51 protein-coding genes (2 of these 51 running past the window's edge) are annotated in these 57,671 nt (G+C 61.1%); 29 read left to right on the top strand and 22 right to left on the bottom strand.

The features are described from left to right. The 5 genes from AADW23_RS14725 to AADW23_RS14705 all read right to left on the bottom strand — a co-directional run. A protein-coding gene (locus AADW23_RS14725; RefSeq protein ID WP_341861695.1) for an ATP-dependent DNA ligase crosses the window boundary here: on the bottom strand, positions 1-498 show its 5' end (the start). 1,092 nt of this gene lie to the left of the window's left edge; 498 of the gene's 1,590 nt are visible here — the first part of the coding sequence; it begins with the start codon at positions 496-498; its stop codon lies off the left edge, out of view. Further along, the gene (locus AADW23_RS14720; protein WP_341861694.1) at positions 495-1,499 is read right to left on the bottom strand and encodes a ligase-associated DNA damage response exonuclease; all 1,005 of its coding nucleotides are present in this window, start codon (positions 1,497-1,499) and stop codon (positions 495-497) included. Before AADW23_RS14720 ends, AADW23_RS14725 begins: the two co-directional genes overlap by 4 nt. Positions 1,500-1,601: 102 nt before the next feature. Then, on the bottom strand, positions 1,602-2,861 hold the full coding sequence (locus AADW23_RS14715; protein ID WP_341861693.1) for an FAD-binding domain-containing protein: 1,260 nt from the start codon (positions 2,859-2,861) through the stop codon (positions 1,602-1,604). Continuing rightward, positions 2,858-3,025 (bottom strand): DUF2256 domain-containing protein, encoded by a 168-nt coding sequence (locus tag AADW23_RS14710; RefSeq protein ID WP_341861692.1) that lies wholly within the window; start codon positions 3,023-3,025, stop codon positions 2,858-2,860. The genes AADW23_RS14715 and AADW23_RS14710 overlap by 4 nt, the downstream gene beginning before the upstream one ends. Further along, complete coding sequence (locus tag AADW23_RS14705) at positions 3,012-4,544, bottom strand: cryptochrome/photolyase family protein (RefSeq protein ID WP_341861691.1); 1,533 nt, start codon at positions 4,542-4,544, stop codon at positions 3,012-3,014. Before AADW23_RS14705 ends, AADW23_RS14710 begins: the two co-directional genes overlap by 14 nt. Positions 4,545-5,006: 462 nt before the next feature. Between AADW23_RS14705 and AADW23_RS14700 the strand changes: the two genes are divergently transcribed. Together AADW23_RS14700 and AADW23_RS14695 are read left to right on the top strand one after the other, a co-directional pair. Then, positions 5,007-6,071, top strand: coding sequence for a dipeptidase (locus AADW23_RS14700; protein WP_341861690.1), 1,065 nt, complete (start codon positions 5,007-5,009; stop codon positions 6,069-6,071). 201 nt (positions 6,072-6,272) lie between these two features. After that, the gene (locus AADW23_RS14695) at positions 6,273-6,542 is read left to right on the top strand and encodes a hypothetical protein (protein ID WP_341861689.1); all 270 of its coding nucleotides are present in this window, start codon (positions 6,273-6,275) and stop codon (positions 6,540-6,542) included. 227 nt (positions 6,543-6,769) lie between these two features. On the opposite strand, the gene AADW23_RS14690 is transcribed toward AADW23_RS14695, so the two are convergent. From AADW23_RS14690 to AADW23_RS14680, 3 genes are read right to left on the bottom strand one after another with little or no spacing between them, the layout of a single operon-like run. After that, positions 6,770-7,627 carry an MBL fold metallo-hydrolase gene (locus tag AADW23_RS14690; RefSeq protein WP_341861688.1) on the bottom strand — a complete coding sequence of 286 codons (858 nt, stop codon included), beginning with the start codon at positions 7,625-7,627 and terminating at the stop codon, positions 6,770-6,772. A gap of 11 nt (positions 7,628-7,638) precedes the next feature. Further along, a complete protein-coding gene (locus AADW23_RS14685; RefSeq protein ID WP_341861687.1) occupies positions 7,639-8,985 on the bottom strand; it encodes an aspartate aminotransferase family protein in 1,347 nt (448 codons plus the stop codon). A gap of 17 nt (positions 8,986-9,002) precedes the next feature. After that, complete coding sequence (locus AADW23_RS14680; RefSeq protein ID WP_341861686.1) at positions 9,003-9,791, bottom strand: IclR family transcriptional regulator; 789 nt, start codon at positions 9,789-9,791, stop codon at positions 9,003-9,005. Positions 9,792-9,935: 144 nt separating this feature from the next. Here AADW23_RS14680 and AADW23_RS14675 point away from each other — a divergent pair, with 144 nt between their 5' ends. From AADW23_RS14675 to AADW23_RS14655, 5 genes are all read left to right on the top strand, one after another. Continuing rightward, positions 9,936-10,850 carry a tripartite tricarboxylate transporter substrate-binding protein gene (locus AADW23_RS14675; RefSeq protein ID WP_341864339.1) on the top strand — a complete coding sequence of 305 codons (915 nt, stop codon included), beginning with the start codon at positions 9,936-9,938 and terminating at the stop codon, positions 10,848-10,850. Positions 10,851-10,924: 74 nt separating this feature from the next. Then, positions 10,925-11,464 carry a tripartite tricarboxylate transporter TctB family protein gene (locus AADW23_RS14670; protein ID WP_341861685.1) on the top strand — a complete coding sequence of 180 codons (540 nt, stop codon included), beginning with the start codon at positions 10,925-10,927 and terminating at the stop codon, positions 11,462-11,464. Positions 11,465-11,477: 13 nt separating this feature from the next. After that, entirely contained in the window at positions 11,478-12,995 is a 1,518-nt protein-coding gene (locus AADW23_RS14665) for a tripartite tricarboxylate transporter permease (RefSeq protein WP_341861684.1), read from the top strand. A 5-nt stretch (positions 12,996-13,000) separates the two neighbouring features. Continuing rightward, positions 13,001-14,485, top strand: coding sequence for an aldehyde dehydrogenase (locus AADW23_RS14660; RefSeq protein WP_341861683.1), 1,485 nt, complete (start codon positions 13,001-13,003; stop codon positions 14,483-14,485). A 9-nt stretch (positions 14,486-14,494) separates the two neighbouring features. Beyond that, on the top strand, positions 14,495-15,736 hold the full coding sequence (locus AADW23_RS14655; protein ID WP_341861682.1) for a Tm-1-like ATP-binding domain-containing protein: 1,242 nt from the start codon (positions 14,495-14,497) through the stop codon (positions 15,734-15,736). Positions 15,737-15,874: 138 nt separating this feature from the next. On the opposite strand, the gene AADW23_RS14650 is transcribed toward AADW23_RS14655, so the two are convergent. Beyond that, positions 15,875-16,024, bottom strand: a complete 150-nt coding sequence (locus tag AADW23_RS14650; RefSeq protein ID WP_341864338.1) for a hypothetical protein — start codon at positions 16,022-16,024, stop codon at positions 15,875-15,877. Between the two features lie 137 nt (positions 16,025-16,161). On the opposite strand from AADW23_RS14650, the gene AADW23_RS14645 reads away from it, so the two are divergent. Continuing rightward, positions 16,162-17,343 (top strand): phytanoyl-CoA dioxygenase family protein, encoded by a 1,182-nt coding sequence (locus tag AADW23_RS14645; protein WP_341861681.1) that lies wholly within the window; start codon positions 16,162-16,164, stop codon positions 17,341-17,343. Positions 17,344-17,448: 105 nt separating this feature from the next. On the opposite strand, the gene AADW23_RS14640 is transcribed toward AADW23_RS14645, so the two are convergent. The 3 genes from AADW23_RS14640 to AADW23_RS14630 are packed head-to-tail and all read right to left on the bottom strand — an operon-like array spanning position 17,449 to position 19,763. Next, positions 17,449-17,937 carry an invasion associated locus B family protein gene (locus AADW23_RS14640; protein WP_341861680.1) on the bottom strand — a complete coding sequence of 163 codons (489 nt, stop codon included), beginning with the start codon at positions 17,935-17,937 and terminating at the stop codon, positions 17,449-17,451. Then, positions 17,927-18,706, bottom strand: coding sequence for a YadA-like family protein (locus AADW23_RS14635; protein ID WP_341861679.1), 780 nt, complete (start codon positions 18,704-18,706; stop codon positions 17,927-17,929). The genes AADW23_RS14640 and AADW23_RS14635 overlap by 11 nt, the downstream gene beginning before the upstream one ends. Before the next feature lie 4 nt (positions 18,707-18,710). Continuing rightward, a complete protein-coding gene (locus tag AADW23_RS14630) occupies positions 18,711-19,763 on the bottom strand; it encodes a YadA C-terminal domain-containing protein (protein ID WP_341861678.1) in 1,053 nt (350 codons plus the stop codon). A 350-nt stretch (positions 19,764-20,113) separates the two neighbouring features. On the opposite strand from AADW23_RS14630, the gene AADW23_RS14625 reads away from it, so the two are divergent. The 4 genes from AADW23_RS14625 to AADW23_RS14610 all read left to right on the top strand — a co-directional run bounded on the left by AADW23_RS14625 (position 20,114) and on the right by AADW23_RS14610 (position 25,621). Beyond that, complete coding sequence (locus tag AADW23_RS14625; RefSeq protein ID WP_341861677.1) at positions 20,114-21,013, top strand: sugar kinase; 900 nt, start codon at positions 20,114-20,116, stop codon at positions 21,011-21,013. A gap of 9 nt (positions 21,014-21,022) precedes the next feature. After that, positions 21,023-22,114 (top strand): metallophosphoesterase, encoded by a 1,092-nt coding sequence (locus AADW23_RS14620; protein WP_341861676.1) that lies wholly within the window; start codon positions 21,023-21,025, stop codon positions 22,112-22,114. 1 nt (position 22,115) lies between these two features. Further along, positions 22,116-24,734 carry an AAA family ATPase gene (locus AADW23_RS14615; protein ID WP_341861675.1) on the top strand — a complete coding sequence of 873 codons (2,619 nt, stop codon included), beginning with the start codon at positions 22,116-22,118 and terminating at the stop codon, positions 24,732-24,734. An 86-nt stretch (positions 24,735-24,820) separates the two neighbouring features. Beyond that, positions 24,821-25,621 (top strand): putative hydro-lyase, encoded by an 801-nt coding sequence (locus AADW23_RS14610; protein ID WP_341861674.1) that lies wholly within the window; start codon positions 24,821-24,823, stop codon positions 25,619-25,621. Positions 25,622-25,632: 11 nt separating this feature from the next. Here the strand turns inward: AADW23_RS14610 and AADW23_RS14605 are convergent, their stop codons facing one another. From AADW23_RS14605 to AADW23_RS14590, 4 genes are all read right to left on the bottom strand, one after another. Beyond that, complete coding sequence (locus tag AADW23_RS14605) at positions 25,633-26,331, bottom strand: hypothetical protein (protein WP_341861673.1); 699 nt, start codon at positions 26,329-26,331, stop codon at positions 25,633-25,635. 86 nt (positions 26,332-26,417) lie between these two features. After that, positions 26,418-29,681: a chemotaxis protein CheB gene (locus tag AADW23_RS14600; RefSeq protein WP_341861672.1), complete on the bottom strand. Its 3,264-nt coding sequence runs from the start codon at positions 29,679-29,681 to the stop codon at positions 26,418-26,420. A 170-nt stretch (positions 29,682-29,851) separates the two neighbouring features. Then, positions 29,852-30,316: a hypothetical protein gene (locus tag AADW23_RS14595; RefSeq protein ID WP_341861671.1), complete on the bottom strand. Its 465-nt coding sequence runs from the start codon at positions 30,314-30,316 to the stop codon at positions 29,852-29,854. Further along, on the bottom strand, positions 30,316-32,388 hold the full coding sequence (locus AADW23_RS14590; RefSeq protein WP_341861670.1) for an MMPL family transporter: 2,073 nt from the start codon (positions 32,386-32,388) through the stop codon (positions 30,316-30,318). The genes AADW23_RS14595 and AADW23_RS14590 overlap by 1 nt, the downstream gene beginning before the upstream one ends. Positions 32,389-32,668: 280 nt before the next feature. On the opposite strand from AADW23_RS14590, the gene AADW23_RS14585 reads away from it, so the two are divergent. The 7 genes from AADW23_RS14585 to AADW23_RS14555 all read left to right on the top strand — a co-directional run bounded on the left by AADW23_RS14585 (position 32,669) and on the right by AADW23_RS14555 (position 41,664). After that, positions 32,669-33,568 carry a LysR family transcriptional regulator gene (locus AADW23_RS14585; protein WP_341861669.1) on the top strand — a complete coding sequence of 300 codons (900 nt, stop codon included), beginning with the start codon at positions 32,669-32,671 and terminating at the stop codon, positions 33,566-33,568. Positions 33,569-33,699: 131 nt separating this feature from the next. After that, the gene (locus AADW23_RS14580; RefSeq protein WP_341861668.1) at positions 33,700-34,167 is read left to right on the top strand and encodes a formate dehydrogenase subunit gamma; all 468 of its coding nucleotides are present in this window, start codon (positions 33,700-33,702) and stop codon (positions 34,165-34,167) included. Beyond that, positions 34,164-35,660 (top strand): NADH-ubiquinone oxidoreductase-F iron-sulfur binding region domain-containing protein, encoded by a 1,497-nt coding sequence (locus tag AADW23_RS14575; protein WP_341861667.1) that lies wholly within the window; start codon positions 34,164-34,166, stop codon positions 35,658-35,660. Before AADW23_RS14580 ends, AADW23_RS14575 begins: the two co-directional genes overlap by 4 nt. 97 nt (positions 35,661-35,757) lie before the next feature. Beyond that, positions 35,758-38,715 (top strand): formate dehydrogenase subunit alpha, encoded by a 2,958-nt coding sequence (gene fdhF / locus AADW23_RS14570; RefSeq protein ID WP_341861666.1) that lies wholly within the window; start codon positions 35,758-35,760, stop codon positions 38,713-38,715. Then, positions 38,712-39,521: a formate dehydrogenase accessory sulfurtransferase FdhD gene (fdhD, locus tag AADW23_RS14565; RefSeq protein ID WP_341861665.1), complete on the top strand. Its 810-nt coding sequence runs from the start codon at positions 38,712-38,714 to the stop codon at positions 39,519-39,521. The genes fdhF and fdhD overlap by 4 nt, the downstream gene beginning before the upstream one ends. Then, complete coding sequence (locus AADW23_RS14560; protein ID WP_341861664.1) at positions 39,511-39,714, top strand: formate dehydrogenase subunit delta; 204 nt, start codon at positions 39,511-39,513, stop codon at positions 39,712-39,714. The genes fdhD and AADW23_RS14560 overlap by 11 nt, the downstream gene beginning before the upstream one ends. Positions 39,715-39,894: 180 nt before the next feature. Then, a complete protein-coding gene (locus tag AADW23_RS14555; RefSeq protein WP_341861663.1) occupies positions 39,895-41,664 on the top strand; it encodes an IlvD/Edd family dehydratase in 1,770 nt (589 codons plus the stop codon). Between the two features lie 128 nt (positions 41,665-41,792). Here the strand turns inward: AADW23_RS14555 and AADW23_RS14550 are convergent, their stop codons facing one another. Continuing rightward, complete coding sequence (locus AADW23_RS14550) at positions 41,793-42,419, bottom strand: DUF1638 domain-containing protein (protein ID WP_341861662.1); 627 nt, start codon at positions 42,417-42,419, stop codon at positions 41,793-41,795. A gap of 133 nt (positions 42,420-42,552) precedes the next feature. On the opposite strand from AADW23_RS14550, the gene AADW23_RS14545 reads away from it, so the two are divergent. Beyond that, a complete protein-coding gene (locus tag AADW23_RS14545) occupies positions 42,553-43,062 on the top strand; it encodes a hypothetical protein (RefSeq protein WP_341861661.1) in 510 nt (169 codons plus the stop codon). Between the two features lie 59 nt (positions 43,063-43,121). On the opposite strand, the gene AADW23_RS14540 is transcribed toward AADW23_RS14545, so the two are convergent. Together AADW23_RS14540 and AADW23_RS14535 are read right to left on the bottom strand one after the other, a co-directional pair. Next, positions 43,122-44,018, bottom strand: a complete 897-nt coding sequence (locus tag AADW23_RS14540; RefSeq protein WP_341861660.1) for an EamA family transporter — start codon at positions 44,016-44,018, stop codon at positions 43,122-43,124. 138 nt (positions 44,019-44,156) lie between these two features. Beyond that, on the bottom strand, positions 44,157-44,864 hold the full coding sequence (locus tag AADW23_RS14535) for a B12-binding domain-containing protein (protein WP_341861659.1): 708 nt from the start codon (positions 44,862-44,864) through the stop codon (positions 44,157-44,159). Between the two features lie 150 nt (positions 44,865-45,014). Between AADW23_RS14535 and AADW23_RS14530 the strand changes: the two genes are divergently transcribed. Further along, a complete protein-coding gene (locus AADW23_RS14530; RefSeq protein WP_341864337.1) occupies positions 45,015-46,085 on the top strand; it encodes a PA0069 family radical SAM protein in 1,071 nt (356 codons plus the stop codon). 106 nt (positions 46,086-46,191) lie between these two features. Here AADW23_RS14530 and AADW23_RS14525 read toward each other — a convergent pair whose 3' ends face one another. The 3 genes from AADW23_RS14525 to AADW23_RS14515 all read right to left on the bottom strand — a co-directional run bounded on the left by AADW23_RS14525 (position 46,192) and on the right by AADW23_RS14515 (position 48,034). Continuing rightward, complete coding sequence (locus AADW23_RS14525; protein WP_341861658.1) at positions 46,192-46,440, bottom strand: N-(5'-phosphoribosyl)anthranilate isomerase; 249 nt, start codon at positions 46,438-46,440, stop codon at positions 46,192-46,194. 47 nt (positions 46,441-46,487) lie between these two features. Next, positions 46,488-47,510, bottom strand: a complete 1,023-nt coding sequence (gene bmt / locus AADW23_RS14520; protein ID WP_341861657.1) for a betaine--homocysteine S-methyltransferase — start codon at positions 47,508-47,510, stop codon at positions 46,488-46,490. A 209-nt stretch (positions 47,511-47,719) separates the two neighbouring features. Beyond that, positions 47,720-48,034: a DUF1476 domain-containing protein gene (locus AADW23_RS14515; protein ID WP_341861656.1), complete on the bottom strand. Its 315-nt coding sequence runs from the start codon at positions 48,032-48,034 to the stop codon at positions 47,720-47,722. Between the two features lie 173 nt (positions 48,035-48,207). Here AADW23_RS14515 and purC point away from each other — a divergent pair, with 173 nt between their 5' ends. The 8 genes from purC to AADW23_RS14475 all read left to right on the top strand — a co-directional run. Continuing rightward, positions 48,208-48,969, top strand: coding sequence for a phosphoribosylaminoimidazolesuccinocarboxamide synthase (purC, locus tag AADW23_RS14510; RefSeq protein WP_341861655.1), 762 nt, complete (start codon positions 48,208-48,210; stop codon positions 48,967-48,969). A gap of 61 nt (positions 48,970-49,030) precedes the next feature. Further along, positions 49,031-49,264 (top strand): phosphoribosylformylglycinamidine synthase subunit PurS, encoded by a 234-nt coding sequence (gene purS, locus AADW23_RS14505; protein ID WP_341861654.1) that lies wholly within the window; start codon positions 49,031-49,033, stop codon positions 49,262-49,264. After that, a complete protein-coding gene (purQ, locus tag AADW23_RS14500) occupies positions 49,261-49,929 on the top strand; it encodes a phosphoribosylformylglycinamidine synthase subunit PurQ (RefSeq protein WP_341861653.1) in 669 nt (222 codons plus the stop codon). Before purS ends, purQ begins: the two co-directional genes overlap by 4 nt. Before the next feature lie 45 nt (positions 49,930-49,974). Next, the gene (locus tag AADW23_RS14495) at positions 49,975-51,747 is read left to right on the top strand and encodes an ATP-binding protein (protein WP_341861652.1); all 1,773 of its coding nucleotides are present in this window, start codon (positions 49,975-49,977) and stop codon (positions 51,745-51,747) included. A 290-nt stretch (positions 51,748-52,037) separates the two neighbouring features. Next, entirely contained in the window at positions 52,038-53,354 is a 1,317-nt protein-coding gene (locus AADW23_RS14490; protein ID WP_341861651.1) for a sigma-54 dependent transcriptional regulator, read from the top strand. Between the two features lie 12 nt (positions 53,355-53,366). Continuing rightward, the gene (locus tag AADW23_RS14485; protein ID WP_341861650.1) at positions 53,367-54,254 is read left to right on the top strand and encodes a hypothetical protein; all 888 of its coding nucleotides are present in this window, start codon (positions 53,367-53,369) and stop codon (positions 54,252-54,254) included. 51 nt (positions 54,255-54,305) lie between these two features. Further along, positions 54,306-55,166, top strand: coding sequence for a hypothetical protein (locus AADW23_RS14480; RefSeq protein ID WP_341861649.1), 861 nt, complete (start codon positions 54,306-54,308; stop codon positions 55,164-55,166). Positions 55,167-55,688: 522 nt separating this feature from the next. Continuing rightward, positions 55,689-57,671 carry the 5' portion of a ribonuclease E/G gene (locus tag AADW23_RS14475; RefSeq protein WP_341861648.1) on the top strand. The gene runs 675 nt beyond the window's last position, so only the first 1,983 of its 2,658 coding nucleotides appear in the window; it begins with the start codon at positions 55,689-55,691; its stop codon lies beyond the right edge, outside the window.

Below are 57,671 nucleotides of genomic sequence, written 5' to 3'. Positions count from 1 at the left end.
GTCCTGTCCCGTGACCTGCGCGAGCGCGCGCGTCATCAACTTGGCGCTGACGCCCACGCGAAAGCCGCCTGTCAGCAGTTTCGTGAACAGGAATCGTTGATCGGGGGCGAGGGTGTCCCACGCCGCCAAGATGCCCTCCCTGCGCGCGTCATCGTCCAGCGTGGACAGGCGGGCAAGCGTTTCGATCCAGTAAGTGAGGCTGTGGTCCTGCGGGTCAGAGGGGTCCGGCAGAACAAGGCTGATGGTTTCGGCCAGATCACCGACAATGTGATAGCTTTCGTCAAACAGCCAATCGGGCAGACCCGCGACCTCGGCCGCCCATTGGCGCAGTTTGGTTGTTGAAATGACCCGTTTGGGGCGGCGGCCGGTGAACAGCGCAATCGTCCATAAACGGTCTGTGTCCGACGCAGAGCCGAGGTAATCGGCCAATGCCGCAACCTTGACGGTGGTCTTGGTGCTTTCATCGACGCGGGCATAGAGGGCGGCAAAGCGTTTCATGATGCCTCCTCGGTGTCGTCGCCGGAATACTCAGTTGAGACGACGTGGGCGTCATAGCCTTGCTCGGACAGGTAGCGTTGGAACTGGCTGGTATAGCCGTGGGTGACAAAGACTTTCTCCGCCCCCGTCGCCTTGATCGCGTCGTTCAATCCGCTCCAATCCGCATGATCCGACACGATAAACCCGCGATCCGTGCCGCGCCGCCTGCGTACGCCGCGCAGGGCCATCCAGCCCGAAGCAAAGGCCGTCGCCGCCTGCGGGAAGCGCCGAGCCCAATGCTGGGTGGTGCTGCCGGGGGTGGCAATAATCAGGGCGCCGGGGTGGCTTTTGGCGCTGACGTCTTCGGCGATTTGTGTGGTGTCGGGCAGGGCGATCCCCTGGGCGCGCAGAACCGCGTTGGTGTTTTCCACCGCCGTCACCGTCAACATCGGGCCGATTGAAGCATCGACGCTGCGCATCAGACGTTGCGCCTTGCCAAGGGCGTAGGCGGTCAGGATCGACGGGCGGCCCGCCGCCGCGTTTGCAGCCCACCATTCGTTGAGTTGCTGTGTCAGGATATCCTGCGGGGTCCATTTGAACACGGGCAGGCCGAAAGTGCTTTCGGTGATGAAGGCGTGGCATTTCACCGGCTCGAACGCCTCGGACAGCCCATCATCCACCGTCTTGTAGTCCCCCGAAGCGACCCAGACCTGCCCCGCAACCTCGACCCTGATCTGTGCCGAGCCGGGGACATGGCCTGCGGGATGGAAAGACACCGTCGCCCCGCCGATCTGGCGGGTTTCGCCGTAGGGTATGGTCTCGATCCGCGCGTCTTCCCCCAATCTATGGTGCATCACGGGGGCCGCCGCCTCCGTGGAGAGATACCGACCCATTTCCGGGCGGGCGTGATCGGAATGCCCATGGGTAATCAAGGCACGCGGCACCGGGCGCCACGGATCAATATAGAAATCGCCAGCAGGACAATAAATGCCCCGCTCGGTAAAGGTTAAGACGTCGTTCATACCTCGCGACGTAGCGCTGTAATGCCCAATTTCAAGCGCGGGCGCGCCGGGGCGACGGGGGGGCACGACGCAACTCGTCGTTATGGGTTTGGGCGGTTCACTCTAAGGCTCGTTGCTTGGGGCACCAGCCAGTCCAAGCTCTGACAAAATCGTTGGAATGGCTTTCTTGAGCTTGAAATAGCCCTTGGTTGCATGGGGCCACGTGGCCGCATCATAGTGTCGGTGCGGCTGTCGAAGGGTCATACCCTCGGCCGCCAGAGCGTTTTTCACGCCCTCCAGTTTCGTCGCAACAGGGCCGACGGGCGCAAAGGGTGTCAGCACCTGCGTCGTCCCGGCCATCTGCGCGGCGGCAATGATAGCGGTGCTCCAATCGTGGGTTGTGGCGACGTGGCCTTGCTCATATAGCCCCGCCACCGCATCGGCGACGGCACCTTGCCTGAAGCCATGGGCCAGCGCCCCTTGATCCTTTTCGCGAGGGGTCACGAGCCCCAACACACCGCTGGCCGTTCCTGATATCAACGTCCTGGACCGGCAATCCTCTTCTGTCACCAACAGCAGGAAATTCTTTTGGGCGGTCGGGTTTTCCGGGATGAAAGGCACGAGCGGATGATCACCCGCTTCACTCAATGGCTCGGCCGTATTCGCCAGTTGGCCGATCGGTTCAAATGCCCCTTTCGTGTATTTGGCAATGTTGGATGGCCGGGCCAGATAGGTCTTGCCTTTGGTATGCAGCCCGCCGACCCAGCGCCAGCTTAACGTATTGGATGCCGGATCGCCGTCGATCAAATGGCGCAGGAAGAACTGCGCGCCCAATTCCCACGGAAGACGCAGCGTGAAGATCCAGATCGAGGCGAACCACATACGTGCGTGGTTATGCAGGTACCCGGTTTTCACCAGCTCACGGCACCAATGGTCAAAACACGCAATCCCCGTGCGCCCATCCATGGCGGCCAAGACGTCGTTTTTGCGGTGGATGTTGCTTTCCAACTTATCCCACGCCGTCCGAAGGCCAAGTTGGTAGCTTTGCCAAACACTTGGGTGCTGTTCTAGCCAACCTTTGAAATAGCCGCGCCAGAACACCTCCTGGATGAACTTCATAGCAGTCGTTGGACTGTGGCGCGCCAGCGTATGGGTCAGCACCTCTGGCTCGGTGATCAGACGATGCCGTATCCAGGGGGATAGGGCCGAGGTTGTGCTTCGCTGCGACGGTCCCAGATCGTAGTTGCGATGCGTCGCGTAATGCACCCCGGTCCGTGGCGCGTATTGTTCCAGACGTGCAAGGCCAGCGCGTCTCGTGGGATCAAACGCGACGGTTTCCGATGTGGCCGTGACCTCAGCATACAGTCCTTCCCCGATTGTCATGCAGCGCCCCCCCTGGTGCTTGGAGACCGCGTTGAGCCGCGCCCCCGGCGGCAGCGTTCCGAGCAGTATTTGACCTCGTCCCAGACCTTTGCCCACTTCTTTCGCCAGGCATAAGGCCGCCCGAAAGTCACGCAGGTTTTCACCGGAAGGTCAGACTTTTTCATCGGCTTGCATCGCCTTGAGGAACCGTCGGCTGTCGTCATGGATCGCTTGCCGCTTTTCGTCATTCATCCGGTCCAGGCTATTGAACATGAACCCCATGCGTGGGTTGCTGCGCAACTTGCCGTCATTGCGAGCCAGAAAGTCCCAATACAGGTAGTTGAACGGACACGCCTTCGGCCCGTTCTTGACCGTCGGCTTATAGGCGCACGACCCGCAATAGTCCGACATCTTGTTGATGTAACTGCCGCTGGCCGCATAGGGTTTGGAGGCAAGCACCCCCCCGTCCGCAAACAAGATCATGCCAGAGACATTGGGCAGTTCGACCCATTCATAGGCGTCCGCGTAGACCAGAAGATACCACTCGTTCACTTCATCGGGGTCGAGACCTGCCAGCAATGCAAAATTGCCAAGCACCATAAGGCGCTGGATATGATGGGCATAAGCGTTTTGCTTTGTTTCGGTCACGCATTGCCGCATGCAGTTCATTTGCGTGTCGCCCGTCCAGTAAAGGGACGGAAGCGGCCTTTGGGCGTCAAAGAAGTTGTTTTCCTTGTAGTCTGGCATCTTCAACCAATAAATGCCGCGCACAAACTCTCGCCACCCCAGGATCTGGCGAATGAAACCTTCGACGGCGTTCAAGGGGGCAGCCCCGTCATGGAACGCGGCCTCAGCGCGTTCGATACATTCCAACGGGTTCAATAGCCCGCAGTTCATGTATAGCCCGATATGGCTGTGATACATCCAGGGCTCTCCCTCGATCATCGCGTCCTGGTAATCCCCGAAGAAGCGCAAACGCCGGGCGATGAATTCGTCCAGCGCAGCCAGCGCTTGTTCACGGGTGACGGCAAAATGAAACGGGGAAAGATCGCCGAAGTGATCGGGGAACTGCGCCTCAACAAGGGCCATGACCTCACGCGTGATCTCGTCGGGAACGGCCCTGTACGTGTCGGGAACATCCAAACCTTTCTCGGGCTTTTTCCTGTTCTCGGAATCGTAGTTCCACTTGCCGCCAACGGGGCCATCAACATCCATCAAGATCGCGTACTTGCGGCGCATCTCTCGGTAAAAATACTCCATCCGCAGTTGTTTTCGACCATCGGCCCATTGGGCGAAGTCCTCTGTCGTACACAAGAACCGGTCATCCTCGCGCAGGGCCACAGGCACAGACAACGCGTCTGGCCAGTCTTGGAACGCAGTAAGCAGCCGATGCTCCCCCGGTTTGGTCAGCACCACTTCATCACAGCCGTGAAGATCAAGGGCCGTTTCGACTTCGCCCAGGAACGACCCGCTGTTGTCCGGGTCATCGTAGGCGACATAGCGGACGTTGAAGCCTTGCGCACGCAGATCACGGGCGAAATGGCGCATGGCGCTGAACACAAACGCGATCTTCTTCTTGTGGTGCTTCACATAGGTCGCTTCTTGCCTCAACTCGCACATCAATATCAGATCATCCTTGGAGACGTCTGACAGGCTTGAGATGGATAGGCTGAGCTGGTCGCCCAGAATGAGCCGAAGTTTCATCGTGTGATTTCCCCCCAAACGCCACGAGTCCACGCATTCATCACCACGAGAATTGCATGGCTGCCTACGGGACATGCAAACGATGGCCCCTCAATACCGCTATTGGCTGTGTTGAGGGTGAATGTGATATTGGTCATGGTTCGTCTCCGGCTACATAAGATTGTACGCGCCCCTAGGCCGTTCGGATCATTTTGACCTGGCCCCCACGCGGTGGAAATTATCGAGGCTATAACCCCGCCAAGCAGCGCCACCATCATCGCGACACATAGTGCAACGAAGGTCGGGTTTTGACGGAGGCCAGGACTGCGCCCACTGTCAACGGCACCGGGACGCTCGTTTGCCCCATGCTTGGGTGCGAGCAATCGAGGATGCCGAAAGGCTATCGACCCTTGGGGTGGGTGTGCTTAAATTCTTGGGGTACGCATTGCGCTACAAATTCGTAGGCTACTACAGAGGCCCCCCATGCCAGACCCCATTCCCTTCTTCGACGGTCACAACGATTTTCTGCTGCGGCTCCTGAAGTCGGCAAGTGCCCGGTCCGAGACATGGCTGGGCGACGCGGGGCAGGGACACCTTGATCTTGGGCGGATGAGGCAGTCGGGCTTTGCGGGGGGGCTGTTTGCGATCTTCGTCCCGCCCGTCCCAAGCGGGCCGCCCGTCGACTTCATGGCGCAAATGGCGAACCCTCCCTATGCCATCCCGTTTCCACCCCTGATGGAACATGGCACCGCGCAGCCCACGGCGCTTGCGATGGCGGGACTCTTGCATTGGATGGAGCGCGCGGCACCGGATGATTTCAAGGTCTGCCGCACGGTAGAGCAGATGCGCGCGGCGATGGATCAGGGCGTTATCGCCGGGGTGATGCACATGGAAGGGGCCGAGGCCATCGGCCCCGATCTGGACGCGCTGTACCTGTTTCACGACATGGGGCTGCGGTCCCTTGGGCCGGTGTGGAGCCGTCCAACGATTTTTGGCCATGGCGTGCCGATGGCGTTTCCCGGCACGCCCGATACCGGGCCGGGTCTGACCGAGAAAGGCAAGGACCTTGTCCGGCTGTGCGACCGGTTGGGGATCATGATTGATCTGTCACACCTGAACGAAGCCGGGTTCAACGACGTCGCCGCGATTTCGACCGCGCCTCTGGTTGCAACCCATTCCAATGCCCACGCGCTTTGCCCGTCACCGCGCAACTTGACCGACCGCCAACTGCACATGATCCGAGAGCGTGGCGGCATGGTCGGGTTCAACTTCGCGACGTTCTACCTCAACGCCGATGGCACGTCGGCGCCAGATATCGGGTGGGAGACGATGCTGCGCCAACTCGACCACATGATTGCCGAGGTGGGCGAGGACCACGTCGGACTTGGATCCGACTTCGACGGGTGCATCGTGCCCCGGTGCATTGGCGATGTGACCGGGGTGCCCGCGCTGTTTCGCGCGATGGCAGATCACGGGTATGACGCAGCGCTGATCCAAAAGCTGGCGCAAGACAACTGGCTGGCATGCCTTGACCGGGTCTTGCATTGACACGGCGGATGGATCTGCACGCCCGGTAGCCCGCATCAAAGGTATCGGCAGGCATAAGAAACTTGATCAAGTTCTCTGCTCGCACACGCCCCGTTCCGCTTTGGGGGACAAGCCACAATCCATGGTCAAAAGCCGCCGTCCGCTTGACGCATTGTTCGCTCGGCTACCCGGTGACGGTTCTGGGAAAGTTGAGGAGCGTCCGTGTTTTACGCCCAACCCAACCTCGAAATGCTGCCAACGCGGCTAATTGGTAAACGTTGGCTACGAAATAGGCGCTGTCACTGGGCGCTAATCAACATGATCGCGGCGGCTATCCCAACATTTCCGATTACCATTGCGGCAAACAGCAGCGGCCACTTCATCTTCCCGAACGATGTCTCGATGTTCACATCCTGGTCGGGGATTACAGTGACTTTGAATGAGACATTCCACATTGATTTGGTAACAGTGTTGTTGGCTTTGAGCGGCTGAGTTGTCGGGGTTCCGGGAAATATTCAGTTAGAGCCCTTCACCTCGACAATGCCCGACGGCGCGCCCCCACCTGCGACGGGCGACGCGGAGAAACTGTAGGTTGTGGGAATTGAGTTTGAGAACTTGCCTATGATTTTCGTAGATTGTCCTGCTTTCGCTTGGATCGTTTTCATCAGACCTCCTTGCGCTCTCTTGTGCGGCGCCGCCTTTGCCGTGACCGCGCCGGGTTAAAGCTCAATCTTGACCCCATCGTAGCCGATAGTAAGCAGGCCGTCCCAATGCGGATCAACGGCCTTTTGCCAGTCTTGCTCGCCGTAGGTTGGGTCGTCGGACGGGATCAGATGCGAAAGCGCCAAACGCTTGACGCCGGCTTTCTGCGCGGTGAGCGCAGCGTCGTGGGCGAAGCTATGGGAGCGCAGCCAATGGGCCATCAGCTTGTCCGACCCGTTGCCGATACGTGCCATCAAGGCGGGCAGGGCGGACTCCAGCATCGCCTCATGGACAAGGATATCCGCACCGCGTGCAAATTCTTCGAGCGCGTCCAGCGGGGCCGTATCGCCAGAAAAAACGACATGGGCCTTTGCGGTCTTGAAGACGTAGGCAAAGCAGTCGACCAAGGGCGGATGCAGGGTGCGCAAAGCGGTTACCGAGATGCCGCAGCACTCCAACACCGGGCCCGCGTCGACCACATGAAAGGTTATCAGGTCGCGCAGATCTGGCCTGCCCTCATCTTCCGTGCGCAGGTCGATGTCAGCCTTCATGGAGGACAGAAAACCAGCCCAATAGGCCTCAAGCCCATCGGGGCCGTAGATATCCACCGGCGTTTTCAGCCCGGCTGTCCATGCTGTGTGGATCAGCGGGCCAAGCTCCAGATAATGATCGGAGTGCAGGTGACTGATCAGGATCAGCGATAGATCCTTTAGCTGCATCCCTTGATCCACAAGGCCCCGGGTCACGCCCAGACCGCAATCCAACACGATCATCTGACCGTTCAGGCAAACCAGATTGGATGTCGGCATGGACGAACCGGGCCGAATGGCAGGCCCGCCCTTGGTGCCCAAAAGGGCGATGTAATCCTGTGTCATAACGTTGCCTTTCAAGCGGCGGAGAAACCGGCATCCAGTGCGGCCAGGATCGTGTTCGCTTCAGCCTCGCTCAGGATCAATGACGGCGACAGGATCAGGTTGGGGCCGGACACCCGCACCATGGCACCGCTTTGATAGGCGACCTCTTGCACGGTTGCGGCTGTGGCGGCGTCGATGGGCTTCTTCGTGTCCCGATCGCTGACCATCTCGATCGCGGTCATCAAACCGTGCCCCCCGCGCACGTCACCGATGATGTCATGCCTTTCCATCAACGCCTTGCAGCCCTCATATAGCTGCGTTCCCCGCGCCGCCGCGTTGTCGACCACGTTCAGGCGCTTGGTTTCTGCCAGACAGGCCAGGGCTGCCGCGGCCCCGACCGGGTGGCCGGAATAGGTATATCCATGGCCGATTTTGGCCGCTGGGTTGCCTTCGAAGACGTCAATCATCCGGTCCCCCAGCATGACGGCACCAAAGGGGAAGTAGCCGTTCGTGATCGCCTTGGCGGTGGCCATCATGTCGGGTTGAATGCCCCAAAGCCGCGCGCCCGACCAGGCACCGGTGCGCCCGAATGCGGTGATGACCTCGTCGGTGATCAACAAGATGCCATTGCGGTTGCAGATCTCCTGAACCATCGGCGCAAAGGACTTGTGGGGGGGGATGACACCGCCGGCCCCAAGGATCGGTTCCATGATCATCGCGGCAATCGTGTCGGCACCTTGGAACGCGATCTCATCCTCTAGGGCCTGAACGCAGAGATGCGCCAGCTTTTCAGGGTCTGTTTCATTGAACGGATTGCGATACGTATAGGGGGCAGGGATGTGGTAGCAACCGGGCAACAGCGGCTCATAGGCGGTGCGGAAATTGGCATTGCCGTTCACCGACGCGCCCCCCATGTGGGTGCCGTGATAACCCTTCTTCAGGCTGAGAAACTTGGTGCGCCCCGGTGCGCCCTTCAGCTTGTGGTACTGCCGCGCAAGGCGCAGCGCCGTTTCCACGGAATCCGATCCGCCCGAGGTAAAGAAGGCGCGGCTCAACCCGTCTGGCGCGAAGAATTCGCTCAACTCATAAGACAGCTCAATCACGGCGTCATTGGACGTGCCGCGGAACGTCGAGTAATAGGGCAGCTGGTCAAGCTGCGCTGCAATGGCATCCTTCACCGGCTGGCACGAATAACCCAGATTGACGTTCCAAAGTCCGCCGACACCATCGACAACAGTGTGGCCGTCGATATCGGTGATGTTCACGCCGTGCGATCCGGTGATGATCTTCGGGGGCTGGTCGATGGTGTCTTTGGGCGATGTCATCGGGTGCCACATCAAGCGGCCGTTATGTTCCTTCAGGAAGTTTGAGTCTTTCATGATGCGGATTCCGATCCCTAATGGTGTGCCTTGGACGATGCCCATGCTTTTTCGATTGCAGCAGGAATGACCCCGCCCCAGTTTTTCGTGATCTCACGGCTGGCCGTGATCAGTTCGGTTCTGATGATCTGTTCAAGTTCGGGCGTAGCGCGCGACGCGACGCTTGCGACGGTGACCGTCCCGCAAAGCTCTCTGGTTTGGTCAAAGATCGGGGCAGAGAGGCTTTGGATATCGGCCTCGAAATGCCCGTCGGAACGGCCAAACCCGGTTTCGCGCGCGTCATCAACGATGGCGCGCAACGTCTCGGGCGTGGTGGGGGTTGTTGCGGTATAGCGCTCGAGCGTGGCGCAGGCGGCATCGAACAGGTCGGCGGGCCCAAAAGCCACCGCGCAAAACCCTGATGCCGTCGCATGAAGCGGAAAGGTAGAGATGTCGATGATGGCGCGCGTGCTGTGTTTTGGCGATTCGCACGACAGCAATGCAAACAGGGTCGTTCCCGACAGAACAGAGACATGCGCCGTTTCACCTGTTTTATCGGCAAGCGCGTTTGCGACGGACCGTGCGCCCGCTTCGCGCGGTACGGTCGCCTCTCTCATGCGGCCCAGTTGCAGAACCGTTGGTCCAAGGCGGTAGCGCCGCGTCGCTAGATTTTGCTCAACAAACCCCGCCGCTTCCAAGACCTGTAGGTGCCTGTACGTCGTGGCTTTGTCGCGCTTGGCCAGTTTGCACATCTCTGACAGGCCGATCTCGGGCTGCGCGACAGAGAAGATCGACAACAGCTCCAGAGCTTTCGATGCTGATGACATTTCTGACCGCTCCTTTTGCCGGTTGAGAAAAAATTTGACACATGAAGCTGAACACGACAAGCTAATTTTAACAACAGTGGTTCAGAATATGAACCGATTTATGGGGAGACTTCAATGCCGACGTTAACAAAATCACTTTCAGCAATGGTGCTTGCGCTCGCGGCGATCGCGGGACCCGTCCATGCAGAATATCCCGAAGGTCCGGTGGAATTCGTTGTGCCGTGGCCTCCCGGTGATCTCGAAGATGTTCTGACGCGGATGATCGCCGAAGATTTCTCGGAGGCCTACGGCGTGCCGACGGCTGTGGTGAACCGTCCCGGCGGCGGCGGTGGGCCGTTTCCGGGCGCAATCGAAGTGGCGAATGCGCCCGCCGACGGCTACACCATCGGATCTTTCCTCATTGCGATCCCCGTGGTTGGCCCCCAGCTTGGCATTCCAGAACTGAACCCCGATCCCTTCGTGCCGCTCGGCAACTTTTTGACCTATCCGTTTGTGATCGCGGTAAGCGGCGACGCGCCTTACGACGATATGGCTGGTCTGGCGGCTTATGCGCAGGAAAACGATGTCGCCCTTGGCCACTTTGGTGCACCGCTGGTGCCAACGCAGGTGACGCTTGGCCTGGCCGCTGAAATGGACTTTTCCTATGCGTCCGACGCCGCGTTTGACGCGCTGGATTGCAACACGCTGGCATCGGGTGATGTGGACGTGATCAACACGACGCTCCAACTGATCTTGCCGTGTCTCGATGACGTTAATGTATTGGCATCCATCGGCGGCGAACGGATCAGCCTGACACCCGACACGCCAACAGTGGCAGAGCTGGCGCCTGATCTGGACGTGTCCTTGTGGAATGGTCTGTTCGTTCATGCGGACACGCCACAAGACGTACAGGATCGCATCAGCGCCGTCGCGGAACAGACCATGATGTCTGACCGCGCACAGGCGCTGGCCGCTGAGACAGGCGCCTTGGTCTATTGGCAACCAGCGGCCGAGGTCGTGACCCAGATCGAGGCAGACATCGCCACGATGGCAAATATCGAAGCCTTGCTGGCCGAATAAACCTCTTGTCGACGCAGGCCGGGCAGCCAAAGCTGTTGCCCGGCCGACTACTGCCAATCTAACGGACTCTTCCCATGTCGCGCGTCAAAACCCTACAACGTCTGTTCAAGCGCTACCGGCGTCCGGGCGACATCGTATTTGCCTGGTTTGCACTGTTGGTTTCTGTGTTTTTGCTATCGCAGATCATGAACCAGACCGCTTGGAGAAATGGCAATGCGCTGTTCGCTCAGCCCCGGTTTTGGCCCGCTGTGTCGCTTGGTGGCATGGCCGCTTTCTCGGCGCTGCATTTGCTGGGGTCGATGTGGTCAGAGCGTATTCAGGGACGCTGGCGCGAAGTCTTGCTTTGGGTCTGTGCGTTGGAATACGCCGTGTGGTTCATCGCCTACGCCGGTGCCGTGCCTTACGCCGGCTATCTGCTGACAACTCTGGTGTTTGCCGTCGCACTGACGTTTCGCGCTGGCTATCGCCGGCCGCGCACATTGATCGCGGCGGCCCTGTCGGCCGTGGTGATTGTGGTGCTGTTCAAAACGCTGCTGCAAGTGAACCTTCCTTCCGGTTTGATCTACCAAAGCCTTCCCGATGGGATGCGCCAGATCATGCTGACCTACTTCTGATCGGACCGTTTTGATGGAAAACATTCTTGCCGGCCTCGAAATGATTACCCGTTGGGACGTGCTGGTGGCCCTGCTGGTGGGGTCGATCGGCGGCGTCATCATCGGGGCCATCCCCGGCGTGGGCCCTGCCGTTGCCATTGCGATCTTGCTTCCCGCGACCTTCTCGCTTGATCCGATCGTGGGATTGACCGTGCTGTTGGGGATTTACGGCTCCAGCATGTATGGCGGCGCAATTCCTGCGGTTCTCATCAATACGCCGGGCACGGCTGTAAACGCATTGACGTCTTATGACGGCTACCCGATGACACAGAACGGAGAGGCGCACCGGGCCGTGTCTCTGGCCTATGCCGCGTCATTCTGGGGCGGTATTTTCGGGATCGGCTGCCTGATCCTGCTGTCCCCCGTGCTGGCGCTGGTCGCGCCGATGTTTGGCAGCCGCGAAATCTTTCTGGCCGCGCTTTTGGGCATCATCCTTGTGGTTCTTGCGCACCGGGGGCAGATCTTCGCGGCTGGGTTGCTGGCGATGTTTGGTATCTTTCTGCAAACCGTCGGGCTGGATGCCGTCACCTATACGCAGCGCTTCACCTTCGGGTATTCGTTCCTTAGCTCCGGGGTGAACCTGATCGTCGTGGTTCTGGGCCTGTTCGCGCTTAGTCAGGCGTTCTTCTTGCTGCTGCAACCCGACAGCAGCCCCGAGGCAAAGCCGGTCTCGGGCCGGATCGGGGCGGGGCTACGAGAGCTGATGAAGCACAAGCGCGTGGCCACTGTCGCATCGGCCTTTGGGGTGGTTCTGGGCATGATCCCGGGCACCGGTGAATTTACCGCACAATTCATGAGCTACACCTATGCTCAGAAGACCTCCAAGACGCCGGACCAATTCGGCAAAGGATCGCCCGAGGGGCTCGTCGCCTCGGAGGCTGCCAATAACGCGGTGCCCGCCGCCGCAATGATCCCGCTACTCGCCCTTGGTATTCCCGGCGAGGCGCTGACCGCGATGATGTTGTCGGTGTTCTATGTCCACAACGTCATTCCCGGCCCGCAATTGTTCCAAAACAACATCGACCTTGTTTACGGGCTGTATTTCGCGCTGATCGCGTTGAATGTCATCGTGATGGTCTTCTTGCTGTTTTCGACCAACATGCTGACGAAGATCATTCGCGTGCCGACGCGGTTCCTTGGCGTGATGATCCTGCTTCTGTCGTTTGTGGGCGTCTACTCGCTGCGCAATTCCCTGACCGATTGCATGATCGCGGCGGGGTTTGGTGTGCTGGGTCTGATCCTGAAGCGCCTGAACCTGCCCATCGTGCCGATCATCCTTGGCATGGTGCTTGGCGGCATCATGGAGGTGAAACTCCGCTCTGCGTTGCCCCGCCTCAACACTCCGTTCGACATGATCGAACGCCCGATAGCCTTCATCCTCTTTGCAATCATCGTCATCGTTCTGGTCCTGCATGTTCGCACCCTGATCAAGGAATCCCGCGCCCATCAGCCCGATGAAGATCACGATTTGCACGACAGCCAGACACGGTAGGACCAATGGACCAACATCAAATCGACACCCTGCGCGCGCTGCCCGTTCCCGCGTTCGCGCATCTGATTGACGGCAAGCACGTAGCCGCCAGCGATGGCGCGACGATGGACGTGATCTCGCCCATTGATGGGCAGGTTTTGACAACGACAGCCAAAGGCACGGCAAGAGATATGGAGGCCGCAATCGCATCGGCCCGCGCCGCGTTCGAGGATGGCCGTTGGGCGGGCCAGCCACCGGCGGCACGCAAAAAGGTCCTGATGAAATGGGCCGACCTGATCGAGGCCAACGCGCTGGAGCTTGCCGTATTAGGCGTGCAGGACAACGGCACCGAAATTTCCATGGCCCTAAAGGCAGAACCCGGATCGGCCGCCGCAACCATCCGCTATTACGCTGAGGCTCTGGATAAGATCTACGGCGAGATCGCGCCAACAGCCTCGGATATTCTGGGTCTGATCCACAAGGAACCCGTGGGCGTTGTCGGCGCGATCATCCCGTGGAATTTCCCACTGATGATCGGGGCCTGGAAGTTGGGACCCGCCCTTGCGATGGGTAATTCCGTCGTCCTGAAGCCCTCGGAGACCGCCTCGCTTTCGCTGATGCGCATGGCGGAACTGGCGTTAGAGGCAGGCTTGCCGCCGGGGGTGTTGAACGCGGTGACGGGCGAGGGCAGGGTCGTGGGCGAAACCCTCGGCCTTTCCATGGACGTCGATGTTCTGGCGTTCACCGGATCGGGGGCCACGGGGCGGCGGCTGATGGAATATGCGGCGCGCTCCAACATGAAGCGCGTGTATCTGGAGTTGGGTGGCAAATCCCCCAACATCATTTTCGCAGACGCCCCCAACCTTGATGAAGCCGCCACGGTCGCGGCCAGCGGAATTTTCCGCAACGCCGGCCAAGTCTGCGTCGCGGGATCGCGCCTGCTGGTCGAGGCAGCAATCCACGATGATTTCGTCGCAGCGGTGGCCAAGGCCGCAGAAGCCATGCGCGTGGGTGACCCGTTGCAAATGAACACTCAGATCGGTGCGGTGAACTCCGACATCCAGTTGCAGGCCAACCTTGGCTTTGTGGAAACGGCCAAGGCCGAGGGCGGGCAGATTATCACCGGTGGCGAGCGTATTCTGCAAGACACCGGCGGCTTTTACATGGCCCCCACCATCGTGACCGGCGTGACGCCTGACGCCACGTTGACCCAAAAAGAGGTCTTCGGCCCCGTCTTGGGTGTAACCTCGTTCGCCACCGAGGAGGAGGCCGTCCACCTTGCCAATGGCACCGTTTACGGGCTTGCGGGGGGGGTATGGACCTCCAACCTGTCTCGTGCGCATCGCATGGTTCGCGGCGTGCGAACCGGGGTGATGCATGTGAATACCTACGGCGGCGCGGACGGAACCGTGCCTTTGGGGGGCGTCGGTCAATCGGGCAATGGCGCCGACAAATCGCTGCACGCAATCGAGAAATACATCAATCTCAAAACCGCTTGGATCAAGCTGTAGGAGGCATCCATGGCCGCGCAAAATGCAGACAAGACGATCCTCGTCATCGGCACCTATGACACCAAGGACGACGAGCTGGGATTTCTGGCCCAGGTCATCCGCGATCAGGGCGGCAAGGTTGTCACCATGGATGTGTCGGTGCTTGGCGATCCGTCACGCCCCTGCGACCACTCTAAACATGATGTCGCGCGAGAGGGCGGAAGCTCAATCCAGGCCGCGATCGACAGCGGCGATGAAAACCACGCCATGCAGATCATGGCTCAGGGCGCAAGCCTTCTGGCCGCGCGGCTCTACACTCAGGGCGCCTTTGACGGCATGATCGTTCTGGGCGGGACGATGGGCACCGATCTGGCCCTTGATGTCGCGTCCGCCCTGCCATTGGGGGTGCCGAAATACATCGTGTCCACCGTGTCGTTCTCGCCCCTGATCCCGGCGGACCGGCTGGCGGCGGATACGCAGATGATCCTGTGGGCCGGGGGGCTATACGGGCTGAACTCCGTTTGCAAAGCGTCCCTTTCGCAGGCCGCAGGGGCGGTGCTCGGCGCGGCACGCGCTGTGCAGATGCCCGATCCCGACAAGCCCTTGATAGGTATGATGTCCCTTGGCACGTCGGCGCTTAAATATGTGGTGCCGTTGAAGCCCGCCTTGGAAGAGCGCGGGTTCGAAGTTGCGGTGTTCCATGCGACCGGCATGGGGGGGCGTGCGTTTGAAAGCCTCGCGGCGCAGGGGGCATTCGCCTGCGTGTTCGACTTCTGCACTCAGGAATTGGGCAATCACATCCATGGGTCAAATATATCTGCCGGGACGGACCGGCTTACGAACGCGGGCAAGAGCGGGACGCCGCAGATTGTGGCGCCGGGATGCTACGACTTGGTCGATGTCGTCGGCTGGAAGCCTATCGACGACAAGTGGCGCAACCACCTGAAACACGCGCACAATCGGTTGCTGACGTCAGTTGTCCTGAATGCAGAGGACTGCAAGCAGGTCGCGCGGGCCCATTCAAGACAATTGGCCACCGCAACAAGCCCTGTCGCCTTGATCCTGCCCGAACATGGTTTGGGCGAATGGGACCGCGAGGGGGCCGATTTGCACAACCCCGAAGGATTGGCCGCGTTCTTTGCAGAGCTTGAGGCCACATTACCGGAAACCGTGACCGCTCAGCGCATCGCTTGCCACATCAACGATGCCGCGTTTGCAGCAACGGCGCTGGAGATCTTCGACGGATGGTGCGCCGAAGGCATAGTGGCTTAGCGATAGGCGTTTTGAGAAGGCGACGTAGGATAACCAACCGTCATCCGGCAGCGCCGCTCTTGTGGCTGAACCCTCGGTCGGCACGCGGCGCTCCCGATGGGGGGCAGAACCTGTTCAGCGGCTCTTTGTGTTACACGGCTAAAGCGCGTTTATGCTTCGCCCACAAAATCGAAAAACATGCGTCGCCCCGGGGGCGGTCAATTGTGCCTCTTGCCGTTCCAGTTCCGAAATCGCGGCTGCCACACGCGCCCTTGTTCGCGGACGGACCCTCGAGCGATTGTTTATCACGCGGTCGACGGTCGCGGTGCTCAGTCCAGCCCGTCTGGCAACTTCCTTAAGTGGAACCGATGGGTCAGTGAGTTTTTTGCGAAGCCAATCAGGGAAAGTTACGACACAATGAAGCGCCGAACACTGGGAGCCATTCAATGAACGATCTTATCGACACAGACGCAGGATATTTTGATAGCGCAGCATGTGATTTGCACGCTTTCACTGCAATCATCGAGCAATCGGCGGACCCTTCAACCGTTCCCCACGCCCACGTGATCCAACACAATGTCCCCATTTATGACATGTCCCAATTGCGGCCCTCCCTGGAAGACAGAACAAAGCGCCGTTCAATCATGGCTGAATGGGCGCGGTCTCTGCGGTCTGGCGCCGGGGCTCTGGTTTTACGCAACGCCTATGCGGATACAGCCGCAATCGACGAAGCCACCGCGATCTTTGACAAGATCATCGCAGCAGAAAAACGGGCAAGCGGCGGCGGCGGCGACCATTTCGCGGCAGCCGGTTCAAATGACAGGATCTGGAACTCATTGCAGAAGCTATGCGAAGAAGCGCCGGAAGTATTCTTGCGCTATTTCGCCAATACATCCGTCGCTGCAGCGTGCGAGGCATGGCTTGGTCCAAACTATCAGATGACGGCGCAGATCAATCTGGTTCACCCCGGCGGCACGGCACAGCAAGCCCACAGAGACTATCACCTTGGATTTCAAACAGCTGAGGTTAGTGCAGAATACCCCGCCCATGTTCATGACCTTTCCCCTGCTTTGACGCTGCAAGGTGCCGTTGCCCATTGTGACATGCCCGTTGAAAGCGGCCCGACAAAGCTGCTGCCGTTCTCGCAACTCTACCGCGCTGGATATGCCGCGTGGCGCAGAGACGACTTCAGAGAGGTGTTCGAAAAGCGATGCATTCAACTGCCGCTTGCAAAAGGGGATGCCCTCTTTTTCAATCCCGCTCTTTTTCACGCGGCGGGCGCAAACACGAGCACCGATATCCACCGCATGGCAAACTTGTTGCAGGTGTCGTCAGCATTCGGGCGTGCCATGGAAACAGTAGATCGCGACAAGATGTGCAGATTGTTGTACCCCCACGCGCTTACCGCGCATCAGGAAAGCGCAGTCGCTGCGTCTGATCTGAAGGCTGCCATCGCTGCGTGCGCAGAAGGATATTCATTTCCGACCAACCTGGACCGCGATCCGCCGAAAGGCGGGCTTGCACCGGAGACCCAGCAAATGCTGTTTGTGCGCGCGCTGGCTGAGGGTCTCTCGCTTCGGGAATTTGAGGCGGCTCTCGATGTCATGCGCATTAAGCGACTTCCATGACATGGCCACCGCCACTCAGGCGGCGTGTGTTCTGCCCCTTGAGACACCGGGCGGCACATGCTCCGGCGAGGTCGCAAGATTGATCTCGCGGGGCGGGCAGGGGGCTCAGAAGTCAGTGAAAGCGGCCAAACCGGCTTGAAGACCATCCATCGAGATTACAAGCCCAACCCGTTGTCCGCCCGCCGTCACCGTGATGACGGCTCGCGTGCCACTGGCGACCAGTTGTAACTGTTGCGGGGTGAAGACCACGCGCGCCAGGCAACCACCGGGGCAGCGCACGTAATTCAGCTCGCCCACATAAAGGCCATCCACGGTGAGCCAAGGGCCTTCGGTCAGCAGAACGCTGTCGGGCACGATGACCGACATCAAGGTCTGCGTGTCGGAAAGCACCGAAATCTCGGTGCGCATGCGGATGTCACCGGTGGCGGGATCTGCATTGGCTTGCGAAAAGGTACACCGACCCTCGTCGGTGCACACCCGTTCCCAATCCCCGAATACGACAACGTTCTCAGCCTCTTGGGCGGGCGCAGGTGCGGCAAGGAGCAAGCCCAGGCCGATTAGCGCCGCAAGAGGGCCGCGCCGCTTAATTGCCAAAGGTCAGCCCAAGCCGCGCTGCGGTGCCGCCGGTACCGTTAGTCGCGGCGGAAATGCCCGTATTCATGAAAATCCGGTTATCGGCGAGGAAGTGAAAGCTACCCACGGCAAGCGCGGTAGCGCCCTCGTACGAACCAATGCCAATCGACACGAAATTGTCGCCCGTGCCGCGCGGGTTGAGTTGTAGCGCCGACATGGCCGATCCGATGGCGCCGACGGCGTTAATTTCGGACGAAAGCACATTCAAGCGGGCGGTATTGGCCGCGTTGGCGGCCTGAAACGCGCCGAAGTCCGCGGGCAGGCCCGAGATTGCGGCGTTCAACTGACCCAAGGTGACCGCATCGGTCGCGGCGACCCCATCGGCCACATTCGCGATCCGCAAGCCGCCCACATTCACTGTTCCTGCGGCCAGCGTGGCCCCCGCGCCGATGGCGACAGCATCGCCGGCAGCGCTGACGGCAAAGACATCCGTTCCCGAGTTTGCATTGCCGATGGCGAATGTGTTGGTCGTGTTGTTAACGCCCACGTCCCAATCGGTTGTCGGAAAACTGGCCGAACTGCTTGTGTCGGAAAACAGGATCGAGGGATCGGCGCCGTCCAGCACAAGGGTGTTGAAACCAAAGTCCATGTCCTCAACGCAATTTGCGCCGACACATGTGCTGCCGTTAACGATCAGGTCGTCCAGGATAACTTGGTCGGCTTGGGCGATCGAGCCTGCCAGTGGGAAAAGCGAGACTGTCAGGGCGAGAGTGTGTGAAAGCTTTGTCATGGTTTTACCAAACTATTCTGATTGAAAAGGCAGTTTGCGGCGCAGAGGCATCAGAGCCTGCAACGGAAAACTGGAAATGCGAGGTGTTGGACATCTGCCAAAGAACCCCCATGGCGGCGGCAGTTTCGCCCTCATAGGTGCCAAGGCCCAAAGACAGCGAAAGGGGCGCTTCTGCCCGTGGGTTAGGCTGCAGGGCACTCATCGCGGCTGTAGTGGCGGAAACGCCATTAAGACGCTCGGTCTCTGATTGGATGCGGCCGGTCAGGTCGGGCACCGGGTTTAGCACGTAACTGTTTAGCTGGCCCATGTTGATCGCATCGTCCGCCGCAACCGCGTCGGCGACACCTGTTACCCGTCGCAGCGAGGTGGCGTTGCCAACTGAAACGGCCCCTGCGACTTGTTCCGAGTCAATCCCAAGAGTCACCATATTGCCCGCGTCATTAAACGAAACCAGGCTGACGAAACCATCGGTAATCTGAGCACTAAAACCACCAGAAGGGGCCGTCGATGTTACCGGGGAACTTGCGGCGACACTAATAAAGTCTGAGCTGCCAATTCTTGTCCACGAGCCGGCCGGCAGAACCGCAGTTTGTCCGGGCGTATACGTCAACGTGCCGTCCGTTGCCGGAGACGAGATGAGTGAAAAGGAGCCGGGCGCGGTGTCCAAAGAAACATGGATAGAGCCGTCTGGCTGCTCTGCACTGGCTGGCGCTTCGAGAGAGATACCACCAGCAACTCGCGCTGGCGCGTCCGCCACCGATGTCAAAGGTCGGAACGCATCAATGCGAAACTCCTGTGCGCCATTATTGCGGGATTCATTGGCGGCCAATCGAAACTGCCCCGCCGCGCCAAAGGCGATCCGTAGGTTGTTTTCTGCCAGAATGAGTTCGTGAGGGCCAAATACCTGCCCATCATTGCAATCAAGACCGATGCACGCGCCGCCAATAACGATCAGATCATCGGCGATAACGGTATCAGCCGCAGCTGATCCGGCGGAGCAGACAGTCGCAATAACAGCAATTGCATGCGCCGCGACCTTTGTTTTTATGGTGTTCATGGTGCTCCCATGTGCATTCATGCACGAGCTTTAAGCGTGGCGTTGAAATTCCCTTAGGTTGATAAACAACAGATTTGCCCCGCGAAGGCAGGATTCTTTTGATCTGATGTTGAGTTTTGAAAAGGTGTGGCAGAAGTGCGCCAGCGGCTTGCGTCTGACGCGGCGCAGCGACGGCTGGTCGCCTCTTTGACGGGCAATCGGCAGGTGCCATCCCGGCAATCACCCCCTAAGCCAGATCGCCACTGGTCATTCCCGTGGCTTTTGCGCAATCTGCCCCATATGCACCACAAGCCGGAGACGACCATGGGCCATCCCCTTTCCCTTTGCCGCACCTTGCACCAGGCGATCTTATGACGCGCGTTGTGTCCATTGGCGAATGTATGGTGGAGATGGCCCCCGGCGAGGTGGACGCGACCTTTGAACGCTCCTTTGCTGGCGACACCTTCAATACCGCTTGGTATCTGGCGCAGCTGGCGCCGGGGTGGCAGGTGGATTTTCTGACCTCTGTTGGCAGCGATAGCATCTCGGATGAATTCGTGGATTTCGCGGCGAAAGCGGGGGTGGGCACGCAGCATATCGCGCGCCATCCCAAGCTTGGCATGGGACTTTATCAGATCGAGCTGACCGACGGCGAACGTTCCTTCCACTATTGGCGCGATACCTCTGCGGCGCGGACCTTGGCCCAGGACGAAGCCGTTTTGATCAAGGCGCTGCAAGGGGCCGATATCGTGTTTTTCAGCGGCATCACCTTGGCAATCCTGACGGAAGAGGAACGCGAAGTCCTGTTTGACGCGATCTCGGAAGCGCAGGCGGACGGGGCGCTGGTGGTCTTTGATCCCAACATTCGCCCCCACCTTTGGGATGATCCCGAAGACATGCGGGCCGCGATCATGGAAGCGGCGCTCAGCTCTGAAATCATCCTGCCGTCCTTCGATGAAGAGGCCGCGCAATTCGGCGACGCGGACCCCAAAGCCACCGTGGCCCGCTACCTTTCGGCGGGCGCGACCAGCGTTGTGGTCAAGAACGGCGGTGGAGCGGTCCAGTATTCCTGCGGCGGAGAGGTCGGCGCCCATAGCCCCGATCCGGTGGCGCAATTGGTGGATACCACGGCCGCAGGGGACGGATTCAACGCGGGCTTTCTGGCCAGCCTGATTGCAGGCAACACGCCCGCGGATGCGGTGGCGGCGGCATGCAGGGTCTCGGCCAAGGTCATCCAATCGCGCGGCGCGTTGGTGGGCGGCGTGGGCTAGGGCTGCTTGATGTTTCGGTTCATCCACTCCTCTGACCTGCACCTCGATAAATCCTTCGGAACCTTCCCCGAAGACGTGCGCGTGCGCCTGCGCCAGGCGCGGCTAGAGGCGCTGACAACCTTGGCCGAAAGCGCCCGTGCGTCCGGCGCGACACACGTGCTTCTGGCCGGTGACACCTTCGACAAGATGACCCCGACGCCCAAAGCCATCCGCGATGCGTTGAACGCCATGGGGGCGGCCCGCGATATCTCGTGGATGGTTTTACCCGGCAACCACGACCACGCCAACGCGACCGAGCTTTGGCGCACCTTCACCGCCGATGCGCCGCCAAATGTCACAGCGTTGCTGCGCCCCGAACCTGTCGCCCTGTCGGAAACCGTGACCCTGCTTCCCGCCCCCCCGTCCGAGCGGCACCCGGGCCGCGATCTGACCGAATGGTTCGATAGCGCCGAAACCGGTGACGCCCTGCGCATCGGGCTGGCCCATGGCTCCATCCGGGGTTTTTCGTCCGAGGACGGCGGCGCTTCTGTCTTGTCGGCGGACCGTGCGCGGGATGCGGGGCTGGCCTATCTGGGGCTTGGGGATTGGCATGGTCAGTTGCAAGTGTCTGAGAAGACATGGTATTCCGGTGCGCCCGAGGCCGATAGCTTCAAGCACGACACCACGCCTTCCGCGCTATTGGTAGAGGTGGACGGGCAAAGCACTCGGGTCACGCCGCAACCAACAGCGCGGCTGCATTGGCACAAGACCGAGGTTGAACTGACCGGAGAGGAAACGGCCCTGACCTTGCCGGAAGAGGGACGCGCCCATACGTTAATGTCGTTAACCCTTACCGGGCGGGCTCGGCCGGCCCTGCGCCAGCGGATGGAAGCGGACATCGCCCATGCCACGCCGGACTTCCTGTGGATGGAAGCGCACCTCGATGCCTTGGGGATGATCCACGACACTTCGGATTTGGATCAGATCGACCGTCAAGGGGCGTTGCGGGCTGCCGCCGATACTTTGGTGGCAGAGGCGGAAGACGACGCCCTGTCCCCGCAAGACCGCGCCACCGCGCGTGCCGCCCTGTCGTATCTGTTTTCCTACGCGCTGGAGGCCTGACATGCGCCTGCGTTCTCTCACCCTCAGCAACGTACGTAAATTTGCCGGTAAACGCGCCGAAATCACCGGGATCGGCGACGGGATCACCGTGGTGTCCGAGGCCAATGAATTCGGCAAATCGACCTTCTTCGACGCCCTTCACGCCCTGTTTTTCGAGAAGTACAGCTCTGCCGCGAAGCCGGTCAAAAGCCTGCAACCCTACGCCAAAGGGGCGGTAGAAATCGCCGCCGAGATCGAAACAGATGAAGGCATTTTCCGGGTCGAGAAGTCGTTCCTGCAACGCAAATCCGCCCGCATTCTGCGCCTGCCAAGCGGCGCCCTGATCGCCCAGGATGATGAGGCCGAACGCTGGATCGCGACAGCATTGGGATCAGACAAGAACGGCCCGGCGGGGTTGCTGTGGGTGCGCCAAGGGGCCATTGGATTGGACGCGGACACCAAGGACGAAACCGCTAAGCAGTTGGAAACGCGCCGCGATTTGCTGTCTTCTGTGAGTGGAGAGATCGACGCCATGACCGGTGGTCGCCGCATGGACCGGGTGATGAAGCGCGTAGCGGAGGAGTTGAAACCTTTGGTAACCGGCACAGGCCGGCCCACGGGTCCCTGGCGGGCGCTGCAATCGGAAATCACCGAGATGGAAGGCGAGTTAACCACGCTCGACGCGCAGATCGACAAGCTGTCCCAGGCGCTGAGCGACCGCAAACAGGCGGAAGAGACGTTGGCGCAATTGGATCGGCCCGAAGCCCGCGCTCACCGGGTAGCAAGTTTGGCCAAGGCGGAAACTGCTCTGGCCAAGGCAAAGGCGCACGCGGGGCAAGTGGAACGCGCCGCGCAAGATCACCGACTGGCCCAGATCGAAGCGGACGCCGCGCGCAAGGCTCTGGATGATTTCCTCGGCGCGATTGACCGCGTGGCCCGAGCGGAAAAAACCGCGGCAGACGCGGCCGACGCCCGCGCCAACGCACAAGAAAACGCCCAACGGCAGGAGGCCGCGGTTCGGGCGGCGCAAGAAGCCAAGACGACGACCGCCACCGCCGTCACCCATGCCCGCGCCATGCAGGAAGCCGCCCGCAAACAGGTCCAAGCCCGGGCCGCCAAGATCCGCGCCAAAGCCCTGTCGGAGCAGATGCAACAGATTGAAAAGGCGCAAAAATCCCGTGACGCAGCGCGGGCGAAAGTGGCCGCCTCAATGGCCACGGAAAACTGGTTAACGCAGCTGGAAGCCGCCCACGCCGCCGCCGCCACGCAAGCGGCCGCCGTGTCGGCGCAGGCCGTGACGGTGCATTTTGACTACTCCAGTGACGCGCGGGCGTCCCGCGACGGGGCCCCCTTGCCGGGCGATGAGAGGGTCGCGCTGACCCGCTCCACGCAGATCGACCTTCCGGGGATTGGGGCGATGCATGTGCAGGTGCCCGAAAGCGGACAGGAAGCGGTGTTAACCTTAAAACACTTGCAAGCGCGGCTTGATCAGATGCTCGCGGACGCGGCGGTTTCATCCATTCGCCAAGCCCGCGAACGCGCGGCGGAACATGCGAAATGGGTGCAGGAAGCAGCAACAGCGGACACGATTCTGCGCACCCTGGCCCCCAACGGGACAGACCCCCTTCGGGCCGAGATTTCCGCCGCAGAACTCGCCGCGAAAGACGCCGATGATGCGCCGTTAACCGATCAGGACACCTTGGATCAGGCCTTGGCACAGGCCCAAACCGACGACGACGCCGCGCAGGTTGCCATGACGCGGGCCGAGGCGAATTTTGCCACCGCGAGAGAGGGCGCCATTCGCGCTCAGGCCGATCACCAGAACGCGCAAACCGCCCTGGAGGCGGCCCTTGCGGCGGCCGGTGACGGCGAGGCGCGCGACCTCCAGCGGGCCGAATTGATCCGGGTGGACGCGCAAAGGGTTCAAGCCCTTGAAAGTAAAGCCGAAGCCCTGAAGACGCTGCGGGCCGGGGCACCGGATTTAGCCACCGCGCAGGCGGAATTCACCCGGGCGCAGAACGCGGTTCAGGCGGCCCGCGATCAGGTGCAGAAATTGCAGGTGCGCGTGGCCTCGCTATCGGCAGAAATTCACGCCCTGTCGGAATCCGGGATTGAGGAAACCCGCGATACCCTGGCAGGACAGCTAGAAGCCGCGCGGGACCAAGAGGCGCGTATTGCCGGTAAGGTGGCCGCATTGACCCGCCTGAAAGAGGCGCTGGAAGCGGAAAGAACCGCCGCGCGAGATACCTACTTCGGCCCGGTCCAGGCAGAATTGGCGCCGCTTCTGTCGATCGTCTATGACGAGGCGGGCTTGCAGTTTGACACCGACAACTTGTTGCCTGCCGGACTGACCCGTGCCGAAACCGAGGAACGCCTGGACAATCTTTCCGGCGGCACGCAGGAGCAGATCGCGATCCTGACGCGGCTGGCCTTCGCGCGGCTGTTCCAAGGGCAGGGGCGGCACATGCCGATCGTGCTGGATGACGCGTTGGTCTACTCGGACGACGCACGGATCGTGAAGATGTTTACGGCGTTAACCCGTGTGGCGCAGGATCAGCAAATCCTTGTTTTCACGTGCAGAACCATGGCTTTCATGGAGTTGGGCGGCACCCGCCCCGAGGTGGCAATCAGCGCGGTCTAGAGCTTGGGCGGCACGGTATCCTTTCGTGAATTGCCAACCATGCAAGGACCATGAGAAAGTTTGAAAACCCAAGGAAAGGGCCCACGATGTCGGTAAAGGATTACAGCGACGCGACGCAGATCAGGGCGGCAATCCGGGACGGATCGTTTGGCGGCCATACCTCGGGCATGGCGCCGGGGAAATTGCAGTGCAATCTGGCGATTTTACCGGCGGCGCACGCGCTCGACTTTCTGCGGTTTTGCCAGCGCAACCCAAAGCCTTGCCCCGTGGTCGGGGTAAGCGAGACAGGCGATCCGATGTTGCCAACCCTCGGCCATGATATCGACATTCGCACCGACGTGCCCCGCTACCGGGTGTTCCGCGACGGGGCGCTGAGCGAGGAGGTTAACGACATTAAGACCCTGTGGCGCGATGATTTGGTGACCGTCGCGCTCGGATGTTCCTTCACCTTCGAGAACGCGTTTTTGCGGGCCGGTATCCCCGTGCGCCATATCGAGGACGGGGTGAATGTGCCGATGTTTCGCACCAACATACCGCTGGTTCCGGCGGGGCCGTTCCGGGGCAATATGGTTGTGACGATGCGCCCGATCCCGGAAAATCTGGTGGAAAAAGCCTTTGAAATCAGTGCAGGTTTTCCCCAAGCCCACGGCGCACCGATTGGCAGGGGCGATCCGGCGGCACTTGGCATTCGCGACCTTTCGGCCCCCGACTACGGCGATGCGGTTCAGGTCAGGCCCGGTGAAGTGCCTGTCTATTGGGCCTGCGGGGTCACGCCGCAAAATGTGCTGCTGACGGCGAAATTGCCCCTGTGCATCACCCATGCGCCCGGTCACATGCTGATTGCCGATGTGGCCGAGGATGCGGAAACGCCGATATTCAGAGCTTAGGCAAGCCTGCGTCAATCCATGTTGCGGATCACGCGCATGGTTTGAAACTCCTCCTGCTCGGGCTCTGCGGCCAGAAGTGTGGGCTGCATTCGGTTTTGTTGCGCGTAGGTATGCGCCTCCAACCGGCCGAGTTCGCGCTTCACCAGTTCGACCTGGAACAGCAGCCGATCCTTGGATTCGCGCAGGTGGGTCATTGCGTCTTCCAGCTCGTGGACATTGTCCTCGGCAAATCCGCCCGCCTCATCGACGGTTACGATGTTGAGGGCGGGCATCAAGACCCAATCCAGCGCGTCGCGGTAGACCTTGGAGGTCAGCGTATCCATCGGGTAGGCAAAGGTATCATCGTTCAACAAGGTGCGGTGGGGATTGCCGGCAAAGGCCGCGAAACGCACCAGCGCCCGAGAGGGCTTGTCGCTGTGTTTCGAGAAAATGACCCGCAGTTGCTGAACGGACAGACCGGGCAGGGTGAGGTCAAAATCCGGGTTCGAATAGACGCCGTTGGTTTCAGAGAAGTTGCTCAGGATCGGGGTAAGCGCCTCCACCAGTTCGTGGCAGAACACCTCGGAAATCGGCCGTTCCTCCACAAAGGAGATGCGGTGACGAAGATCCTGCTTGGTGACGACCACAGCCACAGCAATCCACGGCTCGGAAGGAGCCGCGTGGGATAGCGTTATGGATAGCCCTTCCGCAAATTTGGTTGCCGGAGCCATGGGAACCTCCGTATTCCGTATTTGAAGAAATTTTTAGCGTTCATTCCTTAAGATAACCTTAACGCGCGCCCGTTTGGGCGAGGTTCCTACGGATCTTCGGGGTGGATGTGGCCGAAGATATGGGTCACGTGGCCGTTGGCGTCGGTAACCGTCGCGCCCTGCGCGGTGCAGGTCAGCAACCGCCCATCCCGGCAAACAATACGGGCCGGGCAGCGGAAGTCTTCCCCCGTCACATGGGCTGCATCCCAGAGCGCTTGAACCTTGGCGCGGTCCCCGTGGTGCACCAAGTCCGAGAGGCTGTGAAACACCGGCGCATCGGCGGGGTTGGTATAGCCTAACAGCGCATAGATATTTGGACTCCAGTGGGATTTTTCGTCAGCAACATCAAAGGAGTAGAAGGACAGGTCCTGGCTGTCGTGCATGCGTTCCATTTGCTGGATCAGGGCTGTTTTCCGGGTCTCCTCGCTTACGTCTCGGAAGATCCCGATAAGGCGCGACGGGGTGCCGTCTTCGTCCTCGATCCGTTGGCCTACGGCGTCGACGATGACAGTCTTGCCCTGCACGTTGATCAGGCGGAGGGTGAAGTGGAATGGCGCACCGGTTTCGATGCAATTGTTAACGGCTTTGGCCACGGTTGCCCGATCGTCGGGGTGATAGAAGTCGATGCCGTTTTCCAGCAGTGGCAACGGGTCGTCAGCGCCTATGCCGTGGATCTTGCGCACCTCCTCGGACCAGAACAGGCGTTTGGTTTTCAGGTCCACCTGCCAATGTCCGATGTTGCCAAGGCGCTGAATCAGATCCACCGCCGTCCCGGTCGACATATCTTCCACCACGGACGCCACCACCCCCGTCACATCGCCAGCTTGGTTGCGAAATGGGGCGACGTGGAGTTGTCTGGCGGTGCTGCCGTCGTAAAACACCACATGGCGTTCTTCGCGGAATTTGAAGACGTCATTGCAGATGGACGCCAACGACGTCATCTCAACGGGGAGGGAGCATTGGGACAGGTGAACGCCGGTGGCGGGCAATTCGCCGATGTTGAAATGTACCAACGCGTCATGGGAGGCCCGGCGCACGATCAGGGCTTGGTCGATCACCAGAACGGGGAAGGGGACGACCTCCAGGGTGGCGGCCAGTTCTGTGGAGACGCGCTGCAACTCCGATGAGTTTACCTGAAGCTCCTCGTTGACGGTGATGAGTTCTTCGTTGGTCGATTGCAGTTCCTCGTTCGAGGTTTCAAGCTCCTCATTGGTGGCTTGGAGTTCCTCATTCGTGGATTGCATTTCCTCGTTGATGGATTGCAGTTCCTCGTTGGTGGTCTGCAGCTGCTCCACGGTTTGCTGCAACGCTTCGCGGGTCTGCGCGACCTCCACTTCCATCTGGTGGATGTACGCTTGTTGGTCGTTTTCGCCAAATTCCTCAGTAGGTTGTGGAATTTGATCTTTCAAGCGGGTTTCCAGGGCCACCAGCAAGTGATCCTCTCCCGACTCACTGTCGGAGTTGGCGGGCAGTGGGTAGCAGACAGAGCGCGCCTGATTGAAACCGGGCCCCTCGATATCGTGCCAACGCCCGTCGCGCCGTGTCTGGGTTTTGGACGCCGTGGCGATCAGTCCCTGAATTTCATCGGCCAAGGGTTTGCGCAGGTTACGAATGCCGATCCAAAGGGGGGCGTTTTCGGACAGTCGTGTCAGATGCGAGATATCCCCGAAAACCCGGACCATCTCGCCGTTTTGGGTTATGACGAAACCATTGGGGGCCACGGCACGGGCCAGCGTGTTGAACATGCCCGTTTCCAAAGGGGCGCGGTGCAGGCTGCGGTCGGCACGATTGGCGATCTGCGGCGGCGCTTTGCGGCCATAGGTGCTTGTGCCGGTTTCAAACCGCGGCGGGTTAGCCGACGTGATGCGACGCTTCGCAAAAACCTTGTCGGCTCCGGATTTGGTCTCGAACAGGGTTTCCATGTTGCCAACGGTTTCCGACGTGCCCAGAAACAACATGCCCGCCGAGTTCAAAGCATAGTGGATACGGTGCAAGACGCGGCTTTGCAGGGCGGCATTGAAGTAGATCATCACATTGCGGATCGAGACCAAATCCACGTTCAGAAAAGGGGGATCGTGGAAGATGTTGTGCATCGAAAACAACGTGACCGTGCGAAGTTCCGGCACCACCTCGATCCGCCCATCGGACACCGTAAAGTACTTGTCCAGCAGGTCTCGGGGGATGTCGGCGGCGGCGGTGATCGGGTAGCTGCCGCTGCGCGCCACTTCGATCGCGCGGTCGTCGATATCGGTGGCAAATATCTGCACGCGCGACCGTTTGAGGTGCTTCAAGCCGCCCAAGGCTTCAGCCAGAATAATGGCGATCGAATAGGCTTCTTCGCCGGTGGCACAGCCCGCCACCCAAAGCCTGATTTGGCCCAGGTCCTTGTTCTTCACCATCCGTTCGAATTGCTCGCGCAGCTGGTCGAACTGGCAGCTATCGCGGAAGAAGCGCGTCACGGAAATCAGCAGGTCGCGGTAGAGCGCCTCCACCTCTTCGCCGGAGGTTCGGCAATAGGCGACATAGTTGTCGTAATCGTCGATATCCAGCGCGGCCATGCGGCGGTTGATGCGGCGCGCGACGGTATTCTCCTTGTAGTCGCGGAAATCGACGTTGGTGCGGGCCAGAAGGATGTGGAACAGGTCCGACATCTTGCTGGGGCGGTCGTTCAGACGGCGCAGTTGGTCAAAGTCGCGGGGACTGGCGAGGATCTTGGATAGGTGAACGCCAATCTGTTGCGGTGACAGGGTCAGGTCGATGCAGCCGGTCTCCGTCGCGGCTTGGGGCATGCCGTCGTATTTGGCGGTGGCCAGGTCCTGGGCGATTGTTATGCCGCCGGCCTCGCGGATGGCTTGCACGCCGTAGCTGCCATCGCTGCCGGTGCCAGAAAGCACCACACCAACGCAATGCTCGCCTGCATCCTTGGCCAAAGACTTGAACAACCGATCCGCCGACGGTTTCGGAGAGGCCGGATGCCCCGCCGGGTCCACAAGGCGCAACTTGCCGTCTTCAAGGATCACATCGGTGTTGGGGGGCGTGATAAAGATCGTGCGTGCCGTGGGGGTGGCGCCGTCGGTCAGCTCTACCACGGGCAGGGGCGTCTCCCGAGAGATCAGCGTCGTCAGCAAGCTCTTGTGGGTCGGCGACATATGCTGCGCCAGAATGTAGACGGCGTTCACGTCCGGCGACAGGTTCTGCGCTAGGGTCGAGACAGCCTCAAGCCCGCCCGCCGATGATCCGATACCGACGAAAAACGGCGGCTCCTCCAGCGATGTCTCAGGCGCACTTTTTGGCTCGTTTTTGTCGGTCACACCCTGTCTCCCCCAATCGTCGTGGAGGAGAATATTCACAATGCCTTCGGCATCAGCAACAGCCGCAAGCGGCCGCAGGGGCTAAGGATTAGTTGTCAGGTGCTTTTGCACTCGGGCGGCTTAAGACTGTGGCGCAATTGCACTGCCCAAGTAGGGCAATGCTTCAAAGGTTAACGCGACTCAAAGGTTAACGTCCCGGTCAGCCTCTGCGGGCCCATCGCGGTCATCTCCACGATCAATGCACCCTCGGCACCGGGGGCGAAGGCGACCCCTTGGCCATCGGCCGAGGACAGGTCAACGCGCGTGTCGGTCAAAGAGCCCGTCACATCCATCTGCGCATCATCGGTGCCGGAAAAGACGACGTTGCCACTGGCATTGGTGCCGCTGACGGCAACCTGCCATTGCCCTTGGAACCGGCCTTGCACCGTGGCGCACCCAAGGGTGCCGCCCCAATCGCTCTGCGTGGCCGAGGCCGCATCAAGGGTGCAGCGGATACGCAAACGCGCGCCGTCGGGCGCCGTCAGGCGGGCGTTGGTGCGCCATTCACCGGAAAGCCAGGCCGGAATGTCGGCAAGAGCCGGCGCGGCGGGAAGGGCGGTAGCCATAGCTACGAGTAGGGCAAGAGTTGGACGCATCACGTCTCCTTTCGTCTGACCAAGCGGATCAGCGCCGGTAGGAACCAAAGCGCTGCGACCAAGGCCATCCATAGCGCCGATATGACGAAAACGCCAAACTGCGGCATCGAAGCGGTCGCACTCAGCAAAGTTGCGCCGAAACCCAGGGTCATGATCAGGGTCGAGGCCACCATCGGCGGGCCAGCGTGGCCCAATGCCTCCCCCAAACGGGTCCCGCGGGGGCCCTTGGAGCGTTTCCAACGGTTGAGGTAGTGAATGGTGTTATCCACGGCGATGCCGAACGCGACGGTCAGGGCAATCGCCGCCGTCATCGTCATGCCACGCCCCGATAGGTACAATACGCCCTCAATCGCCATCATGGGCAAGGCGCTGACGGCGGTGGCCAGCACCGCCAGAATGATTGTGCGCTGCGACAGGGCCACGACCAGCGTGATCGCCGCCAAGGCGATATAGAACGAGGACCGCATCGCATCGACGGTTTCGGGCACCACTTCATGGGCCAGAAGCGATTGCCCGGCCAGCCGTGCCGTATCGGATAGTCCGGCGTCTTCAATCCCGCTACGCAAGCGGTCCAGTTCGGCGCCGAAGCGCTCAGGCCCATTGCCGAGAGGGACCAGAACCGGCAAGGCGACGGCCAGGTCATCGCTGGCGCGGAAACGCTCGGGCACCAAGGGGGCCTCGTCTCCGACGGCAACGTCCGGCCCGCTCAGGGCAAGGGCCGCGGCCGCCGCGATCCGGGGGGCATCGTCCGCCGACAAACCCGGTTCACCATCGGTGTCCTCTACCACCACAAACAGGCTTGCCGATCCAAGCCCCTCATCCTCCATGAAGATCAGGTCGTGGCCCAGGGGGCTGTCGTCGCGAATATGCTCCGACAAGGAGAAATCTGTATCGGTGCTGTTCACGCCGGGGATCAGGCCCACCACCACGGCCAAGGCCAAAACTGCCATCAGGCGTGGGTGGCGCAAGCCGCTTTGGGCCGGGGCCATGACCATCGAAAACCCGGCGGGGTGGTTGATCTCGCCGCGAATGAACAGCCGGCTGAGGAGCGGAAACAAAAGGTAGACCGAGGCGAAACCGCTGAACACCGCCACAGGCCCCCACACCGCCAAGCCCCACAGGGCATCGCTTCCCGCGAACCCAAAGCTCGCCAATGCCAAAGCCGAGGTGAGAGAGGTCATGAAGGCGGCGGGCATCACGTTGCGCACGGCCTTCTCCAGGCCGCCTTCCTCTCTCGACGCATAAAAGAGGTGCAAAGTATCCGCGAACGCAAGAACCATGACCAACATCGGCAACGTCGCAAGCCACGGGTCCAGCGCGTGGCCTGCCCACCCCAGAAACCCCATGAACCACAACACGCCGCAAATCGCCGGGGCGGCGCAGACCAGAACCGCCCGGACCGAGCGCAGGATAATCGCCCCCACGATGATGCAGATCAGAACCGCCACGGGCGTCACAAGGGTCTGGTCGCGCAACAGGTTGGCCGAGATCTGGCGCTCCACTTCCGCTTGGCCCACGGCTGCCACATCCAAGGGGGCCGCGTCGGCAATCAACTGGGGCAGCATGGTGGCAATATCGCCCGGTTGCGCGTCAGGCACCGAGATCACATGCAGCAACGCCGCGTCGCGGGCGCTGCTGACAAGGGCGCTGGCGGCGGGGCCAGAGCCGATGAAGCTGGCAAAACGGTCCTCCAACGGGGCGCTATCATCGGCCAGGATCAACGGCGTGCTGGTGCCTTCGGCGGGCAGGGAGAACAGGCTGACGACCTCGGCCACGCCATCGGTGAACTGTAGATCAAGGATCAGGTTCTCTAACGCTTCAAACGCGGCGGGGTCGGCAAGGTCGGGGGCGCGAACAAGCATCGCCTCATCGGCGGCGCCAAGATGGAACCGATTTTGGAACGCCTCATAGGCCAGATAGCCATCGCTGTTGCCCGATAGCGCACTGATAACATCGGATTCGACCTGCAAGGACCGAATGCCCCAAACCGACAGCAACGTGATTGCCAATGCCAGCAGCCCCTTCAACCAACGCCCGGCGCTGATCCCTCGTGCAACTGTTGTGTCCGTCATTAGCATCGCCTGTATTGATCTCGGCACCATGGGAGGCGCTCGTTTATTCGTAGCCGCAATTCGTTGCTCAACCGTTGTTCAAGGCAGGCGGTCAGCGGGTTGTATAAACCTTTGACCTATTATGACAGTTTTGACAAACCTCCTTGCGCCATGTCGCGGCGGCAAATGTTCCCCGACGATGGGATGGCGGTGGGGCTTTGAACCGTCGGGGCGGGCGGGCAGCGCCGTACAATAGAAATTCTCGATTGAACATGGGGTGCTCGATTGCGAAACTGTGGGTATGATCCATAAACTCGAAATGTTCATCGCCGTCGCCCGTGAAGCCCACTTTGGCCGCGCGGCTGAAAGCCTTGGCTTGACCCAACCGACCCTGTCCACCGGGATCAAACAGCTAGAGGAAATGCTGGGGGTGCAGCTGATCTTTCGCGGCTCTCGCTACGGCGGCTTGACCCCCGAGGGCCAGCGCGCCTTGGTCTGGGCGCGGCAGTTGGTCAGCGATGCCCGCGCCTTCCGGCAAGAGATGCGCACCTCCCGCCACGGGCTCAGCGGGATCGTGCGGTTGGCCGTGATCCCCACGGCGCTGACTTGGGCCGCGCGGTTGAGTGCACAGTTCACCGCCGCCCATCCCAATGTGCGCTTCACAATCCTGAGCCGCACCTCGGTCGAGATCTTGTCGATGCTTGAAAACCTGGAGGTCGATGCCGGGATTTCCTACCTTGATAATGAGCCCTTGGGCCGTGTCACCATGGAGACGCTTTATCAGGAAAAATATACCCTTGTGGCCCATCGCGACAGCGATATCGCCATGCAGGACCGGGTGGAATGGGCCGACCTGGCGGGCGAGCGTCTGTGCCTTCTGACCCCCAACATGCAGAACCGCCGGATCATCAACGAAAACTTCATGGCCGCCGGTGTCTCGCCCGAGGCTCAGGTGGAAAGCAACTCTACGGTATTGCTGGCGGCCCATGTGCAGGCCGGTGGCTGGATCACAGTGCTGCCCATCGACATGGCGCGGTTTCTTTGCGCCGGAAAACCCGAGTTGGCCATCCGCGAGATCGAAGGCGGCGGAATGGATCACGCCGTGGGCCTTGTGGCCCCGTTTCGCGAGCCGCACACCCCTGTGCTCGATGCCCTGATTGCCGAAACGCGGGTGCTGGCGAAGGCGGGTTTGGGGACCTGACGAAAACCTACAGGTATTGGGTCGGGCGGGCAGGTGCGTTTGATTGATATTCTCAATCGACCGACGGGATAACGATATTGAATGCTGAATGAACTGGGGCCATACATCGGGCAACATTTTCGGAGCACGCCATGTCAGCTACGCCAGCCCCGCTCGATCCGACCGAGATCAGCGCGATTATCCAACAAAATATGCACCTAGAGGGGCCGCTGCTGCCGATCTTGCATGATGTTCAAGACGCTTTCGGTTGCGTTCCCAATGACGCACGCGCGCCGATTGCCGATGCGCTCAACATCACCGAGGCGGAATTGCATGGGGTGATTTCCTTTTATCACGACTTCCGCAGCACACCCGCCGGTGCGCGGGTGCTCAAGATTTGCCGGGCCGAGGCCTGCCAGTCCATGGGGGCGAATGACCTGTCGGAGAAGGTTCTGGAGATGCTCGGCCTTGGCTGGGGCGAGATCAGCAAAGACGGTGCCCTGACGGTAGAGCCGATCTACTGCCTTGGCCTGTGCGCCTGCGCTCCGGCGGCGATGATCGACGGCAAGGTCAAGGGCCGCGTTACGGCCGAGGCACTGGTGGCGGAGGTCGCGCGATGAAGGTTTGGGTTCCCCTTGATGCGGCGGCCAAGGCCCTTGGCGCAGACGATGTGGCGGCGGCATTTGTGGCGGCAGGCGCAGAGGTTGTGCGCAACGGCTCGCGCGGGATGATCTGGCTGGAGCCTCTGGTCGAAGTCGAGCGCGACGGCGTGCGCGTAGGGTATGGCGCGGCGGGCGTGGCGGATGTGGCGGCGATCATGGACGGCAGCGCAGAAAGCCTGGGCCCCGTGGAAGAGATCCCGTTCTATGCCAAACAAAACCGGTTAACGTTTCAGCGCTGCGGCGTGATCGACCCGCTTGATTTGGCGGAATACGAGGCCCACGGCGGGTTGGCGGGCTTGCGCAAGGCGCTGGAGATGAGCGCCGAGGAAATCACCACCCATGTCACGGACTCGGGCCTGCGCGGCCGGGGCGGCGCGGGCTTCCCGACCGGCATCAAGTGGAACACCGTTCGCCAGGCGGAGGGGCCGCAGAAATACATCGTGTGCAACGCCGACGAGGGCGACAGCGGCACATTCGCCGACCGGATGATCATGGAGGGCGACCCCTTCAGTCTGATCGAGGGCATGGTGATCGCGGGCTTGGGTGTGGGGGCCACGAAAGGCTACGTCTACCTGCGCTCCGAGTATCCCGACGCGATTGAGGTGATGCAACGTGCAATCGAAATAGCGCGTGAAAACAATATCTTAGGTAGGGTGATCAACCTTGAGCACAGCTTCGATATGGAGGTCCGCGTCGGCGCGGGCGCCTATGTATGCGGCGAGGAAACCTCGCTTCTGAATTCGCTGGAAGGCAAGCGCGGCGTGGTCCGCGCCAAGCCGCCTCTGCCCGCGTTGGAGGGGTTTCTGGGGCGGCCTACCGTGGTCAACAACGTGATCTCCTTGGCCACGGTGCCGGTGATCTTCGAGAAGGGGGCCGATCATTACGCCAGCTTCGGGCTTGGACGCTCCAAGGGCACGATGCCGATCCAGATCGCGGGCAACGTGAAGCACGGCGGGTTGTTCGAGACAGCCTTCGGAATGCCGCTTGGTGAGTTGGTGAACGAAATCGGCGGCGGTAGCGCTTCTGGGCGGCCTGTGAAGGCGGTGCAGGTCGGCGGGCCTCTGGGGGCCTATTTCGCGCCCGAGAAGTTCGACACGCCCTTCGCCTACGAGCCCTTCGATGGCGCCGGAGGTTTGATCGGACACGCGGGTGTGGTAGTATTCGACGACAGTGCCGACATGCTCGGCATGGCACGGTTCGCGATGGAGTTCTGCGCCATTGAGAGCTGCGGAAAGTGTACGCCGTGCCGCATCGGCTCGGTCCGGGGGGTGGAGACGCTCGACCGGATCGCTGAGGGCGACGCCACGGCGGTGCCTTTGTTGGTGGACCTGTGCGAGACCATGAAGGACGGCTCGCTCTGCGCCTTGGGCGGCTTCACGCCCTATCCGGTGATGAGCGCGTTGGAGCAGTTTCCGGAAGAGTTTGCGGGCGTGAGGGAGGCGGCGGAATGAATGTGGTTTGTGTGGCTGACCGAGGCGCAACGGGGGGCCAGCCCCCCGTACCCCCCGCGGATATTTATGAAAAGATGAAGAGCGGAGCGCGTGTCTTATGAAAGATTTCATCATTCCAGATGCCGATTATCTTGGGCGCGATATGGGAACGCCTTTGAAGGTTGGCGCGCCGGTGACGCTGACGGTTGATGGCTTTGAGGTGACGGTGCCGGAAGGCACCTCGGTCATGCGGGCGGCGGCTGAGATTGGCCTTTCGATCCCCAAGTTGTGCGCCACCGACAGTGTTGAAGCGTTCGGCTCTTGCCGGTTGTGTGTGGTGGAGATTGAGGGGCGGCGCGGTACGCCTGCCTCGTGCACCACGCCGGTGGCTGAGGGCATGGAGGTGCGTACGCAATCGTCCAAGGTGAAGAAGATCCGCAAGGGGGTGATGGAGCTTTATGTCAGTGACCACCCGCTGGATTGCCTGACGTGCGGTGCCAACGGCGATTGCGAGTTGCAGGACATGGCCGGTGCCGTGGGTCTGCGCGATGTGCGTTATACGCCCGGCATCAACCACTACGATCCCGCCGGGATCGGCGCCCGCAGCCAGGCCGAAGCGCGCTGGCGCGCGCCCGAGGGCGAGGCGAATCCGCTGTATATCCCCAAGGACGACAGCAACCCCTATTTCACCTATGACCCCAGCAAGTGCATTGTCTGCTCGCGTTGTGTGCGGGCCTGCGAGGAAGTGCAGGGCACCTTCGCGCTGACCATCGAGGGGCGGGGCTTTGACAGCCGCGTTTCCGCCGGTGGCCCGCTGGACGAGTTCCTGACCTCGGATTGCGTGTCTTGCGGTGCCTGTGTGCAGGCCTGCCCGACGGCGACCTTGCAGGAGAAGTCCGTCATTGAACTCGGCACACCGGAGCGTTCCGTCATCACCACTTGCGCCTACTGCGGTGTGGGCTGCTCGTTCAAGGCCGAGCTGAATGGCGACGAGTTGGTGCGCATGACGCCCTACAAGCACGGGGAGGCCAACCGAGGCCACTCCTGCGTCAAGGGGCGCTTCGCTTATGGCTATGCCAACCACGCCGATCGTATCTTGAACCCGATGATCCGCGACAGCATTGATGAGCCGTGGAAAGAGGTGTCCTGGGAAGAGGCGATTGGGTTTGCCGCCGACCGGATGCGCGGTTTGCAGGAGAAGTATGGCCGCAAGTCCATTGGGGTGATCACCTCGTCGCGCTGCACCAACGAAGAGACCTACCTGGTTCAGAAGCTGGCGCGCGGTGTGTTCATGAACAACAACACCGATACCTGCGCACGGGTCTGCCACTCGCCCACGGGCTACGGTCTGGGGCAGACGTTCGGCACCAGCGCCGGCACGCAGAATTTCGACTCGGTCGAGCACGTGGATGTGGCTGTTATCATCGGGGCGAACCCGACGGACGCCCATCCAGTCTTTGGCTCGCGCCTGAAAAAGCGTGTGCGGGCGGGGGCGAAGCTGATCGTGATTGATCCGCGCAAGACGGACGTCGTGCGCTCAGCCCATATCGAGGCGGCGCATCACTTGCCCCTGCGACCGGGCACAAACGTGGCCGTGGTGACGGCCATGGCCCATGTGATCGTGGATGAGAAGTTGTACGACGAGACCTTCATTCGCGAGCGCTGCGACTGGAACGAGTTCGAGGAATACGCCGAGTTCGTGCGCGACGTGCGCCATTCGCCCGAAATGACCGAGATGTTGACGGGCGTGCCGGCGGAGGAGCTGCGTGCGGCGGCCCGCCTCTATGCGACCGGCGGCAACGGGGCGATTTACTACGGCCTCGGCGTGACCGAGCACAGCCAAGGCTCCACCACCGTCATGGGGATCGCCAACCTTGCTATGCTGACGGGCAATCTGGGGCGCGAGGGCGTCGGTGTGAACCCGCTGCGCGGCCAGAACAACGTGCAAGGGGCCTGCGACATGGGCTCTTTCCCGCACGAGCTGCCGGGCTATCGCCATGTGAAAGGCGATGAAGTCCGGGCGCTGTTCGAGAGCAAATGGGGCGTAGAGATTGACCCGGAGCCCGGCCTGCGCATCCCCAATATGCTCGATGCAGCGGTGGGGGGCAGCTTCAAGGGGCTCTATTGTCAGGGCGAGGATATCTTGCAGTCTGATCCCGACACGCACCACGTGGCCGCAGGGCTGGCGGCGATGGAATGTGTGATCGTCCATGACCTGTTCCTGAATGAAACCGCGAACTACGCCCATGTGTTCCTGCCCGGCTCTACTTTCCTGGAGAAGGACGGCACATTCACCAATGCCGAGCGCCGGATCAACCGGGTGCGAGAGGTGATGAAGCCGAAGAATGGCTATGCCGATTGGGAGGTGACGCAGCTTCTGGCGAAAGCGATGGGCGCCGATTGGCACTATACCCATCCGAGCCAGATCATGGACGAGATCTCGGACACGACGCCGGGCTTTGCCAACGTCAATTACGCGATGCTGGAAGAGCGCGGCTCGGTCCAATGGCCGTGTAATGACGACGCGCCCGATGGCTCTCCGATCATGCATGTCGATGGGTTTGTACGCGGCAAGGGGCGGTTCATCGTGACGGAATATATCGCCACCGAAGAACGCTCGGGTCCAAGATTCCCGCTGTTGCTGACCACGGGGCGCATCCTGTCGCAGTACAACGTGGGCGCGCAGACCCGGCGCACCGATAACGTTGTCTGGCATGATCAGGATGTGTTGGAAATCCACCCCCACGATGCGGAAGTGCGCGGCGTGAAAGAGGGGGATTGGGTCAAGCTGGCAAGCCGTGCGGGGGAAACCTCGCTGCGGGCGACGCTGACGGAGAAGGTCGTGCCGGGTGTTGTGTATACGACCTTCCACCACCCCGACACGCAGGCCAATGTCATCACCACAGACCATTCCGATTGGGCGACGAACTGCCCGGAATACAAGGTGACGGCGGTGCAGGTGGGCCTGTCCAACGGGCCGACGCAATGGCAGCGAGAATATAACGCGCAGGCCGAGAAGTCGCGTCGTATCGCCCGTGAGCCGGGCGCGCTGGATGGCGTGACGGCGGCAGAGTGAAGGCCAGCCGCTCCATATCTGCGGTGGCTTTCGGCCAAGGGGGATCGCGCAACCTGGCGCGGTCCTTGCCAGAAGAGGTGCCCGTGGCCGTAACCGTCAACGGGACGACGCAGGCCGTGATGATGTGTTCGCCGTCGGACCTTGAGGATTTCGCGGTGGGCTTTGCCTTCACGGAAGGGTTTGCCCGAGGAGAGCAGATCGAGAAGGTGGACATCGTCGAGATGGACGCCGGGATCGAGGCGCGCCTGTGGGTGGATGAAGCCGTGGCCGAGGCCCTTGGCGCACGGCGACGCGCGATGATGGGGCCGGTGGGCTGCGGGCTGTGTGGGATCGATTCACTGGAAGAGGCCCTGCGAGATCTGCCCGTGCTGCCGGAGGGCGGCGCGATTGAGGCAGGCTTGGCTGCACGAGGCCCGGACTTGTTGAGGGATCATCAGCCGTTGCACGATCTGACCCAAGCGGTTCACGCGGCAGGATTTATGGTGCCGGGGCAGGGGATTGTCCTGGCTCGAGAAGATGTGGGGCGTCACAATGCCCTGGACAAGCTAGTGGGTGCGATGCAACGGGCGGGGATGGAGCCGCGCGACGGGGCGATCGTGCTGACCAGTCGCGTCTCCGTCGAAATGGTGCAGAAGTGTGTGCTGTTGGGCTGTCCGATATTGATCGCGGTCTCGGCCCCTACGGCCCACGCCGTGCGCATGGGCGACGCCGCGAACCTGACCATGGCCGCTTTTGCCCGTGAGGGACGGCTAGAGACTTTCACCCATCCAAAACGGATCGACCGGAGCCAGACTGATGCCGCATGACAAATTGACCCGCATGGCCAACCAGATCGCCAGCTTCTTTGCCACCCAACCCGGAGCCGATCAGGCAGAACGGGTGGCCGCGCATTTGAAGGATTTCTGGGGCCCCGAAATGCGAGAGGCGTTAAAGGCCCAGGCGGCGGAAGATGACGCGGAAATGGCGCCTTTGGTCCGGGACGCGATTGCGTTGATTTGAGCGGTTTTGCGGTGAACGCGGTCGGAGGCGCGGAGGGCATCTGCGGGATTGAGTTGTATTTGCCAAGATGAAGGGGAGGCGTTGTGCGCTTCTTCGTGCAATGGCCTTGAGGCGAGGGGGGCAGGCGCGGTAGAGTGGTTTCAATATCTGGTTTTAAGTTTCACATAATGGAACCCGCTTATGTCTGATACCCGCGCTCGCCGCCGCTACCGTTCGCAGGAATGGTTCGACAATCCTAACAATCCGGGCATGACGGCGCTGTATCTGGAGAGGTATCAGAACCAAGCGTTCACGCGTGGAGAGTTGCAGGCCGATAAGCCGATTGTGGGCATTGCACAGACGGGTAGTGACTTGGTGCCTTGCAACAAGATCCACGTGTTCCTGATGGACCGGATCAAGGCCGGCATTCGTGACGCGGGGGGCATTCCGTTGGAGTTCCCGGTGCATCCGATTCAGGAAACCGGGAAGCGGCCGACGGCGGCGCTGGATCGAAACTTGCAGTATTTGTCCTTGGTGGAGGTATTGCACGGCTATCCGTTGGATGGGGTCGTGTTGACGACCGGTTGCGACAAGACCACGCCCGCAATGCTGATGGGGGCGGCGACGGTGGATATTCCGGCGATTGCGCTTAATGGCGGGCCGATGTTGGACGGGTGGTTCCGGGGCAAGCGCGCGGGCTCGGGGACCGCGATCTGGGAGGGACGCCGTTTGCTTGCAACCGGAGAGATCGACTACGAGGAGTTCATGCAGATGGCTTGCGCGTCCTCGCCGTCGCTGGGGCATTGCAACACGATGGGCACGGCCTCGACCATGAACGCATTGGCGGAAGCCTTGGGCATGACATTGCCGGGCGCAGCGGCAATCCCTGCGCCGTTCCGAGAGCGGATGGAGATGGCCTATTTGACAGGCCGTCAGGCCGTTGAGATGGTGGAGGAGGACCTGAAGCCCTCCGACATCCTGACACGCGCTGCCTTCGAGAACGCCATCAAGGTGAACACGGCCATCGGAGGGTCCACCAACGCGCCGCCGCACTTGCAGGCCTTGGCGCGCCATGCCGGCGTGGAGCTGCACGTGACCGATTGGGAAAAGATCGGCCACGCTTTGCCCCTGTTGGTGAATATGCAGCCCGCGGGCGAATATCTGGGAGAGAGCTTCTTTCGCGCAGGCGGCGTGCCCGCCGTGATGGGGGAACTCCACGCAGCGGGCCTTTTGGATGCCACGGTGATGACCGCCAGCGGCAAACCATTGGCAGAGGCCTTGGGTGGCGCAAAAAGCCTTGATCAAGCGGTGATCCGGCCCGTTGATAACCCGATGCGCGAACAGGCGGGCTTTGCCGTCCTCTCGGGTAACCTCTTTGACAGCGCTTTGATGAAGACCAGCGTGATCTCCGAGGATTTCCGCAGGCGCTTCCTTAAGGATAACCAATACGAGGGCCGTGCTATCGTTTTTGAAGGCCCCGAGGATTACCATGACCGGGTGAATGACCCAGATCTGGCGGTCGATGACAACTGCATCCTGTTTATCCGAGGCGTGGGCTGCGTCGGTTATCCCGGCTCTGCCGAAGTGGTGAACATGCAGCCACCCGATGCGCTGATCAAGGACGGTATCAAGCACCTGCCAACGGTGGGAGATGGCCGCCAATCAGGGACCTCGGAAAGCCCGTCGATCCTCAACGCCTCTCCCGAGGCTGTGGTGGGCGGTGGTCTGGCCTACCTCCAAACCGGCGATCGGGTGCGTCTGGACCTGAACGACGGTACACTCAACGCGCTGGTGCCCGAAGCCGAATGGGAGGACCGCAAGGCCGCCTGGACACCGCCGGAGCTGCACCACCAGACCCCATGGCAGGAACTCTACCGAAAACACGTCGGCCAACTGGCCGATGGCGGCTGCCTGGAACTTGCCACAGCCTACCAACGGATCGCCAAGGACTTGCCCCGCGATAACCACTGAGCCCCTAATTCCTCGTTCCAAAAATATCCCGGGGGAGTCTCTGGCCCTCGGGCCGGAGACGGGGGCAGCGCCCCCAAAGCACCCAATAATCCGGCGAGGACGGGCTTTGCCCGGAGGAGCCGTTGCGCCTAGATCCGCGCCAAAGCCGTCTCTAAATCTCCGTATCCTGTGAAGCGTCTTTCAAACGCCAAGCCCAACCGCTCCGCATACCCACGGGCCCGTTCCGTCAGCGCCGGATCGTCAACCTGTGCCTGATAGACCAAGGTTGTGTAATTCCCGAAGTACATTTCTTTCAACTCCGGGAACCGATCCAGCCCCAGGGGCTTCGTCACGAAAGCGTCAAACTGCTTCACCAGGAAATCGGTCAGGTAGAAACACGTCACTTCCCCGCGCTCCTCAAACGCCTGATTCCCTTCAAAAAACGAATAGCAGTGCGGACCTTCTAACATCTGGACCCCCAAAGCGGCGCAGCGCGCTTGTAACATTCCGCCGGTGCCGCAGTCCGCATAGAGCACAAAGACGTCGTCATACTCTTCGCGTCTTGCCGTGACAGCCGCCTCCACCGCGTCGGGGATCGCGGCGGGGGTATTGTGTAACTTGGCGGGAAGACAGTGAAGATCCATGTGATCCCAATGGTTTAGGCGCTTCAGGGCAAGGACCTCATGGGCAAGCGCGCCGCAGGCCAACAGCAGAATGCGCCCGGATTTTCGGGCATCCATGCCGAGGTTAACCAGATCATCGTCATCCATGTGCATCGAAACACCTTTCACGGCACCGTGCGCTCACGGAGCCGTCACTTGAGCGGAGCCGCTACCAAAGCGAGGTTCGCCCCAGACAGGAACGGAACACAACCTCACGACCGACACCATATATAAGGGACACGACCTCATGATCGCCACCTCTACAAATCCAACTACCGCGGCATTTCCCGCGATCAACCTTCAAACCGTGGCGCTGATTGTGCTGTCCGGCGCTGTCGGCACCCTTGCTTTTGATCTCTGGGGCGAGGCCATCGCGCCGCTTCTGGGCTTTGGCGGGCTGGCGCCTGTGGGCCTTGCGCGGGGCTTCTTGGGAGCGCTCGGCCTGCCAAACTCGGCGGCTTGGGGTAACGTCATGCATCTATTTTTGGTTGGCGTGATCGCTTATCCCGTCGGCTGGCTGTTCATTGCGCGGCCCATCCTTGCCCGTGTTGTGCCGGGAATGCATTGCGCCATCGCCTCGGCGCTTTACGGCGTTGGTCTGTGGGTCTTTGCCATCGGCTTCATCGCTTGGTTTGCAGGCAATCCGGTTTTCCTCGGCTTCACACGGATCACCTGGGTCGCTTTGGCGGGCCATGTGTTCTACGCCATCGCCGCTGCCGCGACTGTGCAGTATCTGGAACGCCAGCGCACAGCCTGACGCACGGCTATCGTGGCGACGGACGGGCCCGCGCCACCGCGCGGCCCGTCCTTCAATGGTCAATCAGCCCCAGTCCGGCGCCGCTGCACGAGCTTCGGGCCCAGAACCGCCAGTGCGATGCCGGCAAGGATCACAACGCCCGATACCGCCTCCAGGGCGCCAAGGGTTTCGCCCAGAACCAGCCATGCCGTCAGGATACCGACCACCGGGATGCCAAGGGCGAATGGGGTCACCATCGCCGCCGGGTGGCGCGAAAGCAGCCCGCCCCAGATCGAATAGCCGATGATCGTGGAGATGACCGCCACATAGACTACGCCGGCCCATCCCGTCAGGCCCATGGTGGCGATGGTGGCAAAGGGGGTCGGGCCCTCGAACGCCCACGACAGCCCCAGCATTGGCAGGGGCGGCACCAGGCTCGACCAGATGAATAGTGCCGCCATGTTGACGCCGGGTAGGCGGCGGAAGACGAGATTTCCGAAGGCCCAGGACAGTGCCCCACATAACACCAATGCCAAGCCGATCAGGGTGATGTTACCGCCCCCCGCAATGCCGAAGCCTGCAAGGCCCAAGCAGGCCAACGCGATGCCTGCCACTTGCGGCCAGCTGACGCGCTCCCCAAAGACCAAGGCCGCAAGGATGATGGTCAGGGGGGCCTGACTTTGCAAGATGAGCGAGGCCAACCCCGCCGTCACATCGGCACGCATGGCCATGAACAAGAACCCGAATTGGCACATGTTCACCAAGATTCCAATCGCGATGATCGCCCGCCAACTGGCCGGGCGCGGGAAGAGCGCGATCAGGGGGATGAGAATGGCAAAGCGCAGGCCCACGAACAGCAGCGGCGGCAATTCCTCCAGCACCATCTTCATGGCGGTGAAGTTGGAGCCCCACGCCAGGATCACGCAAAGAACCAGGGCGAGGTCACGGGGCGGCATGATGGTGCGTGTCTCGGTCATTGGCGCACTAGGCCCGTCGCTCCTTGGGGGTGCAACCGTTAAAGTACGCGCTTGCGCCCCCTCAGTTGCCCCACCGCACGAAAAAGCCTGCGAAGGGCGGCGATCCCACGCAGGCTGTTTTCAGGAAAGAAGCTACACTCAGGCCGAGGCGCTCATCTGGTTATGTTTGCGGGCAACCCATTCCTTCGCTGTCTCCACCGCAACGGCAGCATCGCGGCAGTAGGCGTCGGCGCCGATGGCTTTGCCGAACTCGTCATTCAACGGAGCGCCGCCGACAAGAACGATGTAATCATCGCGGATGCCCTTTTCGTTCAGGGTATCAATCACGACTTTCATGTACGGCATGGTCGTGGTGAGCAATGCGGACATGCCCAGAATGTCGGGCTTCTCGGCCTCCAACGCCTCTAGGTAGTTTTCCACGGCATTATTGATGCCCAGATCCACCACCTCAAACCCGGCACCTTCCATCATCATCGATACAAGGTTCTTGCCGATGTCGTGGATGTCGCCCTTCACGGTGCCGATCACCATCTTGCCCACGCGCGGGGCGCCGGTTTCGATCAGCAGAGGCTTCAGGATCGCCATGCCGCCCTTCATGGCGTTGGCGGCCATCAGAACTTCGGGCACGAACAAGATGCCATCGCGGAAGTCGTTGCCGACAATCGTCATGCCGCCCACTAGCGCCTCGGTGAGGACCCGGTAGGGCTCCCACTCGCGTTCCAGAAGGATGTTCACACCCTCCTCGATTTCCTCTTTGAGGCCGTCGTAAAGGTCGTCGAACATCTGCGCGACGAGGTCTTCGTCGTTCAGCTCAGACAGGATGATCTCGTCTTCTTGGTCAGACATGGGAAAGCGCTCCTGCTAACCGGCGCGGGTGCCGGGGTTTTTTTCACTATCTAGATATTTCGTATCGCCACGGACGGCTGTTTGCGACATGGGGCGTTGGCTGTGCGACGTCGCTTGCCAATGTTCCGCATATGTTCCACATTCGCAGCCATGGAGCATTCGGGAAAACGGCGCATTGGGCGAGGGGTGCGAGCCAACCCCGCCGGGCGGTTTGAACGTCATGGGCGCGAGGCCGTGGACGATGGGTGGGACCTTATAGAAGATTTGCCGCCCCTGAGAACCGAGGTGACGGAGGAATCCGCACGGCGGGTCATAACGCGCAATACGTCGCCCGACATCTCGTTCGACCGCTCGATCAACCCGTATCGCGGGTGCGAGCATGGCTGTGTTTATTGTTTCGCCCGCCCGTCCCACGCCTATCTTGGCCTGTCGCCGGGACTGGACTTTGAGACCAAGCTGATCGCCCGGCCCAATGCCGCCGCTGTGCTGGAGGCTGAGCTGCGCCGGGCGAGCTATGCCTGCGACGTGATTGCCATCGGCACCAACACCGACGCCTACCAACCGATTGAACGCGACCGTCAGGTGATGCGCGGTGTATTGGAGGTGTTGCAGCGGTTTCACCATCCGGTGACCATCGCGACCAAAGGCACGCTGATTGAACGGGACGTGGATATCCTTGCGGACATGGCCGAACGAGGATTGGCCCGTGTGGGCATCTCGGTGACCACGTTGCAGGCAGACCTGTCGCGCCGGATGGAGCCGCGCGTGCCCGCGCCGGCGCGCCGCTTGCGCACGATCGAGGCGCTGGCCAAAGCGGGGGTGCCGGTGCGGGTAATGATTTCTCCCATCGTGCCGGGGCTGACGGATCATGAGCTGGAGGGCATCATCAATGCCGCCCGCGATGCAGGCGCCGCGGCGGCCAGCATGATCCCAATCCGCTTGCCCCGAGAAGTGGCGGCGCTGTGGGAAGACTGGCTGGCAGAACATTATCCCGAACGTGTCGGCCGCGTGATGTCCAAACTGCGCGACATGCATGGGGGTAAACCCTACGAGGCCGAATTCGGCAAACGCATGCGGGGAGAGGGGATCTGGGCGGACCTGTTGCAGCAACGCTTTACCCGCGCCGTGCGGGCGGCGGGATTGTCGGAGCACCTTCCGTCTTTGCGAACGGACCTGTTCGAGGTGCCCTTGGCTCAAGGTGACCAACTCGCCTTGTTCTGAGCGGGGGAGGAGAGTTTTGCAAAACTCTCCCCACGCCCTTGCAAGGGCGTGACGCAAAGCCTTGCAAGGCTTTGGGCAGACTTTTGCAAAAGTCTGGGCCACGCTCTCAAATCGGGTGAACGGGTTGGGCGTTGCAGAAGATGACAACTTGGGTGCCGTTGCGCACCGCTGAGTAGCCCCGACGGCGCAGCTCGGCGCGGAAGCGAGGCCAGCCGACGATGCGTTCCACGTCGCAAGCCTTGCGGCGTACCACATGGCCGTTAATTGCCGCGCGGGCCGAGAACAGGTGTTCAATCCAGCGATCGGTGGCGATCGACGGGGCGACAGGCGGGGCGCATGTGAAGAGGTCATCCATGCCATGGAGATCACCAGAACAAGGTTAAATGATCGTAAATAGCGGCGCTACGATTGGGTCCGGCGCCGTCCTCGGCGCTCGCGCTTTGGGCCGTCGCTGTTTTCTTCCGTGCCATCCACGCCCGAGGAAAAGCCGCCCATCTCTGCCGCGATCTGCTCTAGATCAGGGGCGGCCCCGCGTGGCGTGTTCTCAAGCGCTGCGCGCATGGCGCGCAGGTGCTCGGGCGTTGTGCCGCAGCAGCCGCCAATAATTGTTGCCCCAGCGTCCCGGGCCAGAACGGCGTAACGCGCCATCAACTCGGGCGTGCCATCGTAATGGATATGGCCATCGTGGTATTTCGGGATACCGGCATTGCCCTTGGCGATCACCGGGCGTGGGTTGCCCGATGCCCGGAACCCAAGCACTGTCCGCAAAAGGTCCGACGCGCCCACACCGCAGTTCGCGCCATAGGCCAAAGGCGCGTGGTCCAGTTTCTCGACCATTCCCGCCATCGCCCCCGACGTCAGGCCCATCATCGTGCGGCCTGCGGTGTCAAAGCTCATAGTTCCGCACCATGGCATGTCCGCAAGGCGCGCGGCTTCTGACGCGGCCTGGTACTCTTCCGGGGCCGAGATCGTTTCCACCCACAGCACATCGGCGCCGCCCGCTTTCAGGCCCTCGGCCTGTTCGTGGAACATCTCGACTGCGATCTCGTGGGTAAGGGGGCCCATGGGGGCCATGATCTCACCGGTGGGCCCGACCGAGCCTGCAACGATAATGTCGCGACCTTCCTTGTCTGCCACGTCGCGGCCGATCTCTGCGGCTGCTTTGTTCAACTCGTGCACACGGCTCTGGGCGTTGTGAAGCTTCAACCGCGCCGCCGTTCCGCCGAAGGAGTTCGTCAAGAATATATCGGACCCCGCATCGACCGCGCCTTTATAGAGCTTCGTAATCCGCTCTGGATGATCGACGTTCCACAACTCGGGCGCATCGCCCGATTGCAGGCCCATGTTGAACAAGACGGTGCCCGTTGCCCCATCGGCCATAAGCCAGTCCCGAGAAGCGAGAAGACGAGAGAGGGGGTCGGACATGGAAGTTCCTTACTATCAATCTATCATTGGGCGCGCGCTCGCGACCCATGGCGCGGTCGCGCGATATGAGCAAGGCGCAAAACGTGCATGTTTTTCATGAGCCACGCTCATGTGAGGGGAGGGAAGGCGACAGCGAGCCGATAAACGCCCTCTTTTGCCGCCAATAGTCCCGTAGATAGGGAGCGCCGGAACGCTCCCCATGGGTCTGCTTACAGTTCTTCCATCAATTGTTCTTTCGCGACGAGCAGAAGCGCGTCGTATTTGGTGCGCACCTCAGCCTCGGGCACTTTGCCGTCCAAATCCGCCATGACTTTACGCATGACGTCTTCGTGGCCGGCTTCCTCGAAGTCGGCCTTCACGACTTCAGCGGCATAGGCGTTGGCGTCATCGCCAGTTTTGCCGATCTTCTCGGCCACCCAAAGGCCCATCAGCTTGTTTCGGCGGGCTTCGGCTTTGAACTGCATTTCTGCGTCATGGGCGAATTTGTTTTCGAAGGCGTTTTCGCGTTCGTCGAAAGTGGACATGGGGGTCTCCGTCTCGTGGGGAAGTTGGTGTTGGGCAGACATTAGCGCCCTGTGCGTTCCCGCCGCAAGGTGAAGCCTGCCGCCGCGCTTGCGACACAACGCGCGATGACCTATAGCCCATGCCAATTGGCGGCCGCTGCCCTTGAGCCGCCCAAAAATTCGGGATGACGCGCATGGCACGCCGTAAGCTGGTCTATGAAGGCAAGGCAAAAACCCTTTATGAGGGACCTGAGCCCGGCACGTTGGTACAGTATTTCAAGGATGACGCCACCGCTGGCAACGGCGAGAAGCGCGATATCATTGACGGCAAGGGCGTGCTGAACAACCGTCTATCGGAATTCTTCATGACCGGCCTCGGCAACATTGGTGTGCCGACCCATTTCATCAAACGCCTCAACATGCGCGAGCAATTGATCCGCGCCGTTGAAATCGTGCCGTTGGAAGTGGTGGTGCGCAACGTGGCGGCGGGCTCGATCTGTCCCCGTCTCGGGATCGAGGAAGGCACGCAGATGCCCCGCCCGATTGTTGAGTTTTATTACAAGAATGACGACCTGAACGATCCGATTGTCAGCGAGGAGCATATCATCGCTTTCGGGTGGGCCGCACAGCAGGATCTGGACGACATGGTGTCGCTCGCGTTGCGGGTGAATGATTTCATGAGCGGCCTGATGTTGGGCGTCGGTATCAAGTTGGTGGACTTCAAGATCGAGATTGGCCGCATCTATGACGGCGATTTCATGCGTCTGATCGTGGCCGATGAGATCAGCCCCGACAGCTGCCGGCTATGGGACATCGAGACAGGCCGGAAGTTGGACAAAGACGTGTTCCGGCGCGATCTGGGCGATCTGGCCGATGCTTACACGGAAGTGGCACGGCGCCTTGGGATCATGCCTCAGGGCTCCTCTGGAGCGACAAAGCCGACATTAATCAACTGACCTTTGCCTTTGGGGCGGAGGTCGGATTCGATATTTATGAAAAGATGAAGGAGCGGGTGCGATGAAAGCCGTTGTGACTGTGATGTTGAAGCAGGGCGTGTTGGACCCACAGGGGGCGGCGGTTCAATCGGCGCTTGGCTCGATGGGGTTTGAGGGCGTGAGCGGCGTGCGTCAGGGGAAGGTGATCGAGCTGGAACTGGCCGAGGGCACGACGGAAGCACAGGTTGGAGAGATGTGCGAAAAGCTGCTCGCCAATACGGTGATCGAGAGCTACCGGGTGGAGATGGGCCAGTGAAGGCGGCGGTCCTCGTCTTTCCCGGCTCGAATTGCGACCGTGATCTGGCCGTGGGGTTTCGCCAAGCGGGCTTCGAGGTGGAAATGGTCTGGCACAAGGAGACGGCGCTGCCTTCAGGCATTGATGTCGTCGGCATTCCGGGCGGATTTTCCTACGGCGATTACCTGCGCTGCGGGGCCATTGCGGCGCAATCGCCGATCATGGCGGCGGTCTCGGCCTTTGCGGGCAAGGGCGGCCACGTTCTGGGGGTGTGCAACGGGTTCCAGGTCCTGTGCGAAACGCAGCTTTTGCCGGGTGTCCTGATGCGCAACAGCGGTATCAAGTTTGTTTGCCGGTCCGAGCTTTTGACCGTTGCCAGCACCGCATCGCCCTTCACTGACGGCTATGGTCTTGGCGACCGGATCAGCATTCCGGTGGCCCATCACGATGGCAACTACCAGATCGACGACGCGGGCCTTGCGGCATTGCAGGGGGAAGATCGCGTGGCGTTCACCTATGGCGACAATCCCAACGGGTCGCGCGCCGATATCGCCGGCGTCCTCAGCGCCAATCGTCGGGTTCTGGGCATGATGCCCCACCCTGAGCGGGCGGTGGATGAGGCCCATGGCGGCACCGATGGCGTGGCGCTATTCGCCTCGCTGGCGGCGTCTTTAGTGACGGCCTGAGCGGCGGCTCTTGAGGCAACCGGTGGCGCGGCATAGGCTAGTACCATGAGCCTTGCTGACCGACCCACCACGCCGCCACGGCGGAGCATCCGGCGCCCCTGGGTCTTGCGGGCGCTGATCCTGCTGTTTCTGGGCGGCGCGATTGCGGTCATCTGGATCTCGAACATCTGGCTGACAGAGCGGTTCACCGAGACCACGCGCAACCGGGCGGAAGTGCGCCTGGCGATCTATTCGGGCTCGGTCCTGTCGGAAATTCGCCGCCACCAGGTCGTCCCGCTTTTGCTGAGCCGTGACCCGTCGCTGATCCGGTCCTTGGAGGCGAACGACTACACGCAGACCTCGCAATATCTGATCTCTTATGTGGAAGATATCGGCGCGGCCTCGATCCTGCTTCTGGACCGGGCGGGTCGGGTTGTGGCGGCCACGGACCGGGCAAGGATCGCGGAACGGCGCAACAATGACCCATTTTTTGTGGAGGCTACGCGCTCTCCCAATACTGTGTTTACGTCCAATGAACCCGAAACCGGGCGCTTCGATTTCACCTTCTCGCGCCGGATCGAAAACGGCGATGGCCTGCTTGGGGTGATCTTGGTGGAGATCGACCTGGCCCGCCTGGTGGATCGCTGGCGCGGCGCCTCCGAGGCGGTGTTCCTGGCCAATTCCCAAGGCGAGATTATTCTGTCGACCGAGTCGCGATGGCGCGGCCGGACCGAGGCCGAGGCGATGGCTCTGCGTATCCCGCCCACCGCCATCCAGCGCGCCTTGGAGGGGGCAGGGGACTGGGCCTTTGGCGACCCGAGCCCCAACTTCTTCGGCTCTGCCACGATCCGGTTGGAGTCGCGCATCCCGTTCCGGGGATGGCGGATCGTCAGCTACACCGCCTACACCTCGGTGAGGGAGCGGGTGAACGGCGTTCTGGCGCTGGAGATCATGGGATTCGCCCTGCTGTTGGCGGGCGCGTTTTACGTGCTGAGCCGCCGGGCCCGGTTGCAGACGGCTGTTTTGGCGCGAGAGTCGGCGGAGTTGCGCCGCCTCAACGTCCGGCTACAGCGAGAAATCGCCGAGCGTCAAAGGGTTGAGCGAACGCTGGAAGAGGCGGAGTTGAGCCTTCAGCAATCGCAAAAGCTGGCCGCCTTGGGCGAGATGTCTGCCGCCGTATCGCACGAGTTGAACCAGCCGCTGGCGGCAATGAAAACCTACCTCGCGGGCGCCCGGTTGTTGTTGCAGCGCAAACGCACGGAAGAAGCCGCCTCCAGCTTCCAGCGTATCGACGACCTGATCGAGCGCATGGGCGCGATCACCCGGCAGCTCAAATCCTATGCCCGCAAGGGGGGCGACGCGTTGGAGCCTGTCGATATGCGCGACGCGTTGAAAGGCGCGATCACGATGATGGAGCCGCAATTGCGCAGCGACACGGTGCACATCACCCAAAGTCTGCCACGCAAACCGGCGATGGTCATGGCCGATCGGTTGCGGTTGGAGCAGGTCTTTATCAACCTCTTGCGCAACGCGCTGGACGCCATGGGCGGAGCGGAGGAGAAAGAGATCGACCTGATCATCGCGCAGGGCGATGAGGTCGTTTTGACGGTCCGTGATAGTGGTCCGGGCATTGATGATCTGGATGCTTTGTTCGAGCCGTTCTACACCACCAAGAAACCCGGTGAGGGGGTGGGCCTTGGGCTGGCGATCTCATCTGGTATTGTAAAAGACCTCGGCGGGCGCTTGTCGGCGCGCAATGGGGAAAGATCGGGCGCGGTGTTCGAGGTACGCTTGCCAGCGTTGGCGGTGGCAGAGGAACAGGGCACGGCGGCGGAATAGCGGGGCTGGAACGTGGAAGTGTTGGGCATGCCCGGCCTCAAGCAGCGCGACGCGCGGTAGGCCAATGAAATACCGGCCTCAAGCAGCGCGACGCGCGGTAGGCCAATGAAATACCGGCCTCAAGCAGCGCGACGCGCGGTAGGCCAATGAAATACCGGCCTCAAGCAGCGCGACGCGCGGTGGGCCAATGAAATACCGGCCTCAAGCAGCGCGAAGCGCGGTAGGCCAATGGAAATACCGGCCTCAAGTATCGCGAAGCGCGGTAGGCCAATGGAAAAGGACCCTTCTCTATGAAGATCGCTATTGTAGATGATGAGCAGGACATGCGGCAGTCGATCAGCCAATGGCTGGCCCTGTCGGGGTTCGACACCGAAACCTATGCCAGCGCGGAAGAGGCGCTGAAGGCCATCGGCTCGGATTTTCCGGGCGTGGTCGTCACGGATGTGAAGATGCCCGGCATGGACGGTATGGCGTTCCTGAAACGGCTGATGGGGGTGGATAGCGGCATTCCGGTGATCCTTATCACCGGTCACGGCGATGTGCCCATGGCGGTGGAGGCGATGCGCATCGGCGCCTATGATTTCCTTGAAAAGCCGTTCAATCCCGACCGCATGACTGACCTTGCCAAGCGGGCAGGGCAGCAGCGTCGCCTGACGCTGGATAATCGTGCGTTGCGGCGGGAACTGTCTGACGGCACCGTTTTGATGCGCAAGCTGATCGGCTCCAGCCCGGTGATGGAACGGTTGCGCGAAGATATCCTCGATCTCGGTCAAGCCGACGGCCATGTGCTGATCACCGGTGAGACGGGGACCGGCAAGACGCTGGTGGCGCACGCCCTGCACGCGGTCGGCCCCCGGGCGGGCAAACATTTTGTGGTGCTCTCTTGTGCGGCTCACGAGGAAGAAGAGCTGTCTGCGATGCTCTTTGGTCCGGTGGGCGAGGATCAGGACAAGCCACTGGTGGAGCAAGCCCGTGGCGGTACGCTGGTTCTGGAAGACGTAGAGGCGCTATCCCAAGCCCTGCAAGCCCGGCTTTTGACCTTTATCAACGACCAAGGCACGCCGGCGGAAACCCGTATCGTGGCCATCTGCAACGCGCCTGAACCGGACCAGTGCGAAGGCGCCTTGCGGCCTGATCTGTTCTACCGTCTTGCCGCCATGCGCATCGACCTGCCGCCCTTGCGCCAGCGCGGAGAGGATATCCTGACGCTGTTCACCCGTTTCGGAGAGCAATTCAGCGAAGAATACGGCACCGACGCGCCGCAGGTCACGGCCCAAGAGGCAGCGCAATTGTTGCAGGCCCCTTGGCCCGGCAACGTGCGCCAGCTCATAAACATCGCGGAACGGGCGATCTTGCAGCAACGTCGCGGGTCGGGCTCCATCGCGTCGCTTCTGATGTCCGACAACACCCAGATCGCGCCGCAAGCGTTGGGGGAAGGCAAGCCCCTGAAGGAATACGTGGAAGCTTTCGAGAGGATGTTGATCGACAACACCATGCGCCGCCATCGCGGCTCGATCGCCAGCGTGATGGAGGAACTCTGCCTGCCACGCCGGACGTTGAACGAGAAGATGGCGAAGTACGGGCTCAGCCGGTCGGATTACCTCTAGGACGGTCCTGCAGTGACAACGCAACAAAAGACCGTGGCCGCGTGGCTTGGCGGCTCCGTCGCGCTGGCGCTGGTGGGGGGGTGGGTCTTCGGACTGGTCTTCTTCCTGCAATTCGGCGCGTGGATGATTGCCAAATGGAACCCCTGGGCGGGCCTTGGGGCGGCTGTCTTGGTATTGGCCGCATTCTTCGGGCCGGCGCTGTTCGATGACCGCGTATTTGACGCGCAATTGGCCGAGATCCAAGCGCAGGAGGTCACCGACGCGCCATTGGATTTGCGCGGGCAAACCGTGTTGTTTCTGGGCATGTCGGGGCGCTATCACCCTGTCGATTGCTCGGATCTGTGTCGGAATGTGGCCGCCTTTGCGGGGGCCCAGGGCGTTTACTTCGGCTTTGACCGCAGCCTTGATCTGAGCTTGCCCGAGGGCCAGACGGTGGACCTGTTGTACCGTGATATCCGCACCTTCGCGGGGCCGTTGCAGACCTGGCCGGGGGAGGGGACGGCGCTGATCTCGGCCACGCCGGAGCGGATCGACTATGTGGTGTTTGAGGGCGGTTATCTGTCGGCAGGCTTGCGTGACGCGGCCTTGCCCGAGGTCTCGGATGTCTTCGGCCTGTACCCGTTCGACACGATTTTCACGGAATATGCGATCTATGCTGTCGATGATCCCACCGCTTTTGACGTGACCACCACTGCGCCCCTGTTCACCCGGTTCGAGGTCACCCGCCACCGCGCGACCGCGCCGGGCATTCCTTTTGCGTTGTTAGGGGACCGGACATATGACCACCGTTATGGGCCGGGTCAAAGCCAATGGAACAGCCTGAACACCCGCGCCGCCGCCACGTTTCTATGCGCCGGAGCCGGACCAGCGCGACAGGCGCAATGCGTTGATATCCCCTGAGGATTTCCCTAGCGTTTCCTTAACGGGCAGGCGCATAGATCGGAGGCACTGATGGAAGGTGGAAATGCAATGGGCGTGGCCTTTGCCGTGATCTACGGCGGCTACACGCTGATCCTCCTTGTTATTTGTGGCGTCGCGCTTTTGCTGATCGCCAAGGGGTTTCGTGCCTTGGGGATTGGTCTGCTCGCCGCTGTGGTGGCGTGGTGCGTGATCCCACCGATCATCGACCGCGTTGCGGGGCTTGCAGACCGCCGCGCGATTGATGCGGTGAACCTTCTGCCGGACACCGTTGAGCTGACCGGGCGCAATATTCTGGTGATAGACTTGGGCGGCGGCTTTGGAGAGCGGCTGGTGCAATTGGGCGTTGATGCCAACGTCTACGTCCTTTCGACCACATCGCCGGAACGCGCGAGTCCCGCGCCGCATCGTGTGTTCGAGACTTTGCAACCGCGTGAGGCAATCCAGCGCTACACCCTTGGCGATCCGGTAGAGGATCTGGGCGGTGCCCGCTTTCCCGAAAGGCATGACATCCCCGAGAATGAAATTCCCCCCTTCGACCTCGTGATCATGGACGATAATGCCTATCTGCGCAGTTACGCGCCGGACATGCTGCACCTGCCCGATGATTTGCTCCGGCACGCGCAAGTGAACCTTGTGGTATTTCAAGGCTGGAGCGATCCCTTCACTACCCTGCCACCCGAACCGATCCTGCGCAGCGTGACGCCGTGGCACCCTTTGCGGGCGTTTATCTATTGGCCGTTCTCGGTGGACGATAGCCCGTACCCGCAATTCGCGCAGCGGGAAAGAGTTTGGAATCACATTTTATGCCAGCAGGCAGGCGCGCCCGAGGATCGTGCCGCGTTCAGTTACGATTATTACTGTGGTCCCAACAGCCTACTGGCGCACCCGTGATTGCCGTGTGCCGATCTGGCGGGCGGGCGCACTGACGATAAGGGCGACATAGATTGCACTTTTAAGGGCAAATTGCGGAATAGATGAATGCAATTCCGTTTCCCCATTGTCTTTTCACTCTCCGGGCCCTTAATGTGACACGACTGACCTATTCGTCAGCAACAGGTTCTCTGCCTCCTTGTAGTTTGTGCCGCGCGATGACGCCGCACCAACAGGGGGCGCAGGTCACTTGGCCCAGATGCGCGGCGACGCGCTTTGGGCCGTTTTTAACCGCCGGTCCCATGACAAAAGGGCAGGCTTGATTGGATGGCAGACCACATCGCGGTTTGACCACCCGGAGACAGCAGCGATGTATGGCCTCGGCACAGATCTGGAACACTCGAAGCGGCTACTGGCCGCTTGTGGTCGTTTCTCTCGTGCCGCCAGATCCATCGTTCTAACAGCACAACGTGATACCTCATTTGCGACCTGCCAGGGCTATGCCCCGTGCAGACGCGCGGGGCTGTCACGAGCAAGGATATCATGGCAAAAACAATGCTCATCGATGCCACCCACGCGGAAGAAACCCGCGTTGTGGTGGCAGATGGAACCAAGGTCGATGAATTTGACTTTGAGTCACTAAACAAGCGGCAGCTCGCAGGTAATATTTATTTGGCAAAGGTAACGCGGGTTGAACCCTCGTTGCAGGCAGCCTTTATCGACTACGGCGGAAACCGGCACGGTTTCCTCGCCTTCTCGGAAATTCACCCTGATTACTACCAGATCCCGATCGCGGACCGTGAAGCTCTGCTGGCCGAAGAACGCGCCTACGCCGAGCAGCAAGCGAAGGAGGAGGAGGAGGAATCCTCCAAGCCCAAGCGCCGCCGTCGTCGCCGTCGCTCGGACACCAAGGCGGAAGAGACCGGCACCGATGCGGTGACCACCGGAACGCCTTCCGGCATGGATGTGGTTGATCTCGACGCTGCCGATAACCCCGAAGCGGAAGCTTCGGTCGAGGGTCTGTCACCAATGGAACTGGTGAAAGAGACCCCCGTTGAAGAACCAGCCGACGACGACGCCACCGATGCGGCGCCTGCCGATGATGACGCAACCGAAGACACCGCCGACGCCGATGCCTCCAACGATGCTGACAGCGACGACGATGATACCGACACGGAAACCGTGGCCGACGATGACGCGGAAGAAGACATCCGCCCGATCCGCAAACCGCGCCCGAAGAAGTACAAGATCCAGGAGGTCATCAAGGTCCGCCAGATCATGCTGGTGCAGGTGGTCAAGGAAGAGCGTGGCAACAAAGGTGCGGCGCTGACGACTTACCTGAGCCTCGCCGGTCGCTATTGCGTTCTGATGCCCAACACGGCGCGTGGGGGTGGCATTTCTCGCAAGATCACCAACGCCGCCGACCGCAAGAAACTGAAGGATATCGCCACCGCGCTCGACGTGCCGCAAGGCGCGGGCCTGATCGTGCGCACGGCAGGCAGCCAGCGCACCCGGTCCGAGATCAAGCGCGATTACGAATACCTGCAACGCCAGTGGGAACAGATCCGCGAGCTGACGCTCAAGTCCATCGCGCCCGCGCCGATCTACCAGGAAGGCGACCTGATCCACCGTACGATCCGCGACCTCTACAACCGCGACATCGACGAGGTGATTGTTGAAGGCGAGGCAGGCTACCGCCACGCCAAGGACTTCATGCGGATGATCATGCCGTCCCACGCCAAGAAGGTGAAACGCCACTCCGGCGGCGTGCCGCTGTTCGCGAAGTACAAGGTGGAAAGCTACCTGTCGGACATGTTCAACCCGACGGTGCAGCTGAAATCCGGCGGTTACATCGTGATCAACATCACCGAAGCGCTGGTCGCCATCGACGTGAACTCGGGCCGGTCCACCAAGGAAGGCAGCATCGAGGATACGGCGACGAAGACCAACCTGGAGGCCGCTGAAGAAGTGGCGCGTCAGGTGCGTCTGCGCGACCTTGCCGGCCTGATCGTGATCGACTTCATCGACATGGACGAGCGCCGCAACAACAACGCCGTTGAAAAGCGCATCAAGGACAAACTGAAGACGGATCGCGCCCGCATTCAGGTGGGCCGCATCTCGACCTTTGGCCTGATGGAGATGTCGCGCCAACGTCTGCGCCCCGGCATGTTGGAGGCCACAACGCAGGCCTGCCACCATTGCCACGGCACCGGTCTGGTGCGTTCGGATGACTCTCTGGCGCTGTCGATCCTGCGCCAGTTGGAAGAGGAAAGCACCCGCGGCCGCTCGAAAGAAGTCCTGCTGACCGCACCCGTGGGCATCGTGAACTACCTGATCAACTTCAAGCGTGACTACCTCGACAGCATCGAAGCGCGAACCGGCATGGCGATCCGCATCGAGGCGGACGCAAGCCTTGTCGTGCCGGATTTCAAGCTCGAGAAGTTCAAGACAGCCACCCGCAAGATCACCGCCGAGGTACCTGTTGTCTCGATGGATGCCGCGTTGATGGATGACATTGACGAAGAT

Source organism: Gymnodinialimonas sp. 57CJ19 (assembly GCF_038396845.1).
GTDB lineage: Bacteria > Pseudomonadota > Alphaproteobacteria > Rhodobacterales > Rhodobacteraceae > Gymnodinialimonas.
The sequence above is the reverse complement of the archived record's forward strand: the minus strand, read 5'-3'. Positions and strand labels throughout refer to the sequence as shown.

Bases quoted from the DNA above. Each gene is read 5' to 3' on its own strand.
- AADW23_RS14720 (WP_341861694.1), bottom strand. From the start codon at position 1,499: ATGAACGACGTCTTAACCTTTACCGAGCGGGGCATTTATTGTCCTGCT.
- AADW23_RS14715 (WP_341861693.1), bottom strand. From the start codon at position 2,861: ATGACAATCGGGGAAGGACTGTATGCTGAGGTCACGGCCACATCGGAA.
- AADW23_RS14710 (WP_341861692.1), bottom strand. From the start codon at position 3,025: ATGAAAAAGTCTGACCTTCCGGTGAAAACCTGCGTGACTTTCGGGCGG.
- AADW23_RS14705 (WP_341861691.1), bottom strand. From the start codon at position 4,544: ATGAAACTTCGGCTCATTCTGGGCGACCAGCTCAGCCTATCCATCTCA.
- AADW23_RS14700 (WP_341861690.1), top strand. From the start codon at position 5,007: ATGCCAGACCCCATTCCCTTCTTCGACGGTCACAACGATTTTCTGCTG.
- AADW23_RS14690 (WP_341861688.1), bottom strand. From the start codon at position 7,627: ATGACACAGGATTACATCGCCCTTTTGGGCACCAAGGGCGGGCCTGCC.
- AADW23_RS14685 (WP_341861687.1), bottom strand. From the start codon at position 8,985: ATGAAAGACTCAAACTTCCTGAAGGAACATAACGGCCGCTTGATGTGG.
- AADW23_RS14680 (WP_341861686.1), bottom strand. From the start codon at position 9,791: ATGTCATCAGCATCGAAAGCTCTGGAGCTGTTGTCGATCTTCTCTGTC.
- AADW23_RS14675 (WP_341864339.1), top strand. From the start codon at position 9,936: ATGGTGCTTGCGCTCGCGGCGATCGCGGGACCCGTCCATGCAGAATAT.
- AADW23_RS14670 (WP_341861685.1), top strand. From the start codon at position 10,925: ATGTCGCGCGTCAAAACCCTACAACGTCTGTTCAAGCGCTACCGGCGT.
- AADW23_RS14665 (WP_341861684.1), top strand. From the start codon at position 11,478: ATGGAAAACATTCTTGCCGGCCTCGAAATGATTACCCGTTGGGACGTG.
- AADW23_RS14660 (WP_341861683.1), top strand. From the start codon at position 13,001: ATGGACCAACATCAAATCGACACCCTGCGCGCGCTGCCCGTTCCCGCG.
- AADW23_RS14655 (WP_341861682.1), top strand. From the start codon at position 14,495: ATGGCCGCGCAAAATGCAGACAAGACGATCCTCGTCATCGGCACCTAT.
- AADW23_RS14645 (WP_341861681.1), top strand. From the start codon at position 16,162: ATGAACGATCTTATCGACACAGACGCAGGATATTTTGATAGCGCAGCA.
- AADW23_RS14635 (WP_341861679.1), bottom strand. From the start codon at position 18,706: ATGACAAAGCTTTCACACACTCTCGCCCTGACAGTCTCGCTTTTCCCA.
- AADW23_RS14630 (WP_341861678.1), bottom strand. From the start codon at position 19,763: ATGAACACCATAAAAACAAAGGTCGCGGCGCATGCAATTGCTGTTATT.
- AADW23_RS14625 (WP_341861677.1), top strand. From the start codon at position 20,114: ATGACGCGCGTTGTGTCCATTGGCGAATGTATGGTGGAGATGGCCCCC.
- AADW23_RS14620 (WP_341861676.1), top strand. From the start codon at position 21,023: ATGTTTCGGTTCATCCACTCCTCTGACCTGCACCTCGATAAATCCTTC.
- AADW23_RS14615 (WP_341861675.1), top strand. From the start codon at position 22,116: ATGCGCCTGCGTTCTCTCACCCTCAGCAACGTACGTAAATTTGCCGGT.
- AADW23_RS14610 (WP_341861674.1), top strand. From the start codon at position 24,821: ATGTCGGTAAAGGATTACAGCGACGCGACGCAGATCAGGGCGGCAATC.
- AADW23_RS14605 (WP_341861673.1), bottom strand. From the start codon at position 26,331: ATGGCTCCGGCAACCAAATTTGCGGAAGGGCTATCCATAACGCTATCC.
- AADW23_RS14595 (WP_341861671.1), bottom strand. From the start codon at position 30,316: ATGCGTCCAACTCTTGCCCTACTCGTAGCTATGGCTACCGCCCTTCCC.
- AADW23_RS14590 (WP_341861670.1), bottom strand. From the start codon at position 32,388: ATGACGGACACAACAGTTGCACGAGGGATCAGCGCCGGGCGTTGGTTG.
- AADW23_RS14585 (WP_341861669.1), top strand. From the start codon at position 32,669: ATGATCCATAAACTCGAAATGTTCATCGCCGTCGCCCGTGAAGCCCAC.
- AADW23_RS14580 (WP_341861668.1), top strand. From the start codon at position 33,700: ATGTCAGCTACGCCAGCCCCGCTCGATCCGACCGAGATCAGCGCGATT.
- AADW23_RS14575 (WP_341861667.1), top strand. From the start codon at position 34,164: ATGAAGGTTTGGGTTCCCCTTGATGCGGCGGCCAAGGCCCTTGGCGCA.
- fdhF (WP_341861666.1), top strand. From the start codon at position 35,758: ATGAAAGATTTCATCATTCCAGATGCCGATTATCTTGGGCGCGATATG.
- AADW23_RS14560 (WP_341861664.1), top strand. From the start codon at position 39,511: ATGCCGCATGACAAATTGACCCGCATGGCCAACCAGATCGCCAGCTTC.
- AADW23_RS14555 (WP_341861663.1), top strand. From the start codon at position 39,895: ATGTCTGATACCCGCGCTCGCCGCCGCTACCGTTCGCAGGAATGGTTC.
- AADW23_RS14550 (WP_341861662.1), bottom strand. From the start codon at position 42,419: ATGCACATGGATGACGATGATCTGGTTAACCTCGGCATGGATGCCCGA.
- AADW23_RS14545 (WP_341861661.1), top strand. From the start codon at position 42,553: ATGATCGCCACCTCTACAAATCCAACTACCGCGGCATTTCCCGCGATC.
- AADW23_RS14540 (WP_341861660.1), bottom strand. From the start codon at position 44,018: ATGACCGAGACACGCACCATCATGCCGCCCCGTGACCTCGCCCTGGTT.
- AADW23_RS14535 (WP_341861659.1), bottom strand. From the start codon at position 44,864: ATGTCTGACCAAGAAGACGAGATCATCCTGTCTGAGCTGAACGACGAA.
- AADW23_RS14530 (WP_341864337.1), top strand. From the start codon at position 45,015: ATGGAGCATTCGGGAAAACGGCGCATTGGGCGAGGGGTGCGAGCCAAC.
- AADW23_RS14525 (WP_341861658.1), bottom strand. From the start codon at position 46,440: ATGGATGACCTCTTCACATGCGCCCCGCCTGTCGCCCCGTCGATCGCC.
- bmt (WP_341861657.1), bottom strand. From the start codon at position 47,510: ATGTCCGACCCCCTCTCTCGTCTTCTCGCTTCTCGGGACTGGCTTATG.
- AADW23_RS14515 (WP_341861656.1), bottom strand. From the start codon at position 48,034: ATGTCCACTTTCGACGAACGCGAAAACGCCTTCGAAAACAAATTCGCC.
- purC (WP_341861655.1), top strand. From the start codon at position 48,208: ATGGCACGCCGTAAGCTGGTCTATGAAGGCAAGGCAAAAACCCTTTAT.
- purS (WP_341861654.1), top strand. From the start codon at position 49,031: ATGAAAGCCGTTGTGACTGTGATGTTGAAGCAGGGCGTGTTGGACCCA.
- AADW23_RS14495 (WP_341861652.1), top strand. From the start codon at position 49,975: ATGAGCCTTGCTGACCGACCCACCACGCCGCCACGGCGGAGCATCCGG.
- AADW23_RS14490 (WP_341861651.1), top strand. From the start codon at position 52,038: ATGAAGATCGCTATTGTAGATGATGAGCAGGACATGCGGCAGTCGATC.
- AADW23_RS14480 (WP_341861649.1), top strand. From the start codon at position 54,306: ATGGAAGGTGGAAATGCAATGGGCGTGGCCTTTGCCGTGATCTACGGC.